Below are 57003 nucleotides of genomic sequence, written 5' to 3' on the forward strand. Positions count from 1 at the left end.
AATTCGCCTGGGTGATGTTCGCCCCTGCCGGCACACTGCGCGTCAGCCACACATTGCCGCCAATGGTCGAGCCCTGGCCGATGGTGATGCGCCCCAGGATCGTCGCCCCGGCATAGATCACCACATCGTCCTCGACAATCGGATGGCGCGGGTGGCCTTTCTGCAACTGCCCATCCTCGTCCGCCGGGAAGCGCTTGGCGCCCAGTGTCACGGCTTGGTAGATACGCACACGCTCGCCGATGATCGCCGTTTCTCCAATCACCACACCGGTGCCGTGGTCGATAAAGAAACTCGGGCCGATCTGCGCGCCCGGGTGGATGTCGATGCCGGTGGCCGAGTGGGCAATCTCGGCGCTGATCCGCGCCAACAGCGGCAAACCGGCGCGGTACAGGTGGTGCGCTAGGCGGTGGTGAATCACCGCCAGGATGCCTGGATAGCACAGCAGCACTTCGTCCACGCTGCGGGCAGCCGGGTCGCCGTGGTAAGCCGCCAGCACATCGGTGTCCAACAGGCTACGCAGGGAGGGCAAGGCCAGGGCGAAATCCTGGATCAGCCGGATGGCCTGGGCGTCGACTTCGCTGTCATCCTGGCCGCCTTGGCGCGCGGCGTAGCGCAACTCCAGGCGGGCCTGGGCGAGCAGTGCGTTCAGCGCAACGTCCAACGTGTGGCCGACGTAAAAATCTTCACTTTCTTCACGCAGATCCACCGGTCCCAGGCGCATGGGGAACAGCGCACCGCACAGCGCTTCGAGGATCTGCGCCACGGCTTCGCGGGAAGGCAACTCACGGCCGCCATGCTCGCCGCTCAGCCGCCCATTGCGCGTGCGCCACTGGTCCCGGGCGCTGCGCAGTTGGCTGACGATGGTTTGCAATTGCCAATGGCTGGAACGCTCACTCACGGTATTCACTCCTGACGTAATGGCGCCCACTTTACGGTATGCACCCTGGCCACCCTTAAGAACCAATGGTGTGATGCTAAGAACCATCCGGTATAAGTGATTGGCGGTTGCCCGATGAAAAGTGCCTGCCTATAGTCCCCCCATCACTTAGCCACTGTACGTCGCCATGATCAAACAACAGCTCGACCGTTTTAACCGTCTGGAACTGCTGGGCGGAGCCACTGCCCTGGAAAAACTCGAGCGGCTGTCGGCCTGGCTGGGCAGGGACATCTACGTCAAACGCGACGACACCACACCACTGGCCATGGGCGGCAACAAGCTGCGCAAGCTTGAATATCTGGCGGCCGATGCCATTGCCCAAGGCGCCGATACCTTGGTGACCGCCGGAGCCATCCAGTCCAACCACGTCCGCCAGACCGCTGCCCTGGCCGCCAAGCTGGGCCTGGGTTGCGTGGCCTTGCTGGAAAACCCCACCGGCACCGAAGACCCCAATTACCTGGGCAACGGCAACCGCCTGTTGCTGGACCTGTTCGACGCCAAGGTCGAGTTGGTCGAGAACCTCGACAATGCCGACGAGCAGCTCAACGCCCTCGCCGACCGCCTGCGCAGCAACGGCAAAAAACCGTACCTGGTGCCCATCGGCGGTTCCAATGCCCTCGGCGCATTGGGTTACGTGCGCGCCGGGCTGGAACTGGCGGCGCAGATTAAAGACAGTGGTCTCAAGTTCGCCGCCGTTGTCCTCGCATCCGGCAGTGCGGGGACCCACAGCGGCTTGGCGCTGGCCTTGAGTGAAGTGCTGCCGGATCTGCCGGTGGTGGGTGTCACGGTTTCACGTACCGATGAGGCCCAGCGTCCCAAGGTGCAAGGCCTGGCCGAACGCACCGCGCAATTGTTGAGTGTCGATATCCCCAAAGCCTTCAACGTAATTTTATGGGACGAATACTTCGGCCCGCGCTACGGCGAACCGAATGCCGGCACCCTGGCGGCGGTCAAGCTGCTGGCCAGTCAGGAAGGGCTGCTGCTAGACCCGGTCTACACTGGCAAGGCCATGGCCGGCTTGCTGGATGGCATCGGGCGTCAACGGTTCGAGGACGGGCCAATCATTTTCCTGCATACCGGTGGGGCACCGGCACTGTTCGCCTACAACGCCGTATTCAACTGAATAAACGCGGGCCGAATGTGGGAGGGGGCTTGCCCCCGATAGTGGTGTATCAGCAACAGATGTACTGACTGACACTCTGCCATCGGGGGCAAGCCCCCTCCCACATAAGAGCCCTTGCATATTCCATAACTGAATATAAAATTATATTTATATTATTTTCAAGTCTTAAAAACAGACTTTATAGTCGCGCCGTAGGCGAAGACGCGCAGTGCGCTTTAAGGCAGGATACGACTACCGCGTCACCTGCTTCGCTCAACATAAAAACACAGGGGCTCTTATGACTATTTCCGTATTCCGTCGTACGTTGTTGGTTGGCACTTTGGGGCTGGCACTGGGCGCAGGCTGGATGGGCCAGGCGATTGCCGGCGAGCAGTTGGATACCATCAAGAAAGCCGGCGAGATCAAGATCGGTCTCGAAGGCACCTACCCACCGTTCAGCTTCGTTGATGAAGGCGGCAAGCTGAGCGGCTTCGAAGTCGAGCTGTCCGAAGCCCTGGCCAAGGAGCTGGGCGTCAAGGTCAAGCTGCAAGCCACCCCATGGGACGGCATTCTTGCGGCCCTGGAATCCAAGCGCCTGGACGCTGTGGTCAACCAAGTGACCATCTCTGAAGAGCGCAAGAAGAAGTATGACTTCTCCAAGCCCTACACCGTTTCCGGTATCCAGGCACTGGTCCTGAAAAAGAACGTCGACAGCATCAAGACCGCCAACGACCTGGCCGGCAAGAAAGTCGGCGTGGGCCTGGGCACCAACTACGAACAATGGCTCAAAGACAACCAGCCTAAAGCCATCATCAAGACCTACAACGATGACCCGACCAAGTTCCAGGACCTGCGCATCGGCCGTATCGACGCCATCCTGATCGACCGCCTGGCGGCTCTGGAATACGCCAAGAAAGCCCCGGACACCGCCGCTGCCGGCGACGCCTTCTCCCGCCAGGAAGCCGGTATTGCCCTGCGCAAAGGCGAGCCTGAACTGCTCGACGCGGTGAACAAGGCCCTCGACAAGCTGCGCGCCGATGGCACGTTGAAGAAGCTGTCAGAGAAATACTTCAACGCTGACGTCACTGAATAATGGAAGCAGGTTTCCAACTCGCACTAGACTCCGCGCCCTTTCTGCTCAAGGGCGCGTACTACACGGTGATTCTCAGCCTCGGCGGAATGTTTTTCGGCTTGCTGCTGGGCTTCGGCCTGGCCTTGATGCGCCTGTCGCGCTTCAAGTTGCTGAGCTGGACCGCCCGGGTCTATGTGTCGTTCTTTCGTGGCACACCATTGCTGGTGCAGCTGTTTTTGATCTACTACGGCCTGCCGCAAGTGGGCATCGAGCTGGACCCGATCCCAGCGGCGCTGATCGGCTTTTCGCTGAACATGGCCGCGTATGCCTGTGAAATCCTGCGGGCCGCCATCGCCTCCATCGAACGCGGCCAATGGGAAGCTGCCGCCAGCATCGGCATGACCCGTGCGCAAACCCTGCGCCGGGCCATCCTGCCGCAGGCCATGCGCACGGCGTTGCCGCCGTTGGGCAACAGCTTTATTTCGCTGGTCAAGGACACGGCACTGGCCGCCACTATCCAGGTGCCCGAACTGTTTCGCCAGGCCCAACTGGTGTCGGCGCGCACCTTCGAAATTTTCACCATGTACCTGTCCGCAGCCCTGATCTACTGGATCCTGGCAAGCATCCTGGCGCATTTTCAGAACCGCCTGGAAGACCGGGTCAACCGGCACGACCTGGAGTCTTGAAGCATGATCGTGGTTGAAAAACTGACCAAACAATTCAAGGGCCAAGTGGTGCTCAACGGCATCGACCTTGAGGTCAAGGAAGGCGAAGTCGTCGCCATCATCGGTCCCAGCGGCTCTGGCAAGACCACCTTCCTGCGCTGCCTGAATTTCCTCGAAGAACCCACCAGCGGTCGTATCAAGGTGGGTGATATCGAGATCGACAGCAGCAAGCCGCTCAATCAGCAACAGGGCTTGGTGCGGCGCTTACGCCAGCACGTGGGTTTTGTGTTCCAGAACTTCAACCTGTTCCCTCACCGTACCGCACTGGAAAACGTCATCGAAGGGCCGATCGTGGTCAAGAAGATGCCACGGGACGCCGCCATCGAACTGGGTCGCAAGCTGTTGGCCAGGGTCGGCCTGGCGGGCAAGGAAGCGTCGTACCCCCGGCGTTTGTCCGGTGGCCAGCAACAGCGCGTGGCGATTGCCCGTGCGCTGGCCATGGAACCCGAGGTGATCCTGTTCGATGAGCCCACCTCGGCCCTCGACCCGGAACTGGTGGGCGAAGTCCTGGCGACCATCCGCAGCCTCGCTGAAGAAAATCGCACCATGGTGATCGTCACCCACGAAATGAGTTTTGCCCGTGACGTGGCCAACCGGGTGATCTTCTTCGACAAGGGTGTGATCGTCGAACAGGGCGAAGCCAAGGCACTGTTTGCCAACCCCAAGGAAGAACGCACCAAGCAGTTCCTGAGCAAGTTCCTCGCCCACTGAGTTCCATGGGTTTGTGGGAACTGCCTTGTGTGGGAGCTGGCTTGCCTGCGATAGCATCACCACGGTGTGACTGATATACCGGAGTGTTCGCATCGCAGGCAAGCCAGCTCCCACAGGGTTCCGTGCCTACAGCACATCTGCATCCCAACCGGTAAAACACCCCTCCACGCCTCTCCAGAAATCCCCCTCCTCGTCAGACCCTTCTGAATCTGCTCCAACCCGCCGTTTAGCCCTGTGCCGCCATTGACGCTCCTTGGCCAACCCTCTTATCTAGCGTCCAGAGGATTGGATCCTATCCCGGCTACTTACTGAATCGTTCCTTCCGAACCTCCTACGAGGCCGGAACGATCGCTGCTGGCTGCATCAAGGAGATGACTTATGACGCGCCCCCTGCTCACCGCCCCGACATTGCCCCAGGCCATTCGAAACGGCATCAACGCCCTGGCCGCTGCACACCTGCAGGTCGACATTGCACCCTACCCGGGCATGGATGAAGGTGACCTGATCGAACTGTTCTGGAACGACTGCTTTACCGCGTCACGGCGGGTGACTGCGTGCAAGATCGGTACCCCGACCCGCCTTCGGGTGCCGGAAAGCTTTGTGCTGGACGGCCCTGCACGGGTGCACTACCAAGTCCTGCAGATCGGCCATGGCCCTGCGCGTTCGGCAGTGACCACGGTACGGGTCAAGACCAACTGCCCGGGCGGTCAGCATTCAGCCTTGTTCGGCGATGAAAACCAGAACCTCGCCCCTGTCCACCTGCCTGAAACCATCCGTCGTTACGGCGTCAACTGCCGCCAGGTGCGGCGCGGTATTCCGCTATGCATTGATCCCTACCTGAACATGGCAACCGGAGACGCCATCACGTTGCGTTGGGGAGATGTACGCCTGGACTTGCCGAAGATCCAAGCCAAGGACGTCGGGTCAACGGTACGGATATGGGTGCCCTCGACGGTGATTGTCGAAGCAGGCGACGACTGCCGCGTGGACGTGACCTACTGCATTCTCGATCGTGTCGGCAATAATTCACGCTGGGCACCACCTCGCACCTTGAGCATCGCCGCCTCTGCGCCACAGACACCGGCCCGCCCGGCCAGGGCCGCATCGATCTACCAACCACGCCACCCCGGCTCACCTTGTGAACCTGGGTGATTACCCTTCTATGCATATTCCTAGAAGTTAGTTTATTTAAAAATTTAACGCGCTTAGGGTATATGCACCGGACCACCGGACATCTCTGATTTTTCTGTTTTTATTTCATTGAATGCGAGGTCGGTATGGTCAGAATTACCCCGGTGCATAACGCCAGGGCATTACGTGCAGCCAAGGAGCGGCGCTGATGTCTAATTTGGCTGTGACACCCCCCCAGAGTGATCTGGACGTAGCCCCCCTGTTACTACCAGCCACCGTGCTGCATAACGACGCCCAGGCGCTGGACGCGGCTCACGAGTTGGCCCAGGCCGCGCGCCTGCAAGCGGCCAAACGCGATCGGCAGCGCCAGTTGCCGTGGGCGCAGATCGAACAGTTCACGCGCAGTGGGCTGGGCAGTATTTCCATTCCCCGCGAATACGGCGGCCCGCAAGTGTCATTCGTGACCCTGGCCGAAGTGTTCGCGATCATCAGCGCGGCAGACCCGGCCCTGGGGCAGATCCCGCAGAACCACTTCGGCATCCTGTATCTGTTGCAGGGCACCGCCACCGAGCGCCAGAAAAAGCAGTTGTTCCAAAGCGTGCTCGACGGTTGGCGCATCGGCAATGGCGGCCCGGAGCGCGGCACCAAGAACACCCTGGAGCTCAAGGCACGCCTCACTGCCGAGGGCGATGGTTACGTCATCAGCGGCCAGAAGTTCTACTCCACCGGCGCGTTGTTCGCTCACTGGGTAGCGATCAAGGCGTTGAACGACGACGGCAAGCAAGTCATGGCGTTCGTGCGCCGTGGCACCGAAGGGCTACGCATCGTTGACGACTGGTCAGGCTTCGGCCAACGCACCACCGCCAGCGGAACCGTGCTGCTGGACCGCGTGTCGGTGGACGCGGAGCTGGTGGTGGACAACTGGCGCATCGGTGAAAGCCCGAACATCCAGGGCGCCGTCTCGCAATTGATCCAGGCCGCCATCGACGCCGGCATTGCCCGTGGTGCGCTGGATGACACCATCGCTTTCGTGCGTGAACGCTCGCGCCCGTGGATCGACGCCAAGGTCGAACGGGCCAGCGACGACCTGTACGTGATCGCCGACATCGGCAAGCTGAAAATCGAACTGCACGCCGCCGAAGCGCTGCTGCGCAAGGCTGGCAAGGTGCTGGACGAAGTCAGCGCGGCGCCGATCACCGCGCAATCCGCCGCCCGGGCGTCGATTGCCGTGGCCGAGGCGAAAGTGCTGACCACCGAAGTGTCGCTGCTGGTCAGCGAGAAGCTCTTCGAACTGGCCGGCAGTCGCGCCACTCTCGCCGAATTCAACCTTGATCGTCATTGGCGCAACGCCCGGGTGCACACCCTGCACGACCCGGTGCGCTGGAAATATCACGCCGTCGGCGCCTACCGCTTGAACGGCACTTTGCCTGCTCGTCATTCCTGGATTTAACCGACCAGAACACTTTTTCCACGAGCTTCTGGAGAACACACATGACTTTCTCTGCAAACGTCGCGGTTATCACCAGCGACGAACAAGCCCTTATTGTCGCCAGCGACCTGGCCGAAGACTTCCGTCGCGACAGCGCCCAGCGCGACCGCGAGCGCCGCCTGCCCCTGCCTGAGCTGGATGTATTCTCGCGTTCCGGTTTGTGGGGCATCAGCGTCCCCAAGGAATACGGCGGCGCGGGCGTATCCAACGTCACGCTGGCCAAGGTCATCGCGCTGATTGCCCAAGCGGACGCCTCCCTGGGCCAGATCCCGCAGAACCATTTCTATGCACTTGAAGTGCTACGCGTGAACGGCAGCCCGGCGCAGCAAAAACGCCTGTACGCCGAGGTGCTGGCCGGCCAGCGCTTTGGCAACGCCCTGGCGGAACTGGGCACCAAGACCGCCCATGACCGCGTCACCGCCCTCACCCGCGACGGCGACGGTTTTCGCATCAGCGGCCGCAAGTTCTATTCAACCGGTGCGATCTACGCCCAACGCATCCCCACGTCGGTGGTCGATGAGCATGGCGTGCAGCAGCTCGCCTTTGTCCCTCGCGACAGCGAAGGTCTGAGCGTGATCGACGACTGGAGTGGCTTCGGCCAACGCACTACCGGCAGCGGTTCGGTGGTGTTCGATAACGTGTGGGTCGCGGCGCAGGACGTGATCCCGTTCCAGAGCTCCTTCGAACGCCCGACCACCGTCGGCCCACTGGCGCAGATCCTTCACGCGGCCATCGACACCGGCATTGCCCGTGCGGCCTTTGAAGACGCGTTGCACTTCGTGCGCACCAAGACCCGCCCGTGGATCGATTCCGGCAACGACAAGGCCACCGAAGACCCGCTGACCCTGAAAAGTTTCGGCCACCTGAGCGTCCGCCTGCACGCCACTGAAGCGCTGCTGGAGCGCTCCGGCGAGTTCCTCGACCGCGCCCAGGCCCAGACCAATGCCGAGACGGTGGCGGCAGCGTCAATCGCCGTCGCCGAGGTCCGCGCCCTGAGCACCGAGATTTCCCTCGCCGCCGGCAGCACCCTGTTCGAACTGGCCGGCAGCCAGGCCACACTGGCCGAGCATGGCCTCGACCGCCACTGGCGCAACGCCCGCGTGCACACCCTGCACGACCCCGTGCGCTGGAAGTACCACGCAGTGGGCAATTACTACCTCAACGATGAAAACCCGCCACTGCGGGGGACCATCTGAATGGCCAAGAAAAAAATCCTGCTCAATGCCTTCAACATGAACTGCATCGGGCATATCAACCACGGCCTGTGGACCCATCCACGGGACACTTCGACCCAGTACAAAACCATCGAGTATTGGACCGAACTGGCCAAGACACTGGAACGCGGCCTGTTCGACGGCTTGTTCATTGCCGATATCGTCGGTGTGTATGACGTCTATCAAAACTCCATAGACGTGCCGCTCAAGGAGTCGATCCAGCTGCCGGTCAACGACCCATTGCTGCTGGTGTCAGCGATGGCGGCAGTGACTGAAAACCTCGGTTTCGGTCTGACCGCCAACCTCACCTACGAGCCGCCGTATCTGTTCGCCCGACGCATGTCCACCCTCGACCACCTGAGCCGTGGCCGGGTCGGTTGGAACATCGTCACCGGCTACCTCGACAGCGCCGCCAAGGCCATGGGCCTTACCGAGCAGGTCGAGCATGACCGCCGCTACGACCAGGCCGATGAGTACCTGGAGGTGCTCTACAAACTCTGGGAAGGCAGTTGGGAAGACGATGCCGTGCTCAACGATCCCCATGCGCGGGTCTATGCGCAGCCGGGCAAAGTGCACAAGGTCGAGCACCACGGCGAGTTCTATCAGGTAGAGGGTTATCACTTGTGCGAACCCTCGCCGCAGCGCACGCCGGTGCTGTTCCAGGCCGGCAGTTCCGACCGTGGCTTGCTGTTCGCCGGACGGCATGCCGAGTGCGTATTCATCAGCGGGCAGAACAAGGCGTCGACCAAGGTACAGGTGGATAAGGTACGCGCCAGCGCAGTCGAGGCCGGGCGCAACCCGGATGACATCAAGGTGTTCATGGGCCTCAACGTGATCGTCGGCGCCACGGAGGAGCTGGCCTGGAAAAAGCACGCCGAATACCTGAGCTACGCCAGCGCGGAAGCCGGCGTGGCGCATTTCTCGGCCTCCACGGCGATTGATTTTGCCCAATATGAACTGGACGAACCGATCCAGTACGTGAAAAGCAACGCGATCCAGTCGGCGACCAAGAACCTGCAGAACAACGACTGGACCCGCCGCAAATTGCTCGAACAGCACGCCCTGGGCGGTCGCTACATCACCTTGGTCGGCTCACCTGAACACGTGGCCGATGAGCTGGAGTCCTGGATCGGCGAAACCGGGCTGGATGGCTTCAACCTGACGCGAATTGTCACGCCGGAAAGCTACGTGGACTTTATCGATTTGGTGGTGCCGGAGTTGCAGAAGCGCGGGTCGTACAAGACCGCCTACGAGACCGGGACGCTAAGGGAAAAAGTCTTCCACGGTACCGCTCGCTTACCCGAACAACACACCGGATCTACCTACCGCCACTGAACTAAAAATGTGAACCAAAAAGTGTGAGAGGGGGCTTGCCCCCGATAGCGGTGTGTCAGTCACCAGATTTACCTACTGAACCACTGCAATCGGGGGCAAGCCCCCTCCCACACTGGATCTTCATGGCTCCCAACATGACTGGATAAACACTATGAAAAAGACACGACTCTCCCACCCAGTCAAAGCACTGGCCTTAGCCTTCAGCTTGTTCAGCGCTACGGTATTCGCCGCCGACGCACCGCTGAAAATCGGCACCACCGCCGCCTTCGCGATTCCCTTGGAAGCCGCCGTGACTGAAGCAGGCAAGCAAGGCCTGAAAGTCGAGCTGGTGGAGTTCACCGACTGGATCGCGCCCAACGTCAGCCTGGCTGCCGGTGATATCGATGTGAACTACTTCCAGCACATTCCGTTCCTGGAAAACGCCAAGGCCGCCGCTGGCTTTGACCTGGTGCCGTACGCGCCGGGCATCATCAACAACGTCGGCCTCTACTCGAAGAAGTACAAAAGCATCAATGACCTGCCCCAGGGTGCCAGCGTGGCCATCGCCAACGACCCGATCAACAGCGGGCGCGGCCTGCAACTGCTGGCCAAAGCGGGCTTGATCACCCTCAAGCCAGGCGTGGGTTACAAGGCCACCGAAGAAGACATCGTTGCCAACCCGAAAAAGATCAAGATCCTGCAAGTGGAAGCGGTGCAACTGGTACGCGCTTATGACGATGCCGACCTGGTGCAGGGCTACCCGGCGTATATCCGCCTGTCCAAGACCTTCGATGCCGAATCGGCGCTGCTGTTCGACGGCCTCGACCACCCGGAATACGTGATCCAGTTCGTGATCCAGCCGAAAAGCAAAACCGATCCACGGGTGATCAAGTTCGTCGATATCTACCAGCACTCGCCAGTGGTGCGCGCAGCCCTGGATAAGTCCCTGGGTAAGCTCTACCAAGTGGGCTGGGAAGATAAAAAATGACCGCCGCCAATACCCAACTGCGCGACCTGGGCTTGCCGCCCAGGGACGCCGAGCAGACAGAACTGCACCCAGACCTGAACCGTGCTCATGTGCGCTTTATCAACCTGGGCAAAACCTACGACGGTACGGTGCATGCCCTGCAAGGCATTGACCTGGCGATCCAGCGCGGCGAAGTGTTTGGCATCATCGGCCGCAGCGGCGCCGGCAAGTCGTCGCTGATCCGCACCATCAACCGCCTGGAGCAACCCAGCAGCGGGCGGGTATTGATCGATCAGGTCGACATTGGCGACTTCGATGAAGACCACTTGGTGGCGCTACGTCGGCGCATCGGCATGATCTTCCAGCACTTCAACCTGATGTCGGCCAAGACCGTGTGGCAGAACGTCGAGTTGCCACTCAGAGTCGCCGGCGTACCCAAACCGCAGCGTGAGCAAAAGGTCCGCGAACTGCTGGAACTAGTGGGCCTCAAGGACAAGCACAACGCTTACCCGGCGCAACTGTCTGGTGGGCAAAAGCAGCGCGTGGGCATCGCCCGTTCGCTGGTGCACGACCCCGAGATTCTGCTGTGCGACGAAGCCACCTCGGCCCTCGACCCGGAAACCACCCAGTCGATCCTCGGCCTGCTGCGCGAGATCAACCAACGCCTGGGGCTGACCATTGTGTTGATCACCCATGAGATGGCGGTGATTCGCGATATCTGTGACCGCGTAGTGGTTCTGGAACACGGACGTATCGTCGAGCAAGGCCCCGTGTGGCAAGTGTTCGGCAACCCGCAGCATGAGGTCAGCAAGACCCTGTTGGCGCCCTTGCAACACGGGCTGCCGGAAGAACTGCAAAGCCGCCTGCAACCCACTCAGGCCTCGAGCGACGCCGCGCTGGTGTTGCGCTTGCAGTTCACCGGCAGCACTCACGATGAACCCGACCTGGCCGCCCTGTTCGGCGCCCTGGGCGGACGTGTGCGCTTGCTGCAAGGCGGTGTGGAGCGGATTCAGGGGCACGCCCTGGGGCAATTGCTGTTGGCGGTGAATGGTTCGCCCCACAGCGCCGTCGAGCTGCGCAAGCGCGCAGGGAATTGGGCGCAACAGGTGGAGGTGCTGGGTTATGTGGTTTGATCGTTTGTTGCAGGGCGCCATCGACACCTTGCTGATGGTCGGCGTGTCGTCGCTGATCGCCTTGCTGGTAGGGATTCCGCTGGCGGTGTTCCTGGTCACCAGCGACAAGGGCGGGATCTATCAGGCACCGGCGTTGAACCGTGTCCTGGGCGCGTTCGTCAATCTGTTCCGCTCCATCCCCTTTTTGATTCTGATGGTGGCGCTGATCCCGTTCACCCGCTTGATCGTCGGCACCACCTACGGTGTCTGGGCAGCCGTCGTACCACTGACCATCGCCGCCACGCCGTTTTTCGCGCGGATTGCCGAAGTGAGCCTGCGGGAAGTCGACCATGGGCTGATCGAAGCCGCACAGGCCATGGGTTGCCGTCGCTGGCACATCATCTGGAATGTGCTGTTGCCGGAAGCGCTGCCGGGGATTGTCGGCGGGTTCACCATTACGTTGGTGACGATGATCAACTCATCGGCCATGGCCGGGGCGATTGGCGCAGGCGGCCTGGGCGATATTGCCTACCGCTACGGCTACCAGCGCTTTGATACGCAGATCATGCTGACGGTGATCGTGTTGCTGGTGGTGCTGGTGGCCGTGATTCAGTTGGGCGGCGATCGCCTGGCGCGGGTGCTGAACAAGCGCTGAGGTATAGTCGGGTCATCTCAACACTCGGTATTGCCGTCATGACCCTCAAGCCCGACGACCTCGACCAGATCACCTCCACCACACTCGGCCACTACAACAAGGTAGCCGAGGACTTCCGTGAAGGCACCCGCGATCACGATGTAAGCCAGAATATCGACGCCCTGCTGCGACATATCCAGGGCACAGCGCCGTTTACCGTGCTGGATTTCGGCTGCGGGCCAGGGCGGGACTTGCAGGCATTTACACGCAGGGGCCATATCGCAGTGGGGCTCGATGGCTCCGAGCGTTTTGCGCAGATGGCGCGCGAAGACAGCGGCTGCGAGGTGTTGCAGCAGGACTTCCTAAAGCTGGACCTGCCTGCCGAGCGCTTCGACGGAATCTTCGCCAATGCGGTGCTGTTTCATATTCCCAAGCAGGAGCTGCCGCGTGTGCTCACGCAACTGCATGGAGCGTTGAAGCCTGGGGGCGTGTTGTTCAGTTCCAATCCACGGGGCGAGAATCAGGAAGGGTGGAATGGGCCGCGGTATGGGTCTTATCACGACTTGGAAGCATGGCAGACGTTGCTGAGCGAGGCCGGTTTTGTGGAGTTGGAACACTATTACCGGCCAGCGGGGTTGCCGAGGGAACAGCAACCCTGGCTGGCGAGTGTGTGGCGCAAATTATAAATTTTTGCTGACTGATCTGACGCCATCGGGGGCAGGCCCCCTCCCACACTTGGAATGCATTTCAAATGTGGGAGGGGGCTTGCCCCCGATGTTCTCAAAGGCCCCCTAATCCACCTGATACACCACTGGTTTTTCACCTGCCGCCAGCGCCGTCACACTGCGCCCCGCATACCCTAGTTTTTCCTCGGCAGAGAAATTCGCCACCAACCGCGTACCATCGACGAAGGTGGTCTGCTGCACCTGCTTATCGGGTGTGAGCCATCGAAAATCAGTCATGGCCTGTGTCGCCAGACGCTGATGCAACGGTCGGAAAAACCGGTCCTGACGCTCAATCACCGGCAGCCGTTGCTTCACCGTCGCGGCACTCAGGTGATACAGCGGCGGCACGTTGTAGAGCAGTTGGGTCAGCTCGTTCTCAGCCTGCACATTGCTTAGTTTCAGGCTGTCGAACAGCCAGTGATGGGTGGTGATCACCGAGCCATGGAACACCGCCTGGTACAGCGGCAAACGCATCGTTGGCTCGAAATACACCGTACGGAACGGCTCGTTCAGCGGCACCGGCTTGAAGAACACTGTCGGCTGCTCCGGCGGGTACCAGTTGCCCACGTAATAGGGTGACTGCTTGTCCTGCGTCATCTGGCGATCACCCCAACCGATCACCGGCGTCTGCATGCCGTGGGCGAACAGGATGCCCTGGGCGGTGATGGCGTTGCCGTCCTCGGAACCTGTGGGCAGCTTGAGTTCGGTATTGAGCCAGCGCGAGGCATCGATATTGCCTTCGGCATTTTGTGCCTGGGTCATCGTGATGCCGTCACGGTAGCTGTCGAAGACCATGCTGGTGGCGTAGGCGTCAAGGAACCAGGCGTTGAAGCCGGCCTTGGCCTGGATGGCCTTCACCCGGGCCTCCAGCAAAGGGCGTACGCAGCGGGGGTCAGTGTAATGTCCGGATTGCTGGAAGCCGGTTTTCAATTTGCCGTCCTTCAACACAATCGCACAGTCGCGATAGGCCTTGCTGCCCAGATGGGCGGTGGTCCAGTCCGGGTTTTCCGTCGCCGACAGCGCGGTTTCATAGGAGTCGTACGGCGCCATCAGATAACCGGCCTCGACCCCGGCACGGATCGCTTCGGGATGCCAAAGGCCGCCTTCCCAGCCTTCACCGAGGGTCAGTAACAGCCGTTGCAGTCCGGCGTCGCGCAACGACCGAATAGCCTGGCTACCCCAGGTTTCAGGGTGATCGCGCAGGGCGCCGGCAAACGCCATGGCCAACTCGCCGCGCAGTTCAGCGTAGCGGGCGGCGAGCCGGGTCATGTCGGGTTCATCTACCTGCCAGCTCTGCCGGGCTTTCTTGTTGATCGCTGCATTGAGGCCGCGCAACAACACCGTCTGTTCATAGCGATTCAACGCGGTGGTCTGCGCCAGAACCTTTGCGCACTCTTTGTCCAATAATCCTTTGAGCTCATGACCACGCAGGCGCTTGAGCAGCATCGGCCAATCACGCACATCCTCTGCTGCCAACAGATCATTGCCCCACAGATAGACATGGCTGGCGCCCAGCAGTTTTTGTGCTTCGGGCGTTTGCTGCAACTTGTCCGCCAATGGTTCATAACGGCCCTGTTCCACCAGCCACTGGCGATAACGCTTGGCACCGGCCAACGGGTCGGCATCGCCCAGGTGCAACACCAAGGTCATCGGCGCAGTGGGGTCCAGCGCGGTGAATTCATGGGCCACCGACAACGCCAACCCCTCCTGCCAACGCAGGCGGTTGTTGTAGGGGTTGGTCAACAACCAGTTCAGGGTGAAGGCGCCATGGTCCGTGCCCCACAGCGGCAGGCTGAGGTCCTGGGTGGTATTGATGTCGCCCTGCTCACGCAAAAACGCCGTCCACACAGGATTGCCGGCGGGGACGTAATGCCCTTCGGCCAACGGCCACATCAGGCCCTTGCCGAGGGCGCTGACGGGTTGTTGAAGAATCGTCAGCTCACCAGGTTCGCGTGCAGTGATGGCGAGCGTCAGGTCGCGTTGCGCAAGGCTGGCTGTCACGAGAAATGCTCCCCACTGCCAACGGGCTTGTTGGGGGGTCTGTGACAACTGGCTGACAGCGCGGGCCGCGACGCCGCTGGAGGCCTGCACCGGCGCCTGCCCGCTGGGCGTGGCGCGGATGGCGAGGGTGGCGGGGTCGAGCTCGATGCGCCACTGTGGGTTTTCCAGGAGGGTGGCGGCAGAGGCCAACGGCGCGATGAGAAACGTGCAGACCAGTAAAAGATGACGTTGCCAGTTCATGGTGCTCGACCGGTGGGGGGTAGAGGTCGAGAGGATAAAACACTCGGTTGCCTGAAACGGACGCTGGAAGCACTTCAAGAGATTTCCCACAAGTCGCAAGGTAGAGGAAGATTCAAATGTGGGAGGGGGCTTGCCCCCGATGGCAGTCTGTCAGTGACTGGTGTGCTGACTGATACACCGCATTCGCGGGCAAGCCCGCTCCCACACTTTTGATCTGTATTTCTTCTGGTTAACCGCGTTGGTCTTGTTTTGGTTCACGAATCTTGTACCAGGCCACATACAGCGCCGGCAGGAACAACAATGTCAGCAAGGTCGCGATGATGATCCCGCCAATCATCGCGTAGGCCATCGGCCCCCAGAATACCTCCCGCGCAATCGGGATCATGCCCAGGCTCGCTGCGGCGGCTGTCAGCAGGATCGGCCGACGCCGGTGCTCGGTGGCTTCCACCACCGCATCCCACGGCGTGTAGCCCGCAAGCTCATACTCATCGATCTGCGTCACCAGGATCACCGAGTTGCGGATGATGATGCCGATCAGCGCCAAGATCCCCAGGATCGCCACGAAGCCCATGGGCGTGCCCGTGGGAATCAGCGCCAGCACCACACCGATCAGCCCGAGCGGCGCGACACTCGCCACCAGGAACATCTTCTGCACGCTGTGCAGCTGGATCATCAGGAAGGTCGCCATCAGGAACAGCATCAGCGGCACCACCTTTGCAATCGGGCCTTGGGCCTTGCCGCTTTCTTCCACGGTACCGCCAGTGGCGACCTTGTAGCCCACCGGCAAGCCCGCGCCGAATTTCTCGATGGTCGGTGCCAACTGCCTCACCAAGTCCGTGGGCTGCATCTCATCGCGTACCGATGCCTTGATAGTGATGGTTGGCTTGCGGTCCCGGCGCCATACCAGCGGCTGCTCCAGCTCATAGCGCACGGTGGCGAACGCCAGCAGCGGAATCGACGTGCCGTTGGGCGTGACGATCTGCAGGTTCTGCAAGGTTTCCGGGGTGCCACGCTCGGCATCCTCGGCGCGACCGACCACATTGATCAGGTAGATATCGTCGTGTACCTGGGTCACCGAGGCGCCACTGACCACACTGTTCATCAACTGCGCCACGTCTTCCGACGACAGCCCCAGTTGCCGCGCCTTGTCTTGGGCGATGTCCACGCGCAGCACTTTGCCCGGCTCGTTCCAGTCGTAAATGATCCCGCCCAGGTGGGTGTTCTGATCGAGCAGGGTCGCCAATTCGATGGCGTGCTTGCGCACTTGGTCGATATCTTTGCCCGACACGCGATATTGAATCGGCCGGCCGACCGGCGGGCCCATTTCCAGCGGCTGCACAAAGCTGCCGATGCCGACAAAATCATCGCGAAGATGCTTTTGCAGGCGCGCAATCAAGGCGCCGCGCTCTTTCAGGCCCTTACTCACGATCACCAACTGTGCGTAGTAGGGGTTTTCCAATTGCTGGTCGAGGGGCAGGTAGAAACGAATCGCGCCCTGCCCGATGTAGGTGCTCCAACGGGCAATGTCCGGGTCATCCTTGATGATCGCTTCAAGGCGGTCGACGGCCTTGCGCGTCTCGTTGATCGAAGCGTTTTGCGGCAGGTTGAGGTCGACGAGGATTTCCGGACGATCCGATGACGGAAAGAACTGGTTCTGCACAAACTGCATGGAAAACACCGAGGCCACGAACAGCGCCACCGTGATGCCGATGGCCCACCAGCGATTGCGCATGGCCCACAGCATGCCGCCATTGAAGGCTCGGCCAATCCGCCCAGGCTCGGCGTCGTGGGGTTTCACATTGGCGCTGAGGATATGCACGCCGATCACCGGCGCAAACAGCACCGCCACCACCCACGACACCAGCATCGCCACGGCAATCACCGCAAACAGGGTGAAGGTGTACTCACCCGCCGAACTGGCGTTGAGACCAATCGGCACGAAGCCCGCGACCGTCACCAGCGTGCCGGTGAGCATCGGGAACGCCGTGGAGGTGTAGGCGTAGGTGGCGGCCTGCTCCTTGGTTTCGCCCTTTTCCAGGCGCGTGATCATCATCTCCACGGTGATCATCGCATCGTCCACCAGCAAGCCGAGGGCGATGATCAGGGCGCCCAGCGACACCCGCTGCATGGTGATGCCGCTGTATTCCATGAACACAAACACCAGCGCCAACACCAAGGGGATCGAGCACGCCACCACCAACCCGGCGCGCATGCCGAGGCTGATAAAGCTCACCACCAACACGATGATCACCGCTTCAAACAGCGCACTTGTGAAGCCGCCTACGGCCGCCTCCACCACTTCGGCCTGATCGGAGACTTTGTGCACACCGACGCCCACCGGCAGGTCGGCGGTCAGCTCGTCCATGCGCTCATGCAGGGCCTTGCCGAAAGACTGGATATTGCCGCCCTTCTGCATCGCAATCGCCAAGCCAATAGCCGGCTTGCCGTTGAAGCGGAACAACGGCCGCGCCGGATCGACGTAGCCACGGCTGATGTCGGCAATATCCGCCAAGCGATAGAAGCGGTCGTTGAGCCGCAGATTGACGTTGGCCAGGTCCTTCTCCGAGGCGAACTGCCCCGAGGTGCGCACCGAAATCCGCTCCGGCCCGGCCTCGATCACCCCGGCCGGCGTCACCGCGTTCTGCGATTGCAGGCTTTGCACGACTTGGCGCTGGTCAATGCCCAAGGCGGCGAGTTTGCGCGTAGAGAAGTTCAGGTAAATCACTTCGTCCTGCTGGCCGATCATCTCGACCTTACCCAGGCCCGGCACCGCTCGGATCTCGGCGCGCACCTGCTCTACGTAATCGCGCAGCTGGCGCATCGACAAGCCGTCACCGGTAAAGGCGTACACCGAGCCAAATACGTCGCCGAACTCGTCGTTGAACGCCGGTCCCTGCAAGCCCTGGGGAAAGGTGCCGCGAATATCGTCGATCTTCTTGCGAACCTGATACCAGATCTCGGGGATGGCCTTGGCGCTGGTGGTGTCCTTGAGGAACACGAACACTGTGGATTCGCCTGGGCGGGTGTAGCTTTTCACGTAGTCGAGGGAGTCGAGTTCTTCGAGCTTTTTCTCGATGCGGTCGGTGACCTGCTTGAGGGTTTCCTCCTGGGTCGCGCCCGGCCAGCGGGTCTGGATCACCATGGTCTTGATGGTGAACGAAGGGTCTTCCTCGCGGCCCAGGTTCATGTACGAAAACACGCCCATCAGCAGCGCGACGAACATCAGGTACCAGACGAAGGACTGATGCTTGAGAGCCCAGTCGGATAAGTTGAAGCTCCCTTTCATCGCGGGCTGCCCTCGTCGATTTTGACTTTTTGTCCAGGTTTCAGGCTGTTCACACCCGCGGTGACAATGCGCTCGCCGGGTTTGACGCCACCGTTGAGCAAGGCGCTGTCGGCGCCACGGCTGAGCAGCGTGACGTCACGCGGTTGCACGGTCAGGCTCTGGGTGTCGAGCAGCCAGATACAGGTCTTGCCATCGACTTCCTGCAAGGCGCTCAACGGCACCTCAATGCGCGGCGCAATGGCGGTGCTCAAGGTCACGCTGATCGCCGTGCCGAGGCGAAACGCAGGGGGCGTCTCGGCCAAGGTCAAGCGCGCACGCCGAGTGCGCGTGGCGCTTTGGGCCTGGGGTTCGATCTCACGCACGATGGCAGTGGTGTGCACGCTGGGGTCGAGTTGCCCGGCGACCAGGAACACCACATCCGCTGGCAGACGCTCGGCAAGGCCGGCCGGCAGGTCGATCACAGCTTCCTTGATATCCGGGCGGGCCAGGGTCACCACTTGTTGGCCGGCGCTTACCACCTGGCCGGCCTCGGCATTCCAGGCGGTGACGATCCCGGCGTGGTCGGTGCGCAGTTCGGCGTAGTTGAGTTGGTCCTTGGCCTGCTGGACCGAGGCCCGGGCCTGGTCGAGGGTGGCCTGGGTGGTTTTCAGGTCGGTCTGGGCCACATCGAGCTGGGCCTGGGCGCCGACACCCCGGTTGAACAACTCCTGCTGGCGGCGGGCACTGGCCTGGGCGTTGATGAACTGTGCCTGCACCCGAGCCAAGTCGCCTTGGGCGGCGCGCAATTGGTTTTGTTGGTCGGTAGGGTCGAGCACGGCGAGCAATGCGCCCTGCCCCACTTCGGCCCCCACATCCACGGCACGCCGAGCGATGCGGCCGGACACGCGAAAACCCAGGTTGCTTTCATAACGGGCCTGGATGGTACCGGCGAAACGGCCGAGGTTTTCCTGATCTTCGGACGTCACTTCCATAGACAGCACCGGGCGTACGGGCTCGGGCGCGGGCTCTTCCTTGGAGCACGCCGCCAGCAACAGGCTGGCGGCGAGTAATACCGTCAGGCGCTTCATGGCTGGGCTCCTTGCTGGGCGATCTCGACCAACATGCCGGGGTGCAGCAGTTGCCCACCGGCCACCACGACTTTTTCGCCGCCTTTGAGGCCCTCGCCGATGATCACTTTGCCGGTGAGGTAACGCGCCACCGTGACCTTGTGCAATTGCGCCTTGCCATCGCCGTCGATCAACCACACGGCGGGCTCGTTGAGGTCTTTGGTGAGCGCCGCCCAGGGCAGCTCGATGCTGGGTTTGGCCGGGCCATTGGCGGTGGCACTGACCACCGAGCCCAGCTCCATGCCTTTGGGCAGCGCTTGCAGGGCAATTTTCACTTGAACGGTGCCGGTGTTGGCGGCCACGGCAGGCGTGACTTCGCGCACTTTGCCCACGGCCTTGATGCTGGGGTTGTCCAAAAGGCTGACGGTGATCGGCGCATCGGGTGGCGGCTCCACCAGCAGCGATTCATACACGTTGAACACCGCATCCCGTTCACCATCGCGGGCCAGGCTGAAAATCGGCACGGTGGCCTGCACCACCTGGCCCACTTCGGCCTGGCGCGCGGTAATCACGCCCGGCGCTTCGGCGATCAACGCGGTGTAGCCCAGTTGCTCGCGGGCATTGGCCAGTTGGGCCTGGGCGGCGGTCAGCGCGCTTTGGCTGCTGCGCAAGGCAGCCTGGGCAGCGTCGTACTCGCTGCGGCTGGTGTAACCCTTGGGCAGCAGCTTTTCCTGGCGCACAAAGGCCGCGGCGGTTTGCTTGACCCGCGCCTGCTCGGCCACGACTTGGGCCTGGGCGGAGTCAACGTTGGTCTGCAAGTCCTTGGGGTCGAGTTTGGCCAGCACTTGCTTGGCGCTCACGCGGTCGCCCACATCCACCATGCGCTGGATGATCTTGCCCCCCACGCGAAAGGACAGGTCGGTTTGCACCCGGGCCTGGATATCGCCCGTGAGCGTGACCGCTGCGGCAAAACCCGTCGGCTGCACGGTCTGCACAAATACCCTGGAATGTTGCTTGGGTTCGGCCTTTTCCTGACCACAGCCGCTCAGCAGCGTCAGTAAGCCAAGTCCGAATATACAGGTGGAAATACGACCGCCCATGCAGGCTCCTTGTGCGTGATGCCGACTTGCCAGTGTGTATGCGACTGTGAGCTTAGTTGAGGGTTCCTTATCTGCATGGAGGCTCCCATACTCCAATGGTTCCCATACCGACCGAATCCCTATGCTCAAGACCCTCGCGGTAGCCAATTACCGCTCGATCAACAAATTGGTGGTGCCCCTGGACCGGCTCAACCTGGTCACCGGCCCCAATGGCAGCGGCAAGTCCAATTTGTACCGCGCCCTGCGCCTGCTAGCCGAAACAGCCCAGGGCGGGGTGATCAACGCACTGGCCCGTGAGGGCGGGTTGGACTCGACTTTTTGGGCCGGGCCGGAAAGCATCAGCCGACGCATGCACAACGGCGAGGTGCCGATCGAGTCCACTGTGCGCCAAGGCGTGAAACGCTTGCGCCTGGGGTTTGCCGGGGAGGATTTCAGCTATGCCATCTCCCTGGGGTTGCCTGAACCGAGCGAGTCTTTTTTCTCCCTCGACCCCGAGGTCAAGAAGGAATGCATCTGGGCCGGCCACATCTACCGTCCGGCCAGCCTGCTGGTGCAGCGTTCCGGGCCGATGGTGCGGGCGCGCGAGGGCCGCGCCTGGGATGTGCTGGCCCAGCACACGCCGAACTACCACAGCCTCTTCGATCAGGTCGGCAGCCTGCGCGGCTCGCCAGAGGTGTTGCTGTTGCGCGAAAGCATTCGTGGCTGGCGTTTTTATGATCACTTCCGCAGCGACATGGATGCCCCCGTACGCCAGCCCCAACTGGGTACGCGCACGCCGGTGCTGCACCACGATGGGCGGGATCTGGCGGCGGCGTTGCAGACCATCCGCGAAATCGGCGACCCCGAAGCGTTGCAGCGCGCAGTCAGCGATGCGTTTCCCGGGGCGCGCCTGAACATCCAGCCGTTGCAAGGCGGGCGCTTTGCAATCGAGTTTTATCAGGAAGGTTTGCTGCGGCCATTGTCGGCGGCGGAGCTATCGGACGGGACTTTGCGTTACTTACTGCTGATCGCGGCGCTGCTCACGCCACGGCCGCCGACCATGATGGTATTGAACGAACCGGAAACCAGCCTGCACCCGGACTTGCTGCCGGCGTTGGCGCGCCTGATTACCCAGGCGTCCCAGAAGTGCCAGGTGTGGGTGGTGTCCCATGCCAGCCGTTTGATTGCGGCGTTGCAGCAGGATGAGGGGTGCAATTCGATTGTGTTGGAGAAGGTGTTGGGGGAGACCCGAATCGTCGGGCAGGGGATTTTGGATGCACCGGCTTGGCATTGGCCCGAATAGGTTGTGACTGGAAGCCCCCTCCCACATTTTGATCTGTGAATACATTCAAATGTGGGAGCTGGCTTGCCTGCGATAGCGGTAGATCAGTCAGCGCAAAATCAACCCTGCCACTTGCCGCCTTCAACAATGACGCTCTCAGGCTTGGTGTCGTCGCTCAGCTCTTTACGCACATATTGGTCGTACAGCTTGAGCAAAAACTTCTCTTCCCCCAGCTTCGCCAACTCGGCATTCACCCAATCGCGCAGCTCGGTATTGCCCTTTTTCACCGCAGGTGCAATCGGTGCTTCATCGCCCAATTTTTCTTCCAGCACGCGGTAGCCCGGGTTCTGCTTGGCCCAGCTGAACAGCACCAGGTTGTCCTGGGCATAGGCATCGCCACGGCCAGCGGACAGCGCTTGCAGCGACTCGGAGTTTTTCTCGAACTTGAGCAGTTTCCAATCCGGGTGATTCTTGGTCAGCCAGATATCGGCGGTCGTGCCGGTGGTGACAATGGTGGTGCGGGTGGCCAGGTCATTCAGGCTTTTTACGGAACTGTCGTTAGGCACCAGCGCCTGCACGGCGACTTTCAGGTTGGGGTTGGTGAAGTCCACCGCTTCCTTGCGCTCCGGCGTCACGGTCATGTTGGCGAGGATCAGGTCGACCTTGTCGCTTTGCAGGAACGGAATACGGCTGGCCGGCTCCACGGCGACGAATTCGACTTTGTTTTCATCGCCCAGCAGATCCTTGGCGAATTGACGGCCGATGTCGGTATCGAAACCGACGTAGCGACCGGCCTCATTCACAAAGCCGAACGGCGGCTTGTCGGTGAACACGCCGACGATCAGCTTGTCCCGCGCCTTGATCTTGTCGATAGCGCTCGCAGCAACCGCGACAGGTTTTGCAGGCTCTTCGGCCTTTTTATCGCAACCGGCCAGCAGTGCGACGGCAAACAGTGGAAGCAGTAATTTTTTCATATCAGCTCCAGTTCCTTGGTTTTCTTGGGCAGTGTTGAAACAAAGGAGAACTTCTCCAGGAACTGCTGCGCGCGTGCGGTCTGCGGGTTCGTAAAGAATGCCTCGGGGGTGTTGTGTTCGAGGATGCGACCGGCCTCCATGAACACCACGCGGTCGGCGACGGCGCGGGCGAAGGCCATTTCGTGGGTGACGATCAGCAGGGTCATGCCATCGCGGGCCAAGCCCTGGATCACTTCCAGCACTTCCTTGACCATTTCCGGGTCGAGGGCGGCGGTGACCTCATCAAACAACATGACCTGGGGGTTCATGCACAACGAGCGGACGATGGCGATGCGTTGCTGCTGGCCACCAGAGAGCTGGCGCGGGAAGGCATCGCGCTTGTCAGCCAGGCCCACTCGCTCCAGCAGTTTTTCCGCCTGGTCGCGGGCTTCGCGGGGCTCGCGCTTTTGCACCTTCAGCGGTCCGAGCAGGATGTTGTCGAGCACGTTCATGTGCGGGAACAGGTGGTAGCTCTGGAAGACCATGCCGATCTCTTGACGTACCTGACGCCAGTCGGTCGATTTATCCAGCAACTCCTTGCCGGCAAAACGCAGGCTGCCACCTTGGGCCACTTCCAAGCCGTTCAGGCACCGCAGCAAGGTGCTTTTGCCACAGCCGCTGGGGCCGAGGATCACCACCACTTCGCCGCTTTGCACGCTCAGGTCGATGCCCTTGAGCACCTGCTGTTCGCCGAAGAATTTGTTGAAACCCTGGAACTCGATCAATGCACTCATGCTTGGGCCCAGCGCCGTTCCAGCACCTTGGAGGCGGCCGACAACGGGTAGCAGATAAAGAAGAAAAACAGGAACAGCACGCCGTAGATCAGCACTGACTCGTAGGTGCGTTCGATGATTTGCTGGCCGACCTTGATCACGTCCACCACGCCGATCAGCACCGCCAGGGAACTGGTCTTGATGATCCGCGTGTAGACGTTGATCGTCGGCGGTGTCATACGCTTGAGTGCCTGGGGCAGCAGCACGTAGCCGTACAACTGCGGATCGGACAGGCCAATCGACAACCCCGCCTCACGCTGGCCACGGGGCAGCGAATGCAGTGCGCCGCGTACCACTTCACCCACTTCACTGGCGCCCCACAACGACAGCACCAGCACCGCGCACCAAAAGCTTGGAATACTCAAACCAAAGAAAATCGGCAGGCCAAAGAACAGCAGGTAAAGCCACACCAACACTGGAATCGCCCGAAACAGCTCCAGGTAAACCCGCAACACGGTGTTGACCACTGTGTTATTCAACGTGCGCAGCACGCCATACAGCACGCCGCCGACAGTGCTGAACGCGATGCTCAAGAAGGAAATCGACAAAGTTTGCGCAGCGCCCTGGCCCAGTTGCGGCAACGACACCCACAACAACTCAAGACCCGAACTGGCCATGCTGGAGCCTCCTTTCCAGGCGGCTGAGCAGCAGCGACAGTGGCAAGAACAACAGCACGCAGATCAGCGTGAGCACGGCGAGCATTTCGTAGGTCTTGTAGTAGAGCGCGATGTAGCTCTTGGTGGTGTAGAGAATCTCCGGCACCGCCACGGCGGACACCACCGTGGTCTCCTTGAGCAGGAAGATGAAATTGGCGAACAACGCCGGCAGGCTGAGGATGCCGGCCTGGGGCAGAATCACATGGCGCAGCAGTTGCCAGTCGGACAAGCCGATGGACTTGCCCGACTCGATCTGCGCCAGCGGCACCGCTTCCACACCCGCACGCAGTACTTCGGTGAGGTAGGCGCCGCCGAGGAAAGTCATGGTGATAATTGCCGCCCAGAACCCGGAGATGTTGAAGCCCAGGGCCGGCAGCGCGAAGTAGACGAAAAACAGTTGGATCAACAACGGCGTATTACGCGCCAGCTCCACATACAACGCTACCAGGCGCGATAGGTACGGCGTGCGAAACACCAGCAGCGCCGCATTGATCAGCGCCACCAGCAGGGAGGTGGCAATGGCGATCAAGCCCACTTGCAGCGTCACCCCCACGGCTTTCAGAAACGCCGGCAAGGTGCTGAGGATAAAAGCGAAATCGAAGGTCATCGTGAGTCCATGACGCCGCAAGGGTAATGCGGCAAGCGCAATCCATATCGACGTGGGTAACGTCGGGTAGCGCGAACTTTAAAGGTATAAAAAGTAAAATTTAAATACTCAAATAGCATATTGATATCACCCAAAAAGATAACCGCCGGGTTCGCGGGTTCAGCCAGTGGCAGCTATGGTCTTGGGGTCGAAAGATTCGAGGGATCGAACCATGAACGAAGCGAAACCGATGGATCCGCAAGAGTTGGTGAAGTGGTTGGTGGCGTTGCGCAGGGCTATTGACAGCCGCGATCTCTGAAACACTGCAAATTCAGTGTGAGATGAAGATCAAATGTGGGAGGGGCTTGCCCCCTCCCACATTTTGATTGTGTTCAAACCTTGAAGGGGGTTTGGCTTACATCAGAACGCAGGCACTACAGCGCCGTTGTATTTCTTCTCGATGAAGGCTTTGACTTCCGGGCTGGTCAAGGCCTTGGCCAGTTTCTGGATGGCATCGCTGTCCTTGTTGTCCGGGCGCGCGACCAGGAAGTTCACGTACGGCGACTTGGCGTCTTCGATGATCAGCGCGTCCTTGGCTGGGTTCAGGCCAGCTTCCAGGGCGTAGTTGGTGTTGATCAGGTCCAGGTCAACCTGGTCCAGTACGCGTGGCAGCAGGGCCGACTCCAGCTCTTTGAACTTCAGGTGTTTCGGGTTGCTGGCGATGTCTTTTGGCGTGGCCAGGGCGTTGTTCGGGTCTTTCAGGGTGATCACACCGGCCTTCTGCAACAGCAAGAGGGCGCGGCCACTGTTGGAGCCTTCGTTCGGGATGGCCACGGTGGCACCGTCTTTCAGGTCTTCAATCTTGGTGATCTTCTTCGAGTAGCCGCCGAAGGGTTCAACGTGCACGCCGACCACGGTAATCAGGTTGGTGCCCTTACCCTTGTTGAAGTTTTCCAGGTACGGCAGGGTCTGGAAGTAGTTGGCGTCGAGACGCTTCTCGGCCACCTGCACGTTCGGTTGTACGTAGTCGGTGAAGACTTTGATGTCCAGGTCCACGCCTTCTTTGGCCAAGGTCGGTTTGACCAGCTCAAGGATTTCGGCGTGCGGGATCGGGGTCGCAGCGACCACCAGTTTCTCGTTGGCCTGGGCCAAGCTTGCAGTCAGGGCAGCCGCCAGTGCGGTAAACAACAGAACCTTTTTCATGCAGTGTCCTTATCGAAATTCCGGGGCGTCTCTGACGACCGTTTTTATATGGTGTGCCAGCGAAGTGCTATCGCGGCGTGGGATGGACAATACCTAGATTTTTTATTCCCGAACAATATCTTTTATTCACGTTGATATTCCATTTTGTTCATACAGGAATAGACGCAAGCTTTCCCGCTCGGCCGGTGTGGCGCTCTTGAAAATTCGTTGCACCTGTTCCAGCGGCGAGCCCACCAGCGGCAGGTTCAAATGCTCGGGCAAGATCTCATCTCCACTGCTCACCAGCAGCGCGAAGTGAATGACGTTTTCCAGCTCACGGGTATTGCCCGGCCAGCTGTGGTGTTCCAGCACCCGCTGAGCCGCGTCGCTGATCAACGGCACTGGCAGATCCAGACGCTGGCTGTAGATGCCCAGGAAATATTCAGCCAGGGGCAGGATGTCACCGACACGCTCGCGCAAGGCCGGCAAGTCGAGTTGGCCTTCGCTCAAGTAATGGAACAGGCGCTCGTGGAACTTGCCGGCCGCCACGGCCTGGGCCAGGTCGATGCTCGTCGCGGCCACCAGGCGTACATCCACCGGGCTGGGCTGATGGGCACCGACGCGAGTGACTTCGTGGTTTTCCAGAGCAGCGAGCAGTTTCACCTGGATCGGCAACGGCAAGTCGCCGATTTCATCCAGGTATAAAGTGCCGCCATTGGCCGAACCAAACCAGCCGGCGCGGCTGCTGGCCGCGCCACTGTGACTGCCGGCAGCGTAGCCGAACAGCTCGGCATCGGCGTAGGTGGGGCTGATGGCGCCGCAATTGACCGAGACGAACAACCCGGTGCGATCACTACCACGGTGGATATGCCGCGCCAGCAGCTCCTTACCACTGCCGGTCTCGCCGCGAATCAACACGGGCAAGGCACGCGGCGCGAGGCTTTCCAGCTCTTCGCGCAGTTGTCGCGAACGCGGGTCGACAAACACCAGCGCCTTGGCGCGGATGCTCAGCGGGCTTTTTTCGGAATCGGGGAAGGTCAGCAATGGCTGGCCGAAGGTTTCATGACTCATGGCAGGCTCCCGCCCCCAATCCGCTCAGGGACGGGGCGTTGAAAAAATATCAGGCAGTGCGCCGGGCGTGATGTTCGAGGCGACTTTGCAGGCGATAGAGGTAGGCAAAACCCTGCTCCCACCGCTGGTGGCCGGACTTCACATTGATATGGCCGGCCCCCGACAAAATGCCGGCTTCGGCGCCCCAATTGCGTGCCAGCTCCAAGGCCCGAGGGGCGCTGACGGCGCTGTCGTTGTCGGAGCTGACCACTTGGCTGGGAAACGGCAGCAGGTCAGTGGGTATCGGTGCAAAGTTGCGCAGTGCGGGGGCACAGGCCGGGCGTTCGACATCGGCCGGAGCCACCAGCAAGGCACCGCGCACCTGACGTAGAAAATGCAAGGGTGCCGTGGCAGCCCAATGGGCGACGGTGATGCAACCCAGGCTATGGGCGATGAGAATCACCGGCGTGCTGTCGGCGGCGATCGCCTCGGCCAGCGCCGCCACCCAGTCTTCGCGACGGGGTGTCAGCCAATCGGCCTGCTCCACCCGTGCACTGTTGGGCAGGCTGTTCTGCCAATGACTCTGCCAATGATCTTCTGGCGATCCTTGCCAGCCCGGCACGATCAGATAACGAATCGACTCGCTGTGCATGGGTGCGCCCTCCTGCAGCGTTTAACGTTGCTGAACAGTATAGGGATGGGGTTTATATTCGTTAAGGAATAAGAAGCTATTTATTAATAACCAAAAAACCAAACCTCACAAAGATCTAATGTGGGAGCTGGGCTTGCCCCCGATGGCGGTGGGTCAGCCACAAGTGTGCTGACTGATAGACCGCAATCGGGGGCAAGCTCCCTCCCACATTGATCGCATTCCAGGTTGGGATTTGAATCGCAAAAAAAAGGCCGCACCCTGCCAAGGAAACGGCCAAAAAATTGTCGAGGCTTTTGCAACTAACGGGCAGTAATCACCGACAGCTTGGTAATCCCCGCACGCTCGATAGACGCCATGGCTCGCGCCACTTCGCCGTAGTTCACACCATCATCAGCCTGCAGTTGCACCCGCACATCGGGGTCCTTGGCCTTGGCCGCCTGCAGGTTGAATTCCAGCAGGTCCGGCTGGATTTCGTCCTTGTTGATAAACAACTTGCCCGCGCCGTCGATGCTCACCACCAGCGGGTCTCTCTGTTCCACCGGGGCCACGGCCTGGGTCTTGGGCAGGTTGATCGGAATCGAGTTGGTCAAAAGCGGTGCGGTGACGATAAACACCACCAGTAGAACCAGCATCACGTCCACCAACGGCGTGACGTTAATCTCGCTCAGCACCTCATCACTGTCTTGCGTGGAGAAAGCCATCTCAGGACGCCTCCTTCACTTTTTGCGGGTTGCCGGCTGCGCTTTTGGTCAGCGTCGGATGCAGCAGTACGCGGAAAGAATTCTTCTGGGCCAGGCTGTAGAAGTCGTGGGCAAAGTCATCCAGGTCGGCAGCCGTCAGCTTCAGGCGGCGCAGGAAGTAGTTGTAGACCAGCACGGCCGGCACGGCGACAGCGATCCCCACCCCCGTGGCGACCAGCGCCGCACCAATCGGGCCGGCCACGGTTTCCAGGCTGGCGGAACCAGCCGCGCTGATGCCTTTGAGCGCTTCCATGATCCCCCATACGGTGCCGAACAGGCCGATGAACGGCGAGGTGCTGCCGATACTGGCAACCACGGCCAGGCCGGTTTCCAGGGAGCGCCGCTCACGTACGATCTGTTGGCGTAGGGCGCGTTCAAGGCGGTCTTGATGATTGATCGCCTGGCTCAGGTCGGCCGCATGGGGTGCTTCGCCGACCTGAATCGCCGCATAACCGGCCTGGGCCACACGGGCCGTCGCGCCGGGCTGGGTTTCGGCCAGTTCAGCGGCGGAATCGAGACTCGACGCCGCCCAGAACTGCTTGTGGAACTTGCGATCCTGGGCCTTGAGGCGACCGAACTGCACGCCCTTCAGCAACGCCAGCCCCCAAGTAGCGACCGAAAAGACCACCAGCAGCCAGATCACCGCGCTTTCGATGGATTCAAGTGGAGATGCTAATGCCATGATGTTTTCCCTCTGTACAGGTTGCGGCGTGTCCAACACACCGCTGCCGAATAGTTAGTGAATCTTGAAATCGATCGGTACGCTGACCCAGCCGTCCTGGGCCACATCGCCCTGCTTGGCCGGTACAAAGCTCCAACGCTTCACCGCCGCCAGTGCGGCGTCATCGAGTTGCTGGCGACCGCTGCTTTTCTGGATCTGAATCTCACCCGGCTTGCCGCTGGCCAGCACATGCACCCGCAACAACACCGTGCCTTCCCAACCACGACGCTGGGCCAGTGACGGATACTCCGGCGCCGGATTCTTCAAGTACGCGGCGTTCGCCGAGGCCGGTGTAACCGGTGCTGGCGACGGCGCTGCAACCGGTGCGGCCGGAGCCGGTGGCGCAGGCGTCGGCGGTGCAGGTGGTTGCTCGACCGCTTTCGGCGCGGGCTTCGGCTTGGGCTTTGGGATCGGTTTTGGCGGCGCGGGCTTGGCCGCCAACTCATCCACCACCGGTGGTGGTGGCTCGACCACAGGCGGCGGTGGGGGTGGCGGCACAGGCGGTGGCGGTTCAACCACCGGCGGTGCCGGCTGGGAAAATTCGATGGTCATCGGCGGGATTTCCGGCGGCACGATCGGCAACACCGGCGTGGGCTTCTGGCTTACCCAGTAAATCACCGCACCGTGCAAGGCCAACACCAGCAGCCCCAGCAAAACCCCTTCGCGGCGACTCGAAAAACGCTTCGGAGTCTTCTGCAACCGCAGTTGCCCCAACGGCGCGCGGTGCGGCCGGCCAAGGTCGACCAACTCACCACCCGGTGCCTGGCGCCATTGCGCCTCGTGTGCACTGGCGGCGGTCTGGACATTGCCCATTGATTCACTCCCTACGGTTTTCACACAAAAAAACCGACAGGCCTGCCTGAGCGGCCGTCGAGGGCTGAATCATCGGGGCCAGACGCTTATCTCTTAAAGTAATCTTTGAAGTTATACATAGATCTAAATTGAATAAACGAAGCATCCTGAAACGCCAAAGCCGCGCCCGCCGTGGCCTGGGCTGAGGCCGCTGTTTTTCAATGCTTTTCAGGCATACAAAATATTCAACAAAGGCATGCTTCAGACGGGGCTGTTTGCGCATAAATCGAGCAATTGGCGCTGCAGTGTCTGCCCTGCCGCCCCCAAGCCACTGCGACCATACAGCGCCAGTCGCACGCCCTGTACCGCCGGTAAACCGCTGTCTTCGCCGAGCACCACATGCCCAGGCTGCACCACCCGGCGCGGCAACAGGCTGATCCCCAACCCCGCCGCCACTGCGGAGCACACGCTGGCCAAGCTCGCGCTGGAATAGCCGATGCGCCAGCGCCAGCCGCCCACTTCCAGGTGCTGGAGCATTTCATTGCGATACAACCCACCCACTGGAAACGCCACCAGTGGCAGTGGGTCGCGTCCCAGGGACGGGGTGCTGCGGCTGTCGACCCAGCACAAGGGCTCCGGCCATGACACCAGGCAGTCATCACTGTCGCCCATCTGCTTGACCAACAGCACATCAAACTCACCACCCCGGTACTGGCGCTGCAATTCGGGACCGAGGCCGCTGGTGACTTCCAAGCGCACCCGGGGATAAGCCACCACAAAGGCCGAGAGCAGCGGCATCAAGCGTTCGGCGGCAAAATCCTCCGGCACCCCAAGGCGCAACACGCCGTCGCTTTGCTGGTTGACCAGCACATCAGCGGCTTCTTCATGCAAGGCGAGAATGCGCCGCGCATACGCCAGCAGCCGCTCACCCTCGGCGGTGGCGACCACTCGGCGCTGGTCGCGGTCGAGCAACTGGCACGCCACGGCCTCTTCCAGACGGCGGATTTGCTGGCTCACGGTGGATTGGGTCAAATGCAGGCGCTCGGCGGCGCGGGTGAAATTGCCGCAATCCACCACGGCGACAAAACTGCGCAACAACACAGGATCGAACATGGGCGTCACCATTCCATTTGCCACTGATTGGCATGGTTATATTTAATTTCAGAATACCAAGATGGCTGACCATACTTCACCCTCCATCCTGCCCAGAGGGACGTTCATGAGCACCGATCAACACCACCTGCAACGCGCTGTCACCTTGGCCCAGGCCAATGTGGCCCAAGGCGGCCGCCCGTTTGGTGCCGTGCTGACGTACAACGGTGAAGTCCTGGTGGAGGCCGTGAATGAAATCCACCTGACCCAGGACCCCACCGCCCACGCAGAACTGCTGGCGATCCGCGCTGCCAGCCGCCAACTCGGCACACGCCTGCAAGGCTGCGTGATCTACGCCAGCGGCCAGCCCTGCCCGATGTGCCTGAGCGCCATGTACCTGTGCGGCGTCGAGCGCGTGGTGTTCGCCGCCAGTAACGCCATGGCCGAACCGTTCGGTTTATCGACGGCGGCCATTGGGCAACAGGTCGGCTTGCCCCTGGACGAGCAGCGCCTGCCGATCCAACACCTGCCCAATGCCGCCATGATCGCGCTGTACCAACACTGGAAAACCCTGCATGCCCCTGAATAAATCCCTCGCCGGTTGGGGCCTGCTGGTCGTGCTGGGCCTGAACCTGCGGCCACTCCTCAGTTCTATCAGCCCGTTGCTCGGGGAGATTCGCCAGGCCACCGGCTTGAGCTTCCAGAGCAGCGCTTTGCTCACCAGCCTGCCGGTGATCTGCATGGGCCTGGTGGCGCTGGTAGGCGTGCGCGTGGAAGCACGCCTGGGTGAACGGCGCGGCATAGCCCTGGGCTTGATGATGATTCTGCTGGCCTGCCTGGTGCGCTGGCTGATGGGCCAGGCGTCGGCGCTGCTGGTCACGGCGTTGCTGGGGGGGGCCGGAGTGGCGCTGATCCAGGCGTTGGTGCCGGCGATGATCAAGCGCGAGTTCCACCACCGTGTGCCGGTGGCGATGGGCGTGTATTCAGCGTCGCTGATGGCCGGAGGCGGGTTGGCTGCCCTGCTGAGCCCGGTGGTGGCCACGCACTTTCAACAGTGGCAGGCAGGCCTTGGAATCTGGTTGCTGCCCGCCATGGCGGCGCTATTGCTGTGGGCATTTGCGCCGTTGGGTGCGGCCAGAAGCGCCAAGGTGATCCCCGCCTTCAAAGGCCTGCGCAATCGCCGAGCATGGTTGTTGGCGCTGTATTTCGGCTTGGTCAATTGCGGCTACATGAGCATGGTGGCGTGGCTGCCGGCGTACTACCAGCAACTGGGCTGGGGCGTGTTGCCCAGCGGTTCGTTGCTGGCATTCATGACCATCTTCCAAGTGATCGCCGCGCTGCTGATGCCGGTATTGGCACAGCGTGGTATTGACCGTCGCCCCCTGCTCGGTATCAGCCTGCTGGCGCAGACCGTGGGCTACCTTGGCTTGCTGATGGCGCCGCAACAGTTCCCCCATGTGTGGATGGCGCTGATCGGCTTCGGCCTGGGTGCCTGCTTCGCCTTGAGCCTGCTGCTGACCCTCGACCACCACCGCGACCCACGCCAGGCCGGGCAACTGGCGGCGTTCGTACAAGGCGTGGGCTTTTTGATCAACGCAATTTCGCCCTGGCTGACCGGCTGGCTGCGTGAGCTCACCGGCACCTTTATCAGCGCCTGGGTGGTGCTGGTCGTCATGGTGCTGACGATGCTGGTGGTGACGCGGGTATTCAGCCCGGCCACCTATCGCACGGGGTCAGAAGTCGTAGCGCCCGGTCACGCCTAAGGTGCGCGGTGTGCCCAGCAAGCCTTCATAGCCACCGTTACCGCCCGTCCACAGCGTGGTGTAGTAGGTTTTGTCGAAGGCGTTTTTCAGCCACAACGACACGTCCCACTGCCCCTGCTGGTAGTTACCGCGCAGGCCAGTGGACAGGTTGACCACGGCATAAGCCGGAATCTGCCCATAGTCGGAGTCTTCCACAGTGCCCACCGCCTTGGAGCGGAACGCATAGCTGGCGGTCACGTAGGGTTCGAAGCCGTTAGCCAGGTTCCACTTGTACTCGCCGTTGGCGTTGGCAATCCACTTCGACGCCCCGACCACTTGATGCCCCGTGAGGTCGCAGGACGCCGGTGCACCAGGGCGCAAGCTGACTTCCGGCGGGCACGGCGCGTCCTTGTAAGACAGGTAACTCACATCGTTGAACGAGCCGTTGAGGTTCAGCGTCAAGCCCTTGATCGGCACCAGGGTGCTTTCCACCTCGACGCCTCGCGAGCGCACGGAACCGGCGTTGGTCAGGTACTGCACGCGGTTGTCCTGATCGTAGGCGTTGGTCTGATAGCCGTTGACCTGAGTCCAGAACAGGTTGGCGTTGAGTTGCAGGCGGCGATCCCACAGCGTGCTCTTGAAACCCAGCTCGGCGTTGTTGGCGCGCTCGGTGCCGATCAGCAGGGAGTCGGCCCCGGCCGTTGGCGCAGAGCCCACGGCCAGGTTGACCCCACCGGACTTCTCGCCATGGGACAGCGTCGCGTAGCCCAACAGGTTTTCATTGAAGTGGTAACTGAGGTTCAACAGCCCCGACGGCGTGGCGCTGTACTGGTTAAGGTCGCCCGAGTCATACGCCCCCGTGCGCCCGCGCCGCGCCGTGGCAGCCGCGCCCGTCACCGCAGCGCCACCCAGGGGTGCATTGCGCGTGACCCAGGCGCTTTTCTCCTCATAGGTGCCGCGCAAACCGGCGGTGAAATCCAGGCGCTCCGTCAGATGCCAGGTGCCCTGGGCGAACAACGCGAAACTGTCGGTACGGATATGCCCGTTGCCGACGCTGCTGACATTGTTCAAGGCGCCGGTGGGCGTACCATTCCAGATATCCGCCTTGGGCCCGTAATAGGCGAAGGATTTGTTATCCAGGTCAGACCCAAAGTAGTAAGCGCCCAGCACATAGTCGAAGAAACCACCCGTGGGCGAGGCCAGGCGGAACTCCTGGGACCACTGTTTATCTTCCACCGACACACCGGCGTTGTACGCGGCCGGCACGTTGAGCCCGTCATCGTTGCGCGGGGTGAAATTCCACCAGCGATAGGCGCTGACCGATGTCAGCGTGAAGTCACTCGGCAACGTCCAGTTGGCCTCCAGCGACGTGCCGCCCTGGAACACAGTGACGTGCTGGTCACTGTCCAGGTTGACCTTGCGATGGGTGCCATCCACCAGTGTCGCGCCCGCCGCAGCGGCCCTGGATTGGTAGAGGTTGGTGCCATTGATGGTCGGCCCGGTGTTGTACAGCACACGGGTGCCGGCACTGGAGTCTTCCTCGTTGTAATCGCCGATCCAGCGCAGGTTGAACGTGTCGCTAGGCTTGTACAGCAACTGCCCGCGAAAGCCCTGGCGTGCCCCCCCATTGAGGTCGTGGCCGTCGTATTCGTTTTTGATATCGCCGTCGCTGCGCGTGCGGTAAGCCGAAAAGCGCCCGGCCAGATCATCGCTCAGCGGGCCAGAGATCGTGCCCTTGGTCTGGAAGTAACCATCCTCGCCCAACGAGGTTTCGATACTGCGCTCCGGGGTGAAGCTCGGCGCGCGGGTGCTGATGTTGATCACCCCCGCCGTGGTGTTCTTGCCGAACAAAGTGCCCTGAGGGCCGCGCAACACTTCAAGCTGCTCGATGTCCATCAGATCGAACACCGCCATACCTGGCCGCCCCAGATACACGTTGTCGATGTACAACCCCACGCTGCCTTCCAGACCGTCGCTGGCCGGGTTGTTGCCCAACCCACGGATCGACACGCTGGACTGGCGCGCGTGCATATAAGCGACGTTGACGCTGGGCACCAGTTGCTGCAGATCCTGAATCCGGTACACCCGCTGACTCTCCAGGGCCTGGCCGCCGATCACGCTCATGGGCGTCGGCACTTCCTGGGCGCTTTCGGTACGCCGCCGAGCTGTCACGGTGACGGTCTCCAATTGGCCGCTGGCGCTCTCGCCCTTGCCTGCCGGCGCGGGTGTTTCGGCGGCCTGGGTCGGCGACCAACTGGTGCTGCCGGCCAATAACATGGCCATGGGCAAGGACTTCAACAGACTCATAAGCGGCTCCGGAACCCAGCAATATCCTTCAATGAATATTCCTAAAGGTTATTTATTTATGTTTTTACGAACATTTACTGCATAAGAGATTGCCTTTATAAGGAGTCGACCGGATGCATAGCCAATGCATTTCCCCGATATTTTTGATGTGAAAAATGCATATCGACCTACGCCAACTTCGCCACTTCATTGCCCTCGCCGAACAACGCAGTTTTGTCGCCGCGGCGTTGGCCGTGAACTTGTCGCAGTCGGCGTTCAGTCGCAGCATCCAGGCCCTGGAACACAGCGCCGGCTGCCAATTGGTAGACCGTGGCCGCAAGGACCTGGCGCCGACCAAACAAGGCCAGGTCCTGCTGGAACATGCGCGTCGCCTGGTCAGCGGCGCGCAGCAGTTGGCCAACGAGATCAGCCAGTTCAATGGCCTGGAGGCCGGTGAGCTGCGCTTCGGTTGCGGGCCGGCACCGGCTGGCGGGTTGGTCCCACGCGCCATCGGCAGTTTTATCGGGCGCTACCCCAAGGCCCGCGTGCAATTCCAGGTGGATGACTGGCAAAGCCTGAGCAAGCGCCTGCTCAGCGAAGAGTTCGAGTTCTTCGTCGCCGACACCCGCCACTTCGAAGCCAACCCGGACTACCACACCCACCGCCTGCGCCCACGCCGCTGGTACTTTTGCTGCCGCGCCGGACACCCTCTGGCCGAACGTAACAGCGTCAGCGCCGGCGAGCTGATGAGTTACCCGTTGGCCGTGACGATTCGCCCGCCGAACCTGCGTAAGGTCATCGTCGACCTCAGCGGCCGGCCGGACTACCAGCCCAATGTGGAATGTGAAAACGGCTACAGCCTGATGGGCGTGGTGTTGCGTTCCGACGCCATCGGCATCGTCAGTGCCAACAGCGATGTGCTGCACATGGCCCGGGGTGAGTTGGTGTGTTTGACGATTGACGGGTTGGCTGAGGACCTGGAGGAGCGTTACACCCGTTATGGAATTGTCAGCCGCGCGGGGTATCGGTTGTCGCCGCTGGCGGAGGCGATGATCGAGCAGATCAAGGAGGTTGATGCGCTGGATGAGGATGTGTGTGCACTGGAAAATTTCGCTGTCTGAACGGACGCCATCGCAGGCAAGCCAGCTCCTACAGGGGAATGCATTTCAAATGTGGGAGCTGGCTTGCCTGCGATGAGGCCACCCGTAACACCCATGCATTCACTGCATCAAACCCAGTCCCCAAATGCACTTGCCAGCCCCCCACCCGAACGGCGAAAAAAACCACCTGTCCTCCGTTCGGTGAAACCCCATGTCTCAAGCCAAGCCCCTGCGCAACGTGCTCTACATCATGTGCGACCAACTGCGTCGCGATTACCTGTCGTGCTACGGCCATGCCCATTTGCACACACCGAACATCGACCGCCTCGCCGCGGCCGGTGTGCGTTTCAGCCGCGCCTACACCCAGGGCACCATTTGTGGGCCATCGCGAATGTCGGCGTACACCGGACGCTATGTCAGCAGCCACCAGGTGGCGTGGAACGCGGTGCCGCTGCCGCTGGAAGAACTGACGATTGGCGACTATTTGCGCCCCCACGGCATCCGCACCGCACTGGTGGGCAAGACCCACGCCACGCCAAACCTGGAAGCCTTGCAGCGCCTGCAGATCGACCCCGACAGCGCCCTGGCCGAAGCGCTGAATGAAGTCGGCTTCGACACCTATTTTCGCCACGATGGCATCTACCCCGACAGCCCGCTGTTCGACGACAAACGCGAGTCCGCGCCTTACACCCACTACCTTCGCGAGAAGGGCTACAGCGGCACCAATCCCTGGCACGAATGGGCCAATGCCGCCGCCGGCGAAAACGGCGAGGTCCTCAGCGGCTGGCATATGCGCAACGCCGGATTGCCTGCGCGGGTCGCCGAAGAGCATTCGGAAACTGTCTACACCACCGACCGCGCCATCGATTTTATCCGTGAGCAAGCCGAGCAGCCGTGGTGCCTGCACCTGTCCTATATCAAGCCGCACTGGCCCTACATCGCCCCGGCGCCGTATCACGCGCTGTATGGCGCTGAGCATATCCAGGCACCGATTCAGCCCGACAACGCCAGCGATCACCCGGTATACCAGGCGTTTCGTCAGCATCAGGAGAGCCTGAATTTCTCCCGCGATGAAGTTCGGCTTACGGTGATTCCGACGTACATGGGTTTGATCAAGCAGATCGACGATCAACTCGGTCGGCTGTTCGATTACTTGCAGAGCAATGGCCGCTGGGACGACACCTTGATAGTGTTCACCAGCGACCATGGTGATTTCCTCGGCGACCATTTTCTCGGCGAAAAAGAGTTCTTGCTGGAACCCGCGGTGGGCATACCCTTGATCGTGCGCGACCCACGCGCCAGTGCCGACATCAGCCGGGGTTCAGTGGACGAGCGCCTGGTGGAAACCATCGACGCACTGCCGACCTTCCTCGACGCCCTGGGCCTGCCAGCAGCCGATCACCGCCTCGAGGGACGCTCACTGATCCCACTGCTGCACGGCGCCCCCACGACCTGGCGCCACTACGCCATCGCCGAATACGACTACGCGTTCCAAGCACCCGCCCGCGAGCGCCTGGCGCAGCCCATCGACCGTTGCCGCATGACCATGGTGCGCAGCGAACGCTGGAAGTACTTGGCGTACGACGGCTTTCGCCCACAACTGTTCGACCTGGAAAACGATCCGCACGAATTGCACGACCTGGGCGCCGACCCGGCCTATGCGGCGGTGCGCGAGACCCACTTGGGTTATCTGTTCGAATGGCTGCGCGGCTTGAAGCGGCGCACCACCATCAGCCACACAGAGATCGATCTGCGTGGTAAACAATTTCGATACGGTGAGCCGGAGGCGGAAAAAGTAGTTCAGATAGGCGTCTGGTAAGCACCAAAAAACCAATGTGGGAGGGGGCTTGCCCCCGATGGCGGTGGTTCAGTCAACGTGACATCGACTGACACTCCGTCATCGGGGGCAAGCCCCCTCCCACATTTGATCTCCAACCTGACTCAAATCCCCTTGGTGGTCTGGCTGCGCTGCCCCTGCACACCCACCGGCACGTCGCCCTTGAGCGTCACCCGGCGCACGATGCGTTCTTGGGTGCCGTAGTCGTCCACCGCGTAATGCTGGGTGGCGCGGTTGTCCCAGATCGCCACGTCGCCGGTGTTCCAGCGCCAGCGCACGGTGTTTTCCAGGCGGGTGACGTGGCTTTGCAGCAGATTGAACAACTGCGTCGAATCCGCCTGGGCATAACCTTTCAGGCGTTTGACGAAGTGCCCCAACAGCAGGGTTTTCTCGCCGCTGACCGGGTGCACACGCACCACCGGGTGCTCAGTTTCATACACCGTGGAGGTGAACACCTTGCGGTATTCCTCAAGCTTCTCAACCGACACGTCCGGCTTGCGCCCGGCGTAGTCGTATTCGTTGCTGTGCACCGCCCACAGATTGTCGGCGAGCGCGCGCAGTTCGACGCTGAGGTCGTTGTAAGCGCTGGCGGTATTTGCCCAGACCGTGTCACCGCCCGATTTGGGCGCCAGCACCGAACGCAGGATCGAGGCTTTAGGGTAGGCGTCAACGAAGGTCACGTCGGTGTGCCAGGAATTGGCGCGCTGACCGCGTGTGCCGTCCAGTTCCAACAGGAAGCGCGTGCCGTCACGCACCGGCACCGTCGGGTGGGCGATTGGCTCGCCGAGCAAGTGGGCGAAGGCTTCCTGGCCTTGATCGTCGAGGTGGGTCTGCTCGCGAAAGAAGATCACCTTGTACTGCACCAGCGCTTGCTGGATGGCCTCGACTGTCGCGGCATCCAGATCACCGGACAGTTTGATGCCACGGATCTCGGCACCGATGCGACCGGCGACCGGGTGGATGTCCAGCGCCTGGACGACGGGTTGAACAGCGAATGCGGCGTTGCTCATGGTGATGCCCCTCTGGTGCGCTCTATTCATATGCAATTTAGATCTAGCAAATTAATAGATGCTTCGTTGACGGAATAAGAGCTTGCATTTAAAACCTCAGCTCCCAGGGTCGCAAATGCCTTCGACCTATTTTTCAGATGCCGGGAAAGCATATGGATCTTCGCCAACTTCGGTACTTCATCGCCCTCAACGAACACCGCAGTTTCGTGCGCGCGGCAGACGCCATGGGCATCACCCAGCCGGCGTTCAGCCGAAGCATCCAGGGGCTGGAGCACGAGTTCGGCTGCGTGTTGGTGGACCGTGGCCACAAGGATCTGCGCCCCACACCGGAAGGCCAGGTCGTGCTGCAACATGCCCTGAGCCTGGTGCACGGCGCTGCCCTGTTGAGCAGTGAAGTCACGCGCATGACCAAGCTCGACGCGGGCGACCTGCGCTTCGGTTGCGGCCCGGCGCCGGCAGTGAAACTGGTGCCCGATGCGGTGGCGCGCTTTATCACTGTCCACCCGAAAATCCGCACCAGTTTCCAAGTGGATAACTGGGAAAAACTCAGCCGCGCACTGAGCCGTGAGGAGATCGAATTCTTTATCGCCGATATCCGCCAGTTCGAAGCCGACCCGAACTTCCAGACCCGCGCACTGACCCCAAAACGCGGTGTGTTTTTCTGTCGTCCGGGTCATCCGCTGCTGGCCAAGGACAGTTTGTCGACCAACGATATGTTCGATTACCCGCTGGCCTCGCCGCTGATCTCCCAGGGCATCCGCAAACTGCTGGCGAACCTCAGTGGGCGCATGGATTTTTCACCGAGCATCCAGACCGAGCATTTTCCGGCACTGGTGAAGATCGTGCTGCAATCCAATGCCATCGGTGTAGGCACCGAGGAAGCGTTTGCCGAAGACATTGCCCAGGGTTCGCTGGTGCTCCTGCACTGGCGCAACCTGCCGCAGAACATGGAAACCCTGAGTGCGCGGTGTGGCGTGGTCAGCCGCACCGGTTCGCGCTTGTCACCGGCAGCGAAGGCGATGATCGAGACGTTGGTGGAGGTCGACAGGCAGGAGGTGAGTGTGGCGGTTTGAAGGGCCTCATCGGGGGCAAGCCCCCTCCCACAAGTTGGAATGCATTTTAAATGTGGGAGCGGGCTTGCTCGCGAATACGGCAGCCCAGACGCCACCTACTCAGAGCCCGGCAGCGGCCAGATTCGGCGCCACCCAATCACTCACCTGGAACGACTTGCGAATCAACTTCTCCTTCGACGCCAAGTCCACCGCATCCTGCAATTTGCCAAGGAAGACCGGGTCCAGGGTCGAGGGGAAAATCTCGCTGAGTTTCTGATCCTTCAGATCGTTGGTGAGGATCACCGAGGGGTAACTGGCGCGTCCCGACACCAGCTCGATGTAGGCCTGCTTATGGTTGTCATCGGTCAACCATTGCACGGCCTGTTGCTGGGCCTTGAGCAGCTTCGCCACGATCTGCGGGTGTTCGTCGACAAATTTGCCGCTGCCCACCAACACCGCCTGGATGCTACCCGCGCCGCCCAGGTCCTTGGTGGTCAACGGAATCTCGGCCAACCCCTTGGCCTGCAACGCACTCAGGCCCGAACTGCCCCAAGTGGCATCGATCTGCTTGGCTGCCAGCGCAGCCACGGCGGCGTTGAAATCCAGGTTGATGACCTTCAGGTCTTTCTCACTCAGGCCTTGGCTGGCCAATGCGCTGTCGAACGACAGCTGGCTGGCCGTGCCACGGAATACCGCAACGCGCTTGCCCTTGAGGTCTTGCAGGGTCTTGATGCCCGAGCCCGGCACCACGCCAAGGTAATGCTTCACACCGCGTGCCGAGGCGCTGAGCAGGCGGGTATCCAAGCCATTGGAACGGCCGATGATCGCGGCCAGGTCGCCCAGATAAGCCAGGTCGACCTGACCGTTGGCGAACGCTTCATTGATCACCGGCCCGGCGCCCTTGAAGTAGTTCCACTGAATGGTAATGCCTTGGTCGGCAAAGGCCTTTTCGAAAATTTGCTGGCTATGCAGCACATCGGTGATGCCACCGCCGCTGTGTTGGCTGCCGGCACTCAGGTCGGGCACGGCGATGCGGATCTCCTTGAGGTCGGCGGCATGCACCAGGCCGGCCAGCGCGGTGCCCGCGAACAATGTGATCAGTCGTTTGAACGGCAGTTTCATAAGCGCAGCTCCTGGTGGGCGACGGTCGCCTGGGGAGCAGAAAGTAGGCACAAGCCGACCAAAACTTTAAATACTATAAATTCACAATTTAATAACTTTAAGAACTATGCGTACTAAAACGCCGGCCCCAGAGGGTTATGCATCAACAGCATCGAAAATATTCTTCGAATGCATTGGATGCGTATCGGAGGGCGGCTTTAAATGACTTTTCTTATCCCTCAATCATCTTGATTGGATTTTTATAAGATCAAAATCACATAACGCCCTCGGCGACAACGGAGGTCCTCCATGGCCCGAATATCACTGTTGAGCCTACCTCTGGCAGCCCCCGCCCAAGGCACCACACCGCGTTGGCCCAACCTGGGCGAGCGCCTGTTGCCGTGGCTGTTGCCGCTGGCGCTGTTCACATTGTGGTGGTGGGCCAGCCGCAATCACTGGATGAGCGAGCAGATTCTGCCGCCGCCTTCACTGGTGTGGAGCAGCGCAGTGGAACTGGCCGGTGGCGAGTTGTGGAGCCACCTGGCGATCAGTTTGCAGCGCTTGTTCTGGGGGTTGCTGGCGGGTATCGGCGCCGGGGCTTTACTGGGTGCCCTACTGGGTTTCAGTGCCCGGGCCGAGCGCCTGGTGTTCCCCACCTTCAGCGCGCTGTCGCAAGTACCGACCCTGGCCTGGATTCCCTTGTTCATGGTGTTTTTCGGCATCGGCGAAACCCTGAAACTGGTGGTGTTGGTGAAGGCCATCGTGGTGCCCGTCACCCTGCACACCCTGGTCGGCGTGCGCGACGCCCAGCCCACGCTGCGCGAAGCCGCGCGTGTGCTGCGCCTGCCCACTCACGTGTTGATCCGTCGCTTGATCCTGCCCGCCGCGCTGCCGGCCTTCATGGCCGGCGTGCGCCTGGCGCTGGCCGCCGGCTGGACATCATTGTTGGCGGTGGAGCTGCTGGCCTCCAGCGAAGGCATCGGCTACCTGATGGTGTGGGCACGCCAGTTGTTCATGCTCGATATTGTCTTCGTGTGCATCGTGGTCATCGGCGTGCTGGGGGTGACGATGGACCGTGGCGTCGGCTGGCTGGACCGCCAGTGGGTGCACTGGCCCCATCCGGCCACGGCACAGATCCGGCGCGGACCACGCTATGAAGGATGGCAACGCCTGCAACCGTGGCTGTTGCCACTGCTGCTGTTGGCGTTATGGCAAGTGGCAACGCAACACGCGTGGGTGGACCCGAACATTCTGGTCAGTCCGGGGGCCGTGCTGCACACCGCCATCGCGGGCGTGCTGGATGGCAGCTTGAGTGGCGCGCTGGGCAAAAGCCTGGGGCGCACCTTGGGCGGCCTGCTGCTGGGTGGTGGATTGGGCTTTGCCATGGGCCTGTGGCTGGGCTTGTCGCGGCGCAGTGAACGGGTACTCGGCCCGACCTTGGCCGCGTTGCGCCAGATCGCGATTTTCGCCTGGGTGCCACTGCTCACCGCCTGGTTCGGCCTGGGTGAACTGGCCAAATCGGTGTTCATCGCCCTGGCGGCGTTTTTCCCGCTGTTTATCGCCACCCAACGCAGCGTCTTGAACCTGTCACCGCAACTGCGCGAAGCGGCGCAGGTGTTGCGCCTGAGCCTGTTCCAGCGCCTGCGCCGCCTGGTTTTGCCCGGCGCGGCGGCAGGGATCTTCGCCGGCCTGCGCCTGAGCCTGATCTACGCCTGGCTGGGTACCATCGGCGCGGAATACTTCATGCCCTCCAACGGCGGCATCGGCAGCCTGATGATCGGTGCCCAACAACTGCTGCGCATGGATCTGATCATGAGCGGCATGCTCTTGGTCGGCCTCACCGGCGCCACCCTCAACCTGATCGGCCAACGCATCGAAACCCGCGCAACCCGCTGGAGACACGCATGAACGCACCTATCGTCAGTTTCAACCATGTGGGCAAGAGTTTTGACGTCGACGGCTTCGAACTGGAAGCCATTCGCGAATTCAACCTGGACATCGCCGAAGGCGAGTTCGTGGCGATCGTAGGTTCCAGCGGGTGCGGCAAGTCCACCCTGCTGCGCTTGCTGGTGGGGCTCGACACGCAGTTTCGCGGCGAGATCCAAGTCGACGGCAAGGCCGTGAGCGGCATCGGCGGCGAACGCGGCATCGTGTTCCAGGAACATCGCCTGTTCCCGTGGCTGACGGTGGCGCAAAACATCGGCCTGGGCCTGGTCAACGAAGCGCTGAGCGACGCCGAGCGCAACCGGCGTATCAACGACTTTATCGCGCTGGTCGGCCTGACAGACTTCACCCGCGCCTACCCCCACCAGCTGTCCGGTGGCATGGCGCAACGGGTCGCCATCGCCCGCGGCCTGGTGGCCAGCCCGCGCATCCTGTTATTGGACGAACCCTTCGGTGCCCTCGATGCGTTGACCCGCCAGCAGATGCAGGACGAATTATTGGCGATCCGTGCGCGGGCCAAAATCACCACGGTGCTGGTGACCCACGATGTGGAAGAAGCGATTTTCCTCGCTGACCGCGTGGTGGTGATGGAGCCCAGGCCGGGGCGGATCAAGCAGGTGGTGGACATCGCCCTGCCCCACCCCCGCCAGCGCAGCAGCTTCGAATTCCACCAACTGCGCGAAGAGCTATTGCACGAGCTGATCAGCGATGGCCATTACCAACCGCCCGTGCGCGAACAGATCCGCGACCTGCCACTGGCCTTCATTGCTTGCTGAAAGACAACCGGGCGTCCGGTTGCTCTTGGCGCTCAAGGCGATTGGCCCGGGCGAAGGTGCCGAAATCATTGAAGCGCACGCCCATTTCAGCCATGACTTTGTGTGCCACCTTGGCCGTCATCTGGCGGATATAAAACGGCTCTTTCACCACAAAATGGTGGATGCCATGGGTACTGCCGAAGTTAAAGCAGAACGCCTGCAACGGCCACAGCCACCATGGGTTCAACACTTGGGTCTGCTGGATCACATTGCCCAGCTCCACATCGCCGTAGTAGTGCATGTTGGAGCTGACAAAGTGCAGGCAGAAGGTGCGCAGCACGTTGGGGCCGATGATCACTACGGCGGCGATATCGATCACTTGCATCATCTGCAAAGTCCCGCCGGACCAATCAATCGGTGTGCCCATCAGGCCGGCAATGCCGTTGGCGGCATGAAACCCCAGGAACACATACCACGCCCCCCAATGCAACAGCGCCAGCGGTGCGTACACCAGCAGCGAACGCTTGAGGATGCTGAATTTGTGCTGCCAGGTCTTGGCGCGCAGCATGCGGATGAAGGCCGACATCAGGTTATCGCCGACCATCAGCAACCGCGCCAGGCCCCACGGCTCGCCGTTGGTGATGGCGCGCTCCTCCATATCGGTCTCGGTGCCGGAAACCTTGTGGTGATTGAGGTGCAGATGCCGACGTATCCATGGGTTGATCGTGCTGGGCCGTGCCAGCCACACCAGGCCCATCATCAGGTTGTGGGGCAGGCGCTGCTTGCGAAAGTACATGCTGTGGATCAGGTCGTGTTCCAACTCATGGGTCAGTGAGGCGAGGAAGGCATTGAGCAGCAGGCACACCCACCAAGCCATGTACCCGGCGATATAGAGCGTCGCCGAGCCGAGCATACCGAGCAACGCAAACGCCAGGATGCCCGCGCCCAGCGCATCCTGATGCAGCAGCCAGGGGTGCCGCTGGCGCAGTCGCACACCTTCGGCCAGCACCACGTCACGGATATGCGCCGAACGTTGTTGTGCATTCATCTGTTGGGGACTTGCAGAAGTACCGTCCATGCTCCCATCCTCTTGTTTATGGATGCGTCTATCCTGCCCCAAGCGATCACGCAGGACGCTAGCCCCAGACGCCAACCTATTGACCGCAAGTGCCAATCGCCATGACCGAACCCACCTCACTCGCCAGCTGGACCCGCGCCCTGCGCAAGCAGCTCGACGCCCTGGGCCTCGACAGTGCCGCGCTGTGCGCGGAGGCCGGGCTCGACCCACAACAGATGGACGACCCCAACGCACGCTACCCGCTGTCGGCCACCACACGTCTGTGGGCGCTGGCGGTACAGGCCAGCGGCGACCCGGCGATTGGCTTGCGCGTGTCGCGGTTTGTCAGCCCCACCACGTTTCATGCCCTGGGTTATGCCTTGGTGGCCAGCGGCAGCTTGCGCGAAGTGTTCGAGCGCATCGTGCGTTACCACCAAGTGGTCAGCGATGCCTTGAGCCTGGAACTGAGCGGCGATGGCGAGCGCTATCGCTTCCGCCTGTTGCAACCGCCGGGCAGCCCGGCGCCGGCACTCGAGGCCATTGATGCATTCGCGGCGATCTATGTGCGCACCTGCCGCAATCGCCTGGGTCGTGATTACGCCCCGCTGGCGGTGTACCTGAGACGGCCCGAACCGATCGACCCCAAACCGTGGCACACGGTGTTTCGTGCACCGGTGTTTTTCGGCGCCGAAGAAGACCGCCTGGAATTCGCCGCCCAGGATTTCGACAGCCACCTGGACGATGCCAACCCTGAATTGGCCGAACACAACGAAACCGTGCTCAAACGCACCCTCGCCCAACTGCAACCGTTGACCTGGGAGCGCAAGGTGCGTGCGTCCATCGAGGCGCAACTACCCGACGGCGAACCGAGCGCCGAACGTATCGCCCAGGCGCTGCACCTGAGCCTGCGCAGCTTGCAGCGCCATCTGGCGGATGAAGGCTGTCGGTTCGACACCTTGCTCAATGAATGCCGCGAGAACTTGGCGTTGTTGCACCTGCGCGACCCGCAATGCTCATTGGCCGAGATCAGCCACTTACTGGGGTTTGCCGATACCAGCAGTTTCAATCGGGCGTTCAAGCGCTGGACGGGGATGACGCCGGGGCAGTTTCGGGATGGGTTGCGCTAGGCTCATCTGTACTGAGCTTTAGGGCCTCTTCGGGGGCAAGCCCCTCCCACATTTGACTGTGTTCACCCATCAAAATGTGGGGGCGGGCTTGCCCGCGAAAGCGGCGATTGATCAAGTGTGTGCGGCCTCACGCAAGCGCTGGGCGTCGAGGATTTCGATCTCACCATAGCCCAGGCGCACGATGCCTTGGGCTTGCAGGTCCTTGAGCAAGGCGTTGGTGGTCTGGCGCGACAGGCTCAGCATCGCCGCCAGGTCTTCCTGGGGCAGTTGCAACACACGGCGTGAGTGCTCGATGTCGCCATACCCCTCGACGATCATCAACAAGCGATGGGCCAATCGGACCGGTGCCGGCATCAGGCTCAGTTGTTCGAGGCCGATGAAACTCAGGCGCAACTTCTGGCTCATCAGCAAGGCCAGGTCGCGCCAGTACCGGGGGTGTTCATCCAGGATGCCCAGCAGCGCCTGCTGCGGCACCTGCAGCAGCGTGCACGGCCCGACGGCGCAGGCGTCGTGGGTGCGCGGCAAGCCGTCGAACAAGCAGATTTCGCCGAACCAGTAGGGCGACTCCACCAGGCTCAAGATGGCTTCCTTGCCCTGCGCGTTCACCGCGCTGACGCGCAGGCTGCCGTTGAGCACCGCGTACAGGCCACAAGGCGGGTCGCCGCGCTTGAACAGGTATTGCCCGGCCTCCAGCTGCCGCTGCCGGGCGTGGGCCAGCAGGCTATGCTGAAAAGGCGCAGGCAGGTGGCTGAACCAATGCCCGGTGGCCAGTCGTAGGCGCCATTGCTCTGTGTCCATGAGAACTCCGAAGATTGTCGGCCAACTGACAGTCAGTCACTGGCTGACAGGGCATGATCAAACATCCTACAGGAGGAACAACAATGAAAAGCCTCGTCGACCACCTCAGTCAATATGCCGCCTACCATCGCGACCCACGCAATATCGCCAGCCACTTTATCGGCATCCCATTGATTGTGGTGGCGGTTGCCGTGCTGCTCTCACGCCCCGAGTGGACAGTCGCCGGGCTGTGGCTATCACCCGCCGTGTTGCTGGCATTGTTTTCGGCGTGGTTTTACCTGCGCCTGGAACGGGCGCTGGGCGTGTTGATGACGGTGCTGCTGGGCTTGTCGGTATGGGCCGGGCATGTGCTGGCGGCGCAGAGTACGCTGGTGTGGCTGGGCAGCGGCATCGGCATGTTTGTGGTGGGTTGGGTGATTCAGTTTGTTGGCCACTACTACGAGGGCAGAAAGCCGGCGTTTGTGGATGACGTGTCAGGGCTGATCGTCGGGCCGCTGTTTGTGGTAGCGGAATTGGCCTTTTTGCTGGGGTTGCGGCATGACTTGAAGCAGCAGATTGAAGAGCGGTCGGGGCCAGTGGCGGTGCGTGCAAAAAACGCCACGGTCTAACAAGCACTGGAGGTCAAATGTGGGAGCCGGGCTTGCCCGCGATGCAGACACCTCAGTGTGTCAGTCACACCATGGTGATGCTATCGCAGGCAAGCCAGCTCCCACACAAGCCTGGCTCACATAAGGGTTTTGCGGTGTTTGTAGGTTCAGGCCTTTTGCCAAACCTTGGGTTTGAAGAACAGGGTTTCGCCACGGGCCAGGCCGATCAGGCTGTCATGGTCCTTCACCACTTCGGCTTCGATCAACTCGCTCTGGCCTTCCACTTTCAGCGTGACCCGCGTCGTTGCGCCGAGCGGGCGGATATCCCGCACTTCAGCCGCGTGGTGATCTTCCAGCTCATGCCGCGACAGCGACACTTCATGGGGACGGAACAGCACATGCTTGTCCTCTCCCAAGTGCAAGCGGTTCGAGTCGCCCAGGAAGTGGTACACAAAGTCGCTGGCCGGGTTTTCGTAGACATCACCTGGTGAGCCGATCTGCTCGATCACACCCTTGTTCATCACCACGATACGGTCAGCGACTTCCATGGCCTCTTCCTGGTCGTGGGTCACGAACACCGAGGTCAAATTGATGTCTTCGTGCAGACGCGCCAGCCAGCGGCGCAGTTCTTTACGCACTTTGGCGTCCAGGGCGCCGAAGGGTTCGTCCAGCAGCAACACCTTGGGCTCCACCGCCAGGGCACGGGCCAGGGCGATCCGTTGGCGCTGGCCACCGGACAGTTGTTCCGGGTAGCGATCAGACAGCCAATCCAGCTGCACCATGTTCAGCAGTTCGTGCACTTTACTGGCGATCTGGCTTTCGCTCGGGCGCTGGTTTTTCGGTTTCATGCGCAGGCCAAAGGCGACGTTGTCGAACACGGTCATATGGCGGAACAGCGCGTAGTGCTGGAACACGAAACCGACGTTGCGATCGCGCACGTCGTGGCCGGACACGTCTTCACCATGAAACACGATGTTGCCGGCATCTGGAGTTTCCAGGCCGGCGATGATGCGCAACAAGGTCGTCTTGCCGCAGCCGGACGGCCCCAGCAACGCCACCAGCTCGCCACTCTGGATGTCCAGATTGATGCTGTTCAGGGCCTTGAAGGCGTTGAAGTTCTTGCTGACATTACGGACTTCGATCGACATGACTTATTCCTCACCGGCGCTTTTGCGCAGGCGGTTGATACGGTTCTCGCTCCACTGCTTGAGCAGCAGGATGAAGAGCGCCAGGATCAGCAACAGGCTGGCCACCGCAAACGCGGCAACATGGTTGTATTCGTTGTAGAGAATCTCGACATGCAGCGGCAAGGTGTTGGTCACGCCACGAATGTGGCCGGACACCACCGACACCGCGCCGAATTCACCCATGGCCCGTGCGGTACACAGCACCACGCCGTAGATCAGACCCCACTTGATGTTCGGCACGGTGACATGCCAGAACATCTGCCAGCCATTGGCGCCGAGCAGGCGCGCGGCCTCCTCTTCCTGGGTGCCCTGCTCCTGCATCAGCGGGATCAGTTCACGTGCCACGAAAGGCACGGTGACGAAAATGGTGGCAAGCACAATGCCCGGCAAGGCGAATACGATCTGGATGTCATGGTCCTGCAACCACGGGCCAAAGAAACCCTGGGCGCCGAACATCAGCACATAGACCAGACCGGCGATCACCGGCGACACCGAGAACGGCAGGTCAATCAGCGTCACCAGGATGCTTTTGCCACGGAACGAGTACTTGCTCACGCACCACGCCGCACTGACGCCGAACACCAGGTTGAGCGGCACCGAGATCACCACCGCGATCACCGTGAGCTTCAACGCCGACAGCGCGTCGGGTTCAAGGATCGCGGTGAAAAACGAACCCAGGCCGTTCTTCAGGCCCTGGGTCACCACGATCAACAGCGGCAACAGCAAAAACAGCACAAACACCAACCAGCCAAGGCCGATCAGGATACGTCGCGACACCGCACTGCCACGCCGGGCAGCGTTGGCCGAGGACGCGGCGGAAATAGACGATTGGGACATGTTCCGCGCCTCCTTATGGACGTTCGATGCGCCGCTGCAACAGGTTGATCAGCAGCAGCAGGACAAAGGAAACCACCAGCATCAACACGCCGATGGACGTGGCGCCGCGATAGTCGTATTGGTCGAGCTTGACCATGATCAGCAGCGGCAGGATTTCGGTTTTCATCGGCATATTGCCGGCGATGAAGATCACCGAACCGTACTCACCGACACCACGGGCAAACGCCAGCGCGAAACCGGTCAACCAGGCGGGCAGCAGTGCGGGTACCAGGATGTGACGGAACACCTGCAACGGCTTGGCGCCCAGGCAGGCGGCGGCTTCTTCGACTTCCCGGGGGATGTCGGCCAACACCGGCTGAACCGTACGCACCACGAACGGCAGGGTGACGAAAGTCAGCGCCAGGGTGATACCCAACGGGGTGTAGGCGATCTTGAAACCCAAGTCTGCAGCGAACTGGCCAACCAGGCCGTTAGGCGTGTACAGCGCGGTCAATGCGATGCCGGCTACGGCGGTGGGCAGGGCGAACGGCAGGTCGATCATCGCGTCGATGACCTTGCGGCCGGGGAAGGTGTAGCGCACCAGCACCCAGGCCAGCAGCGTACCGATCACGCCGTTGATCAGGGCGGCATACAGCGCGGTACTGAAGCTGAGTTTCAACGCCGCCAACACCCGCGGTGCCGAAATGATGTTCCAGAACTGATCCCAGGTGAGTTGAGCGGCATGTACAAACATCGCCGCGAGAGGGATGAGTACGATCAGGCTGAGGTACACCACGGTGTAGCCCAGCGTCAGCCCGAAGCCGGGTATGACGGGGGAGATACGACGCGACATAAGAGTCCTTGGTTAAAGGTAGAAACCACTGTAGGAGCGCGTTCCTCTGTGGGAGCTGGCTTGCCTGCGATGCGGGCACTGCGGTGTCTCAGTGACACCGCGGTGAGGCTATCGCGGGCAAGCCCGACTCCCACAGAAAAGCAGCGCTCCTACAGGTACTTTGGCTTACTGCGCAGTGTAGATCTGGTCAAACACGCCACCGTCGTTAAAGAATTTCGGTTGGGCAGTTTTCCAGCCGCCGAAATCTTTGTCGATAGTCACCAGGTCCAGTTTCGGGAACTGCTGGGCGTATTTGGCGGCCACTTTTGCATCGCGTGGGCGGTAGAAGTTCTTCGCCGCAATCTCCTGGCCAGCCGGGCTGTACAGGTGCTTGAGGTATTCGGTGGCGATCTCGGTGTTGCCCTTTTTCTCAGCGTTCTTGTCGACCACGGCCACCGGCGGTTCCGCGAGGATCGACAGGGACGGCACGACGATATCGAACTTGTCGGCGCCGCCGTCTTCTTTCAGGGCCAGGAAGGCTTCGTTTTCCCAAGCCAGCAACACGTCACCCTGACCGTTGTTGACGAAGGTGATGGTCGAGCCGCGTGCGCCGGTATCCAACACCGGTACGTGCTTGAACAGCTCCTTCACGTATTCCTGGGCCTTGGCTTCGCTGCCACCGGCCTTGAGGCCATAGGCCCAGGCGGCGAGGAAGTTCCAGCGAGCACCACCCGAGGTTTTCGGGTTCGGGGTGATCACCGAGACGTCTTTCTTGATCAGGTCGCCCCAGTCCTTGATGCCTTTAGGGTTGCCCTTGCGCACCAGGAACACGATGGTCGAGGTGTAGGGGGTGCTGGCGTCCGGCAGGCGGGTCTGCCAGTTTTCCGGCAGGGTTTTGCCGAGCTTGGCGATTTCGTCGATGTCACCGGCCAGGGCCAGGGTCACTACGTCGGCGCGCAGGCCGTCGATCACGGCGCGGCCTTGCTTGCCCGAACCACCATGGGATTGCTGGATCTTGACGTTGTCACCCGGGTGGCTCTGTTTCCAGTAGCTGGTGAACTCAGCGTTGTAGTCCTGGTACAGCTCACGGGTAGGGTCGTACGAGACGTTGAGCAACTCGTAGTCCTTGGCAACAGCGGAACCGGCAAACACGGCACTGGCGAGCGCAGCCAGGGCATAACGGCGAATCGACGACATAGAAGCTCCTGAAATTCTGGGGTGTTGGCTTTTTCTTATAGTTGCGGGGTCTATCGCCGTTTTGGCTTAGCTCGGTTTGTTACCCGGGTTCTGCAAACGGAATTTTTCCTTGCGTTCGATCTGCACCACTTGGGCGTTGTGCACCGTGATTTCCACCGCGCCAAACCGCAGATCGCGCAGGGCGCTCTGGATCTCACGCAAAATGGCTGCTTCGTCCTGGCCGTCGACGCTACGTAGAGATGCGCTCATGGTCTCGCTCCTGAAATGAATAGTGCCTGGCAGTGGCGGCACTGCTTGCGGCGTGAGAGCGATAGTAGATAAGCGCGGATATTCTTAAAAATACTATTTAAGAATGTTTATATAACCAGAAAGAATTTTCTGACAGGGCGTGGAGTTGCGAAGGGTTTCAGCTTGAAAATACTGCCGCAAGGGCGCTACTGAACCCTGTGGGAGCCGGGCTTGCCCGCGATGACGGAGTGTCAGGCACCCAATATTTCGAATGTAAGGCCGCCATCGCGGGCAAGCCCGGCTCCCACATTGACCGTGTTATGCCTGTCGGATCGGGGGTGCCCTGTCCCAATCAATTTCACCTGCCGGCATCGGCCGCCCAAACCAATACCCCTGCCCCATATCGCATTCCTGCTCCAACAAGAACCTGGCCTGCTCCACCTGCTCGATGCCCTCGGCGTGCACCTGCATGCCCATGCTTTTCGCCAGGGCGATCACCACGCGCACAATCGCCGCGTCGTCCTCATCCCACGGCAACCCGGCGACAAAGCCCTGGTCGATCTTGAGCTTCTGCACCGGCAGGCGCTTGAGGCGTAACAATGAGGAGTAGCCGGTGCCGAAATCATCGATGGCCAGGCGCAAGCCCAGCTCGCGCAGGCGGTGCAGTTGCTCCAGGGCAACCTCGGGGTCGTCCATCACTGCGCTTTCCGTGACTTCCAGCTCAAGGAACGCCGGGTCCAGGCCCGTCGCATGCAAAACCTGCGCAACTTGCTCGTACAGCTCACGGCGGGCGAACAAACGGCTGGACACGTTGACCGCAATGAAACTCAGCGGCGCACCCTCAGCCAGCCATTGGCACATCTGGCGGCAAGCCTGGTCCATGACCCAGGCGTCGATATCGGCAATCAGCCCGGTGCGTTCGGCGATGGGGATAAATTCCCCAGGCGGCACGAGGCCGCGCTCCGGATGCTGCCAACGCACCAGGGCTTCGATGCCGATCAGGCGGCTGTCGTGGAGGTCATGCACCGGTTGGTAGTAGACACGCAGCTCTTGCTGATCCAGGGCGCGGCGCAGTTCGCTGGCGATTTCCACACGGTGCTGAGCGTGGGCGGTGAGCTCTTCGGTGTACAGCGCGTAACCTTCACGCCCAGCGCTCTTGGCCTTGAACAGCGCCGAGTCGGCGTTGCGCAGCAGTTGCCCGGCGCTGAGGGCGTCGCTGGGAAACAGGCTGATGCCGATGCTCGCGCTGATAAACAACTGGTTGCCGTCAAACACGAACGGCTCTTTCATCGCATCGAGCATCCGTTGGGCCAATGCCGCCGCCTGCATCACCTGTGGACAACTTTCCGCCAGCACGGCGAACTCGTCCCCACCGAGGCGCGCCAAGGTCACACCGGGGCCGAACAGTCCTTTTAACCGTTCGCCCACCGCCTTGAGCAACTGGTCGCCAGTGTTGTGGCCGAGGCTGTCGTTGATGATCTTGAAGTGGTCCAGATCCATCAACAGCAAGGCACAGCCGCGTTTGTGCACTTGCGCCGAGGCCAGGGCCTGTTCGGCGCGGTCGGTGAAGAGCAGGCGGTTGGGCAGGTCGGTCAGTGGGTCGTGATGGGCCAAGTGGGCCAGCTCGTGTTCGGAGTCCTTGATGGCGCTGATATCGGAAAACACCGCCACGTAATGACTGGCCTTGCCTTGGTCATCGTGGATCACCCGGATGGTTTGCCACTGTGGATAAATCTCACCACTTTTGCGGCGGTTCCAGATTTCGCCGCTCCATTCGTCGGTGCGCGCCAGGGTCTGGAACATCTGCTGGTAGAAATTCGACGAATGGCGCCCCGATTTGAACAGGCTTGGCCGCTGGCCCATGACGTCTTCGCGGCTGTAGCCGGTGATCTCCATGAAGGCCCGGTTGACGTGCACGATCAACCCCTGGGCGTCGGTCACCAGCACCCCTTCACGGGTGCAATCGAACACGGCGGCGGCCTGTTGCAGGCGCTCGTGGTTTTCTTTCAGGGGTTGCTGTAGCTGATGAGTGCGAGCAAAACGCGCGCAAATGAGGTAAATCGCCAGCGCACTGAGCGCCACCCACACATAATTGCGTGCCTGCAACCAGCGCCCCAACTCCCGTGGGTCATCAAGAAAGTTGATCAATAAATGGTTGCTGAGCTGGAGCCACACAATGGACACCAACAGGTATACCAGCCCCGCACGTAGGGCACCTCGGTATGAAAACAGCATATGTTCAGTAATCCTTACCAAAAAAACAGAATCGCCCTACAAAGGCTGCGGATTATAGAATAAGAAACATCCAGTCACTCCTATCTGAAAGGGCGGCTGGTTTTCTCCGTTGGCTTAGTGATAATGCGTCAGCTGTTTTTTTCTTTATCTGAGGGCCATACAGCCTATGTGGTACAACGGTTTTCTTGACCTGTCAGCCTGGCAACTGGTGGCAGTCACGCTGTTGATGACCCACGTGACCATTGTTGGGGTCACCGTCTATCTGCACCGTTATTCAGCCCATCGCTCCCTGGAGCTCAATGCCGGCCTGAAACACTTCTTCCGCTTCTGGCTGTGGCTGACCACGGCGCAGAACACCCGCGAGTGGACCGCCATCCACCGCAAACACCACGCCAAATGCGAAACCGTCGACGATCCGCACAGCCCGGTCATCAAGGGCCTGTCGACGGTGTTGCGCAAAGGTGCCGAGCTGTACCGCGCCGAAGCCGAAAACCCCGAGACCCTGCGCATCTATGGCAAGAACTGCCCGGACGACTGGATCGAACGCAAAATCTACACGCCCTACCCACTGCTGGGCGTGGCGATCATGGGCGTGATCGACCTGCTGTTGTTCGGCACCATCGGTATCACCATCTGGGCGATCCAGATGATGTGGATTCCATTCTGGGCTGCCGGCGTCATCAACGGCTTGGGGCATGCCGTGGGTTATCGCAACTTCGAATGCCGTGACGCAGCCACCAACCTGGTGCCGTGGGGCATCATCGTCGGCGGCGAAGAGCTGCACAACAACCACCATACCTACCCCAACTCGGCCAAGCTGTCGGTGAAGAAGTGGGAGTTCGACCTGGGTTGGGCGTGGATCAAGGTGTTCAGCTTCCTGCGCCTGGCCAAGGTGCAGCGCGTTGCGCCTATCGCGCATCGCGTCGAGGGCAAGGGCCACCTGGACATGGACACCGCCATGGCGATCCTCAACAACCGCTTCCAGATCATGGCCCAGTACCGCAAGTTGGTGATCGGCCCGCTGGTCAAGCAGGAGCTGGAGAAGGTCGATCACTCGGTGCGCCACCAGTTCCACCGCGCCAAGCGCTTGCTGTCGCGGGAAACCAGCTTGCTGGATGACCGTCACCACTTGCGCATCAAGAACATGTTGGAACACAGCCACGCCCTGACCGTGATCTACGAGAAGCGCCTGGCGCTGCAGCAGATCTGGCTGAAGACCAGTTCCAATGGCCACGACATGCTGGCCGCGATCAAGGAATGGGTGCACGAGGCCGAGGCCAGCGGTATCCAGTCCCTGCGTGATTTTGCTCACCAACTGAAGACCTATTCGCTACGCCCAGCCGCAGCCTGATGGACCTGTGGGAGGGCCAGCCCTCCCACACCCCTTCTTTTCTGGCGCCATTTTCCGGGCACCGCCAATCCGTCCCGTTGACGGAACTTCACCGCAATTCCCCTCTCTCAATGAACACTTCGCCATCATGGTGGCCCTTGTAGTGACCGCTGCCCCACCCTTGCAGCGCGCCCAGAGAGAGTTGTGCCGATGGTTCACGAAAAGCCCTTCCCACCTGACCTGCCGACGGCCGAACTCCCCCGCCCGGCTGCAGCGGCAACCCTGTTGGCGCTGATGCATGCCCAGGGAGAAGTCGAGCGCTTGAGTGAGCGCGAGCAGTTGCTCAGTTCGTTGCTGGTCAGCGTGAATGCCGTGCTGTGGGCCATCGATTGGGAAACCCGCCGCGTGCTGTACGTAAGCCCGGCCTATGAGCGGATATTTGGCCGTTCGGCCGGGCTGCTGCTGGCCGACCACCGTGAATGGCGCAACAGCGTCCACCCCGAAGACCTTGACTACGCCGAACACAGCCTGGCCCGCGTGCTGGAACAAGGTGCCGTGGAGGACCGCGAGTACCGCATCATCACCGCCGACGGACAGATCCGCTGGCTCAGCGACAAGTGCTACATCAGCCAACAAGTCGAGCCCGGCGAGCCGGTCATCGTGGTCGGCATCGCCGAGGACATCACCGAAAAGAAGCAGCTGGAACTGGAGCTGCACCGCCTGGCTACCACCGACGTGCTGACCCAGAGCAGCAACCGCCGGCATTTCTTCGAGTGCGCCAACCAGGCGTTCGACAGCGCCTGCGCCCAAGGCACACCACTGGCCTTCCTGTTGCTGGACATCGATGATTTCAAGGACATCAACGACTCCTACGGCCATCTGGAGGGCGATCAGGTGTTGCGGCGTATCGCCGAGAGCGGTCGAGGGGTATTGCGTCGTGGCGACCTGTTCGGGCGCATTGGCGGCGAAGAATTCGCCGCAGTGCTGCCCGGTTGTGCGCCGGAAATGGCGATACAAGTGGCAGAGCGGCTGGGCAAGGAGATCCAGGCGTTGAGTTTCAGCTATGAGGGCCGGGAATTCACCGTGACCGTCAGCCAGGGCCTGGCCAGCCTGCGCGAAGACGACTCGACCCTGGACAACCTGTTCGCCCGGGCCGATGCCGCTATGTACGACGCCAAGCGCCAAGGCAAGAATCGCGTGGTCGTGGGCTAGAAAACACCATAGATCAAATGTGGGAGCGGGCTTGCCCGCGAAAGCGGTGGGTCAGCCAACACATCCGTCACTGAAAGATAGCTTTCGCGAGCAAGCCCGCTCCCACACGTGAGTCTCGTCACCCTCTAGGCTTTACGCACGCGGGTCAGCTCCGACAAGCCCATCTTGAGCAGCCGTGCCGTCTTGCTGCGGGCCAGTTCCTCCAACCCTTCATGCTCGGTCAACCGTGCCATCTGCGCCGCCAGG

The 57003-nt window shown here is 61.1% G+C and carries 52 protein-coding genes (2 of these 52 running past the window's edge); 24 read left to right on the top strand and 28 right to left on the bottom strand.

The window, feature by feature from the left end:
- A protein-coding gene (gene epsC, locus AC07V4_RS04930; RefSeq protein ID WP_492637689.1) for a serine O-acetyltransferase EpsC crosses the window boundary here: on the bottom strand, window positions 1–898 show its 5' portion. The gene continues 29 nt to the left of window position 1, outside the view; only the first 898 of its 927 coding nucleotides appear in the window; its start codon is at window positions 896–898; the stop codon falls past the left edge of the window.
- 166 nt (window positions 899–1064) lie between these two features.
- Here epsC and AC07V4_RS04935 point away from each other — a divergent pair, with 166 nt between their 5' ends.
- From AC07V4_RS04935 to AC07V4_RS04990, 12 genes are all read left to right on the top strand, one after another.
- Window positions 1065–2060, top strand: coding sequence for a D-cysteine desulfhydrase (locus tag AC07V4_RS04935; protein ID WP_492637690.1), 996 nt, complete (start codon window positions 1065–1067; stop codon window positions 2058–2060).
- A 277-nt stretch (window positions 2061–2337) separates the two neighbouring features.
- The gene (gene tcyJ, locus AC07V4_RS04940) at window positions 2338–3132 is read left to right on the top strand and encodes a cystine ABC transporter substrate-binding protein (protein ID WP_492637691.1); all 795 of its coding nucleotides are present in this window, start codon (window positions 2338–2340) and stop codon (window positions 3130–3132) included.
- Window positions 3132–3797, top strand: coding sequence for a cystine ABC transporter permease (gene tcyL, locus AC07V4_RS04945; protein ID WP_060754680.1), 666 nt, complete (start codon window positions 3132–3134; stop codon window positions 3795–3797). The genes tcyJ and tcyL overlap by 1 nt, the downstream gene beginning before the upstream one ends.
- Before the next feature lie 3 nt (window positions 3798–3800).
- A complete protein-coding gene (tcyN, locus tag AC07V4_RS04950; protein ID WP_492637692.1) occupies window positions 3801–4547 on the top strand; it encodes an L-cystine ABC transporter ATP-binding protein TcyN in 747 nt (248 codons plus the stop codon).
- Between the two features lie 378 nt (window positions 4548–4925).
- Window positions 4926–5699, top strand: a complete 774-nt coding sequence (locus AC07V4_RS04955; protein WP_492637693.1) for a hypothetical protein — start codon at window positions 4926–4928, stop codon at window positions 5697–5699.
- Window positions 5700–5886: 187 nt separating this feature from the next.
- A complete protein-coding gene (locus AC07V4_RS04960; RefSeq protein ID WP_492637694.1) occupies window positions 5887–7128 on the top strand; it encodes an SfnB family sulfur acquisition oxidoreductase in 1242 nt (413 codons plus the stop codon).
- A gap of 41 nt (window positions 7129–7169) precedes the next feature.
- Window positions 7170–8363 (top strand): SfnB family sulfur acquisition oxidoreductase, encoded by a 1194-nt coding sequence (locus AC07V4_RS04965; protein WP_492637695.1) that lies wholly within the window; start codon window positions 7170–7172, stop codon window positions 8361–8363.
- On the top strand, window positions 8364–9716 hold the full coding sequence (locus AC07V4_RS04970) for an LLM class flavin-dependent oxidoreductase (protein ID WP_492637696.1): 1353 nt from the start codon (window positions 8364–8366) through the stop codon (window positions 9714–9716). It abuts the gene before it with no gap.
- A gap of 151 nt (window positions 9717–9867) precedes the next feature.
- Entirely contained in the window at window positions 9868–10683 is an 816-nt protein-coding gene (locus tag AC07V4_RS04975; RefSeq protein WP_492637697.1) for a MetQ/NlpA family ABC transporter substrate-binding protein, read from the top strand.
- On the top strand, window positions 10680–11795 hold the full coding sequence (locus tag AC07V4_RS04980) for a methionine ABC transporter ATP-binding protein (RefSeq protein WP_492637698.1): 1116 nt from the start codon (window positions 10680–10682) through the stop codon (window positions 11793–11795). The genes AC07V4_RS04975 and AC07V4_RS04980 overlap by 4 nt, the downstream gene beginning before the upstream one ends.
- Entirely contained in the window at window positions 11785–12429 is a 645-nt protein-coding gene (locus AC07V4_RS04985; RefSeq protein WP_492637699.1) for a methionine ABC transporter permease, read from the top strand. Before AC07V4_RS04980 ends, AC07V4_RS04985 begins: the two co-directional genes overlap by 11 nt.
- 38 nt (window positions 12430–12467) lie before the next feature.
- Window positions 12468–13094, top strand: a complete 627-nt coding sequence (locus AC07V4_RS04990; RefSeq protein WP_492637700.1) for a class I SAM-dependent methyltransferase — start codon at window positions 12468–12470, stop codon at window positions 13092–13094.
- A gap of 105 nt (window positions 13095–13199) precedes the next feature.
- On the opposite strand, the gene AC07V4_RS04995 is transcribed toward AC07V4_RS04990, so the two are convergent.
- The 4 genes from AC07V4_RS04995 to AC07V4_RS05010 all read right to left on the bottom strand — a co-directional run bounded on the left by AC07V4_RS04995 (window position 13200) and on the right by AC07V4_RS05010 (window position 20806).
- Window positions 13200–15374 (bottom strand): glycoside hydrolase, encoded by a 2175-nt coding sequence (locus AC07V4_RS04995; RefSeq protein ID WP_492637701.1) that lies wholly within the window; start codon window positions 15372–15374, stop codon window positions 13200–13202.
- Between the two features lie 229 nt (window positions 15375–15603).
- The gene (locus AC07V4_RS05000; RefSeq protein ID WP_492637702.1) at window positions 15604–18660 is read right to left on the bottom strand and encodes an efflux RND transporter permease subunit; all 3057 of its coding nucleotides are present in this window, start codon (window positions 18658–18660) and stop codon (window positions 15604–15606) included.
- Complete coding sequence (locus tag AC07V4_RS05005; protein WP_492637703.1) at window positions 18657–19727, bottom strand: efflux RND transporter periplasmic adaptor subunit; 1071 nt, start codon at window positions 19725–19727, stop codon at window positions 18657–18659. Before AC07V4_RS05005 ends, AC07V4_RS05000 begins: the two co-directional genes overlap by 4 nt.
- Window positions 19724–20806, bottom strand: coding sequence for an efflux RND transporter periplasmic adaptor subunit (locus AC07V4_RS05010; protein ID WP_492637704.1), 1083 nt, complete (start codon window positions 20804–20806; stop codon window positions 19724–19726). Before AC07V4_RS05010 ends, AC07V4_RS05005 begins: the two co-directional genes overlap by 4 nt.
- A gap of 121 nt (window positions 20807–20927) precedes the next feature.
- On the opposite strand from AC07V4_RS05010, the gene AC07V4_RS05015 reads away from it, so the two are divergent.
- Entirely contained in the window at window positions 20928–22088 is a 1161-nt protein-coding gene (locus tag AC07V4_RS05015) for an AAA family ATPase (RefSeq protein WP_492637705.1), read from the top strand.
- Window positions 22089–22186: 98 nt separating this feature from the next.
- Here AC07V4_RS05015 and AC07V4_RS05020 read toward each other — a convergent pair whose 3' ends face one another.
- The 11 genes from AC07V4_RS05020 to AC07V4_RS05070 form a co-directional block, all read right to left on the bottom strand.
- The gene (locus tag AC07V4_RS05020; RefSeq protein ID WP_492637706.1) at window positions 22187–23041 is read right to left on the bottom strand and encodes a transporter substrate-binding domain-containing protein; all 855 of its coding nucleotides are present in this window, start codon (window positions 23039–23041) and stop codon (window positions 22187–22189) included.
- Window positions 23038–23814 carry an amino acid ABC transporter ATP-binding protein gene (locus tag AC07V4_RS05025; protein ID WP_492637707.1) on the bottom strand — a complete coding sequence of 259 codons (777 nt, stop codon included), beginning with the start codon at window positions 23812–23814 and terminating at the stop codon, window positions 23038–23040. Before AC07V4_RS05025 ends, AC07V4_RS05020 begins: the two co-directional genes overlap by 4 nt.
- Window positions 23811–24470 carry an amino acid ABC transporter permease gene (locus tag AC07V4_RS05030; protein WP_431752773.1) on the bottom strand — a complete coding sequence of 220 codons (660 nt, stop codon included), beginning with the start codon at window positions 24468–24470 and terminating at the stop codon, window positions 23811–23813. Before AC07V4_RS05030 ends, AC07V4_RS05025 begins: the two co-directional genes overlap by 4 nt.
- Complete coding sequence (locus tag AC07V4_RS05035) at window positions 24451–25116, bottom strand: amino acid ABC transporter permease (RefSeq protein ID WP_003187615.1); 666 nt, start codon at window positions 25114–25116, stop codon at window positions 24451–24453. The genes AC07V4_RS05030 and AC07V4_RS05035 overlap by 20 nt, the downstream gene beginning before the upstream one ends.
- Window positions 25117–25515: 399 nt before the next feature.
- Complete coding sequence (locus tag AC07V4_RS05040; protein WP_431752234.1) at window positions 25516–26298, bottom strand: MetQ/NlpA family ABC transporter substrate-binding protein; 783 nt, start codon at window positions 26296–26298, stop codon at window positions 25516–25518.
- A 126-nt stretch (window positions 26299–26424) separates the two neighbouring features.
- Window positions 26425–27348, bottom strand: coding sequence for a sigma 54-interacting transcriptional regulator (locus AC07V4_RS05045; RefSeq protein WP_492637708.1), 924 nt, complete (start codon window positions 27346–27348; stop codon window positions 26425–26427).
- 49 nt (window positions 27349–27397) lie between these two features.
- Entirely contained in the window at window positions 27398–27979 is a 582-nt protein-coding gene (locus AC07V4_RS05050; RefSeq protein WP_304628981.1) for an alpha/beta hydrolase, read from the bottom strand.
- A 299-nt stretch (window positions 27980–28278) separates the two neighbouring features.
- On the bottom strand, window positions 28279–28680 hold the full coding sequence (locus AC07V4_RS05055) for an ExbD/TolR family protein (protein WP_492637709.1): 402 nt from the start codon (window positions 28678–28680) through the stop codon (window positions 28279–28281).
- Window position 28681: 1 nt separating this feature from the next.
- On the bottom strand, window positions 28682–29404 hold the full coding sequence (locus AC07V4_RS05060) for a MotA/TolQ/ExbB proton channel family protein (protein ID WP_492637776.1): 723 nt from the start codon (window positions 29402–29404) through the stop codon (window positions 28682–28684).
- A gap of 51 nt (window positions 29405–29455) precedes the next feature.
- Window positions 29456–30253: an energy transducer TonB gene (locus AC07V4_RS05065; RefSeq protein WP_492637710.1), complete on the bottom strand. Its 798-nt coding sequence runs from the start codon at window positions 30251–30253 to the stop codon at window positions 29456–29458.
- Window positions 30254–30493: 240 nt separating this feature from the next.
- A complete protein-coding gene (locus AC07V4_RS05070; RefSeq protein ID WP_492637711.1) occupies window positions 30494–31345 on the bottom strand; it encodes a LysR family transcriptional regulator in 852 nt (283 codons plus the stop codon).
- 106 nt (window positions 31346–31451) lie between these two features.
- Between AC07V4_RS05070 and AC07V4_RS05075 the strand changes: the two genes are divergently transcribed.
- The gene (locus AC07V4_RS05075) at window positions 31452–31913 is read left to right on the top strand and encodes a nucleoside deaminase (RefSeq protein WP_492637712.1); all 462 of its coding nucleotides are present in this window, start codon (window positions 31452–31454) and stop codon (window positions 31911–31913) included.
- Window positions 31900–33087, top strand: coding sequence for a CynX/NimT family MFS transporter (locus tag AC07V4_RS05080; RefSeq protein WP_492637713.1), 1188 nt, complete (start codon window positions 31900–31902; stop codon window positions 33085–33087). The genes AC07V4_RS05075 and AC07V4_RS05080 overlap by 14 nt, the downstream gene beginning before the upstream one ends.
- On the opposite strand, the gene AC07V4_RS05085 is transcribed toward AC07V4_RS05080, so the two are convergent.
- The gene (locus tag AC07V4_RS05085; protein ID WP_492637714.1) at window positions 33058–35373 is read right to left on the bottom strand and encodes a TonB-dependent receptor; all 2316 of its coding nucleotides are present in this window, start codon (window positions 35371–35373) and stop codon (window positions 33058–33060) included. The genes AC07V4_RS05080 and AC07V4_RS05085 overlap by 30 nt on opposite strands.
- A 155-nt stretch (window positions 35374–35528) precedes the next feature.
- Between AC07V4_RS05085 and AC07V4_RS05090 the strand changes: the two genes are divergently transcribed.
- Entirely contained in the window at window positions 35529–36473 is a 945-nt protein-coding gene (locus AC07V4_RS05090) for a LysR family transcriptional regulator (RefSeq protein WP_492637715.1), read from the top strand.
- Between the two features lie 190 nt (window positions 36474–36663).
- Window positions 36664–38271, top strand: a complete 1608-nt coding sequence (locus tag AC07V4_RS05095) for an alkaline phosphatase family protein (protein WP_492637716.1) — start codon at window positions 36664–36666, stop codon at window positions 38269–38271.
- A 122-nt stretch (window positions 38272–38393) separates the two neighbouring features.
- On the opposite strand, the gene AC07V4_RS05100 is transcribed toward AC07V4_RS05095, so the two are convergent.
- Window positions 38394–39299 (bottom strand): TauD/TfdA dioxygenase family protein, encoded by a 906-nt coding sequence (locus AC07V4_RS05100; RefSeq protein ID WP_492637717.1) that lies wholly within the window; start codon window positions 39297–39299, stop codon window positions 38394–38396.
- A gap of 152 nt (window positions 39300–39451) precedes the next feature.
- Here AC07V4_RS05100 and AC07V4_RS05105 point away from each other — a divergent pair, with 152 nt between their 5' ends.
- Window positions 39452–40372, top strand: coding sequence for a LysR family transcriptional regulator (locus AC07V4_RS05105; protein WP_492637718.1), 921 nt, complete (start codon window positions 39452–39454; stop codon window positions 40370–40372).
- A gap of 99 nt (window positions 40373–40471) precedes the next feature.
- Here AC07V4_RS05105 and AC07V4_RS05110 read toward each other — a convergent pair whose 3' ends face one another.
- Window positions 40472–41473, bottom strand: coding sequence for an ABC transporter substrate-binding protein (locus AC07V4_RS05110; RefSeq protein WP_431749645.1), 1002 nt, complete (start codon window positions 41471–41473; stop codon window positions 40472–40474).
- Window positions 41474–41761: 288 nt separating this feature from the next.
- Here AC07V4_RS05110 and AC07V4_RS05115 point away from each other — a divergent pair, with 288 nt between their 5' ends.
- On the top strand, window positions 41762–43360 hold the full coding sequence (locus AC07V4_RS05115) for an ABC transporter permease (RefSeq protein ID WP_492637719.1): 1599 nt from the start codon (window positions 41762–41764) through the stop codon (window positions 43358–43360).
- Window positions 43357–44172: an ABC transporter ATP-binding protein gene (locus AC07V4_RS05120; protein WP_492637720.1), complete on the top strand. Its 816-nt coding sequence runs from the start codon at window positions 43357–43359 to the stop codon at window positions 44170–44172. The genes AC07V4_RS05115 and AC07V4_RS05120 overlap by 4 nt, the downstream gene beginning before the upstream one ends.
- Here the strand turns inward: AC07V4_RS05120 and AC07V4_RS05125 are convergent.
- Window positions 44159–45229 (bottom strand): fatty acid desaturase, encoded by a 1071-nt coding sequence (locus AC07V4_RS05125; RefSeq protein WP_492637721.1) that lies wholly within the window; start codon window positions 45227–45229, stop codon window positions 44159–44161. The two genes, AC07V4_RS05120 and AC07V4_RS05125, sit on opposite strands and share 14 nt — an antisense overlap.
- A gap of 101 nt (window positions 45230–45330) precedes the next feature.
- Between AC07V4_RS05125 and AC07V4_RS05130 the strand changes: the two genes are divergently transcribed.
- Window positions 45331–46335 carry an AraC family transcriptional regulator gene (locus tag AC07V4_RS05130; protein WP_492637722.1) on the top strand — a complete coding sequence of 335 codons (1005 nt, stop codon included), beginning with the start codon at window positions 45331–45333 and terminating at the stop codon, window positions 46333–46335.
- Between the two features lie 111 nt (window positions 46336–46446).
- Here AC07V4_RS05130 and AC07V4_RS05135 read toward each other — a convergent pair whose 3' ends face one another.
- A complete protein-coding gene (locus AC07V4_RS05135; protein ID WP_431749650.1) occupies window positions 46447–47133 on the bottom strand; it encodes a Crp/Fnr family transcriptional regulator in 687 nt (228 codons plus the stop codon).
- A gap of 83 nt (window positions 47134–47216) precedes the next feature.
- Between AC07V4_RS05135 and AC07V4_RS05140 the strand changes: the two genes are divergently transcribed.
- Window positions 47217–47741, top strand: a complete 525-nt coding sequence (locus tag AC07V4_RS05140; protein ID WP_492637723.1) for an Mpo1 family 2-hydroxy fatty acid dioxygenase — start codon at window positions 47217–47219, stop codon at window positions 47739–47741.
- 146 nt (window positions 47742–47887) lie between these two features.
- Here the strand turns inward: AC07V4_RS05140 and AC07V4_RS05145 are convergent, their stop codons facing one another.
- The 6 genes from AC07V4_RS05145 to dibA form a co-directional block, all read right to left on the bottom strand.
- Window positions 47888–48868 (bottom strand): sulfate/molybdate ABC transporter ATP-binding protein, encoded by a 981-nt coding sequence (locus AC07V4_RS05145; protein WP_431749652.1) that lies wholly within the window; start codon window positions 48866–48868, stop codon window positions 47888–47890.
- A 3-nt stretch (window positions 48869–48871) separates the two neighbouring features.
- Complete coding sequence (gene cysW / locus AC07V4_RS05150; protein WP_431749653.1) at window positions 48872–49744, bottom strand: sulfate ABC transporter permease subunit CysW; 873 nt, start codon at window positions 49742–49744, stop codon at window positions 48872–48874.
- 13 nt (window positions 49745–49757) lie between these two features.
- A complete protein-coding gene (gene cysT, locus AC07V4_RS05155) occupies window positions 49758–50576 on the bottom strand; it encodes a sulfate ABC transporter permease subunit CysT (RefSeq protein ID WP_233893245.1) in 819 nt (272 codons plus the stop codon).
- 165 nt (window positions 50577–50741) lie between these two features.
- Complete coding sequence (locus AC07V4_RS05160) at window positions 50742–51752, bottom strand: sulfate ABC transporter substrate-binding protein (RefSeq protein WP_431751023.1); 1011 nt, start codon at window positions 51750–51752, stop codon at window positions 50742–50744.
- 66 nt (window positions 51753–51818) lie between these two features.
- Complete coding sequence (oscA, locus tag AC07V4_RS05165) at window positions 51819–52001, bottom strand: sulfur starvation response protein OscA (RefSeq protein ID WP_003170956.1); 183 nt, start codon at window positions 51999–52001, stop codon at window positions 51819–51821.
- Between the two features lie 297 nt (window positions 52002–52298).
- On the bottom strand, window positions 52299–54215 hold the full coding sequence (gene dibA / locus AC07V4_RS05170) for a phosphodiesterase DibA (RefSeq protein WP_492637724.1): 1917 nt from the start codon (window positions 54213–54215) through the stop codon (window positions 52299–52301).
- Between the two features lie 166 nt (window positions 54216–54381).
- Here dibA and desA point away from each other — a divergent pair, with 166 nt between their 5' ends.
- Together desA and AC07V4_RS05180 are read left to right on the top strand one after the other, a co-directional pair.
- Window positions 54382–55566 (top strand): delta-9 fatty acid desaturase DesA, encoded by a 1185-nt coding sequence (desA, locus tag AC07V4_RS05175; RefSeq protein WP_431749526.1) that lies wholly within the window; start codon window positions 54382–54384, stop codon window positions 55564–55566.
- Window positions 55567–55755: 189 nt separating this feature from the next.
- Window positions 55756–56757 (top strand): sensor domain-containing diguanylate cyclase, encoded by a 1002-nt coding sequence (locus tag AC07V4_RS05180; RefSeq protein ID WP_492637725.1) that lies wholly within the window; start codon window positions 55756–55758, stop codon window positions 56755–56757.
- A gap of 125 nt (window positions 56758–56882) precedes the next feature.
- Here AC07V4_RS05180 and AC07V4_RS05185 read toward each other — a convergent pair whose 3' ends face one another.
- Window positions 56883–57003: the final stretch of an HDOD domain-containing protein gene (locus tag AC07V4_RS05185; RefSeq protein ID WP_492637726.1), read on the bottom strand. Its footprint extends 1082 nt past the window's final position; 121 of the gene's 1203 nt are visible here — the last part of the coding sequence; the start codon falls outside the window, past its right edge; the stop codon is at window positions 56883–56885.

It is taken from the genome of Pseudomonas sp. GW821-FHT03A09 (assembly GCF_059421065.1).

Coding starts and splice junctions, on each gene's coding strand:
- AC07V4_RS04935 (WP_492637690.1), top strand. CDS start 1,065: ATGATCAAACAACAGCTCGACCGTTTTAACCGTCTGGAACTGCTGGGC.
- tcyJ (WP_492637691.1), top strand. CDS start 2,338: ATGACTATTTCCGTATTCCGTCGTACGTTGTTGGTTGGCACTTTGGGG.
- tcyL (WP_060754680.1), top strand. CDS start 3,132: ATGGAAGCAGGTTTCCAACTCGCACTAGACTCCGCGCCCTTTCTGCTC.
- tcyN (WP_492637692.1), top strand. CDS start 3,801: ATGATCGTGGTTGAAAAACTGACCAAACAATTCAAGGGCCAAGTGGTG.
- AC07V4_RS04955 (WP_492637693.1), top strand. CDS start 4,926: ATGACGCGCCCCCTGCTCACCGCCCCGACATTGCCCCAGGCCATTCGA.
- AC07V4_RS04960 (WP_492637694.1), top strand. CDS start 5,887: ATGTCTAATTTGGCTGTGACACCCCCCCAGAGTGATCTGGACGTAGCC.
- AC07V4_RS04965 (WP_492637695.1), top strand. CDS start 7,170: ATGACTTTCTCTGCAAACGTCGCGGTTATCACCAGCGACGAACAAGCC.
- AC07V4_RS04970 (WP_492637696.1), top strand. CDS start 8,364: ATGGCCAAGAAAAAAATCCTGCTCAATGCCTTCAACATGAACTGCATC.
- AC07V4_RS04975 (WP_492637697.1), top strand. CDS start 9,868: ATGAAAAAGACACGACTCTCCCACCCAGTCAAAGCACTGGCCTTAGCC.
- AC07V4_RS04980 (WP_492637698.1), top strand. CDS start 10,680: ATGACCGCCGCCAATACCCAACTGCGCGACCTGGGCTTGCCGCCCAGG.
- AC07V4_RS04985 (WP_492637699.1), top strand. CDS start 11,785: ATGTGGTTTGATCGTTTGTTGCAGGGCGCCATCGACACCTTGCTGATG.
- AC07V4_RS04990 (WP_492637700.1), top strand. CDS start 12,468: ATGACCCTCAAGCCCGACGACCTCGACCAGATCACCTCCACCACACTC.
- AC07V4_RS04995 (WP_492637701.1), bottom strand. CDS start 15,374: ATGAACTGGCAACGTCATCTTTTACTGGTCTGCACGTTTCTCATCGCG.
- AC07V4_RS05000 (WP_492637702.1), bottom strand. CDS start 18,660: ATGAAAGGGAGCTTCAACTTATCCGACTGGGCTCTCAAGCATCAGTCC.
- AC07V4_RS05005 (WP_492637703.1), bottom strand. CDS start 19,727: ATGAAGCGCCTGACGGTATTACTCGCCGCCAGCCTGTTGCTGGCGGCG.
- AC07V4_RS05010 (WP_492637704.1), bottom strand. CDS start 20,806: ATGGGCGGTCGTATTTCCACCTGTATATTCGGACTTGGCTTACTGACG.
- AC07V4_RS05015 (WP_492637705.1), top strand. CDS start 20,928: ATGCTCAAGACCCTCGCGGTAGCCAATTACCGCTCGATCAACAAATTG.
- AC07V4_RS05020 (WP_492637706.1), bottom strand. CDS start 23,041: ATGAAAAAATTACTGCTTCCACTGTTTGCCGTCGCACTGCTGGCCGGT.
- AC07V4_RS05025 (WP_492637707.1), bottom strand. CDS start 23,814: ATGAGTGCATTGATCGAGTTCCAGGGTTTCAACAAATTCTTCGGCGAA.
- AC07V4_RS05030 (WP_431752773.1), bottom strand. CDS start 24,470: ATGGCCAGTTCGGGTCTTGAGTTGTTGTGGGTGTCGTTGCCGCAACTG.
- AC07V4_RS05035 (WP_003187615.1), bottom strand. CDS start 25,116: ATGACCTTCGATTTCGCTTTTATCCTCAGCACCTTGCCGGCGTTTCTG.
- AC07V4_RS05040 (WP_431752234.1), bottom strand. CDS start 26,298: ATGAAAAAGGTTCTGTTGTTTACCGCACTGGCGGCTGCCCTGACTGCA.
- AC07V4_RS05045 (WP_492637708.1), bottom strand. CDS start 27,348: ATGAGTCATGAAACCTTCGGCCAGCCATTGCTGACCTTCCCCGATTCC.
- AC07V4_RS05050 (WP_304628981.1), bottom strand. CDS start 27,979: ATGCACAGCGAGTCGATTCGTTATCTGATCGTGCCGGGCTGGCAAGGA.
- AC07V4_RS05055 (WP_492637709.1), bottom strand. CDS start 28,680: ATGGCTTTCTCCACGCAAGACAGTGATGAGGTGCTGAGCGAGATTAAC.
- AC07V4_RS05065 (WP_492637710.1), bottom strand. CDS start 30,253: ATGGGCAATGTCCAGACCGCCGCCAGTGCACACGAGGCGCAATGGCGC.
- AC07V4_RS05070 (WP_492637711.1), bottom strand. CDS start 31,345: ATGTTCGATCCTGTGTTGTTGCGCAGTTTTGTCGCCGTGGTGGATTGC.
- AC07V4_RS05075 (WP_492637712.1), top strand. CDS start 31,452: ATGAGCACCGATCAACACCACCTGCAACGCGCTGTCACCTTGGCCCAG.
- AC07V4_RS05080 (WP_492637713.1), top strand. CDS start 31,900: ATGCCCCTGAATAAATCCCTCGCCGGTTGGGGCCTGCTGGTCGTGCTG.
- AC07V4_RS05085 (WP_492637714.1), bottom strand. CDS start 35,373: ATGAGTCTGTTGAAGTCCTTGCCCATGGCCATGTTATTGGCCGGCAGC.
- AC07V4_RS05090 (WP_492637715.1), top strand. CDS start 35,529: ATGCATATCGACCTACGCCAACTTCGCCACTTCATTGCCCTCGCCGAA.
- AC07V4_RS05095 (WP_492637716.1), top strand. CDS start 36,664: ATGTCTCAAGCCAAGCCCCTGCGCAACGTGCTCTACATCATGTGCGAC.
- AC07V4_RS05100 (WP_492637717.1), bottom strand. CDS start 39,299: ATGAGCAACGCCGCATTCGCTGTTCAACCCGTCGTCCAGGCGCTGGAC.
- AC07V4_RS05105 (WP_492637718.1), top strand. CDS start 39,452: ATGGATCTTCGCCAACTTCGGTACTTCATCGCCCTCAACGAACACCGC.
- AC07V4_RS05110 (WP_431749645.1), bottom strand. CDS start 41,473: ATGAAACTGCCGTTCAAACGACTGATCACATTGTTCGCGGGCACCGCG.
- AC07V4_RS05115 (WP_492637719.1), top strand. CDS start 41,762: ATGGCCCGAATATCACTGTTGAGCCTACCTCTGGCAGCCCCCGCCCAA.
- AC07V4_RS05120 (WP_492637720.1), top strand. CDS start 43,357: ATGAACGCACCTATCGTCAGTTTCAACCATGTGGGCAAGAGTTTTGAC.
- AC07V4_RS05125 (WP_492637721.1), bottom strand. CDS start 45,229: ATGGACGGTACTTCTGCAAGTCCCCAACAGATGAATGCACAACAACGT.
- AC07V4_RS05130 (WP_492637722.1), top strand. CDS start 45,331: ATGACCGAACCCACCTCACTCGCCAGCTGGACCCGCGCCCTGCGCAAG.
- AC07V4_RS05135 (WP_431749650.1), bottom strand. CDS start 47,133: ATGGACACAGAGCAATGGCGCCTACGACTGGCCACCGGGCATTGGTTC.
- AC07V4_RS05140 (WP_492637723.1), top strand. CDS start 47,217: ATGAAAAGCCTCGTCGACCACCTCAGTCAATATGCCGCCTACCATCGC.
- AC07V4_RS05145 (WP_431749652.1), bottom strand. CDS start 48,868: ATGTCGATCGAAGTCCGTAATGTCAGCAAGAACTTCAACGCCTTCAAG.
- cysW (WP_431749653.1), bottom strand. CDS start 49,744: ATGTCCCAATCGTCTATTTCCGCCGCGTCCTCGGCCAACGCTGCCCGG.
- cysT (WP_233893245.1), bottom strand. CDS start 50,576: ATGTCGCGTCGTATCTCCCCCGTCATACCCGGCTTCGGGCTGACGCTG.
- AC07V4_RS05160 (WP_431751023.1), bottom strand. CDS start 51,752: ATGTCGTCGATTCGCCGTTATGCCCTGGCTGCGCTCGCCAGTGCCGTG.
- oscA (WP_003170956.1), bottom strand. CDS start 52,001: ATGAGCGCATCTCTACGTAGCGTCGACGGCCAGGACGAAGCAGCCATT.
- dibA (WP_492637724.1), bottom strand. CDS start 54,215: ATGCTGTTTTCATACCGAGGTGCCCTACGTGCGGGGCTGGTATACCTG.
- desA (WP_431749526.1), top strand. CDS start 54,382: ATGTGGTACAACGGTTTTCTTGACCTGTCAGCCTGGCAACTGGTGGCA.
- AC07V4_RS05180 (WP_492637725.1), top strand. CDS start 55,756: ATGGTTCACGAAAAGCCCTTCCCACCTGACCTGCCGACGGCCGAACTC.